At 64.5% G+C, this 57671-nt stretch carries 45 protein-coding genes (1 of these 45 running past the window's edge); 16 read left to right on the top strand and 29 right to left on the bottom strand.

Annotation, left to right across the window (positions count from 1 at the left end):
* Together VFW93_RS18010 and VFW93_RS18015 are read right to left on the bottom strand one after the other, a co-directional pair.
* The coding region (locus tag VFW93_RS18010) for a type VI secretion system Vgr family protein (RefSeq protein WP_329695332.1) at window positions 1-1910 on the bottom strand (1910 nt) is incomplete at its 3' end.
* 119 nt (window positions 1911-2029) lie between these two features.
* Window positions 2030-2815 (bottom strand): M15 family metallopeptidase, encoded by a 786-nt coding sequence (locus VFW93_RS18015; RefSeq protein ID WP_329695333.1) that lies wholly within the window; start codon window positions 2813-2815, stop codon window positions 2030-2032.
* 234 nt (window positions 2816-3049) lie between these two features.
* On the opposite strand from VFW93_RS18015, the gene VFW93_RS18020 reads away from it, so the two are divergent.
* Window positions 3050-4051 carry a DUF4157 domain-containing protein gene (locus VFW93_RS18020; RefSeq protein WP_329695334.1) on the top strand — a complete coding sequence of 334 codons (1002 nt, stop codon included), beginning with the start codon at window positions 3050-3052 and terminating at the stop codon, window positions 4049-4051.
* Here VFW93_RS18020 and VFW93_RS18025 read toward each other — a convergent pair whose 3' ends face one another.
* The 17 genes from VFW93_RS18025 to VFW93_RS18105 form a co-directional block, all read right to left on the bottom strand.
* Window positions 4052-4618 carry a hypothetical protein gene (locus tag VFW93_RS18025; RefSeq protein WP_329695335.1) on the bottom strand — a complete coding sequence of 189 codons (567 nt, stop codon included), beginning with the start codon at window positions 4616-4618 and terminating at the stop codon, window positions 4052-4054. It lies immediately after the preceding gene.
* Between the two features lie 45 nt (window positions 4619-4663).
* On the bottom strand, window positions 4664-5992 hold the full coding sequence (locus VFW93_RS18030) for a tetratricopeptide repeat protein (RefSeq protein WP_329695336.1): 1329 nt from the start codon (window positions 5990-5992) through the stop codon (window positions 4664-4666).
* A gap of 27 nt (window positions 5993-6019) precedes the next feature.
* Entirely contained in the window at window positions 6020-8737 is a 2718-nt protein-coding gene (tssH, locus tag VFW93_RS18035) for a type VI secretion system ATPase TssH (RefSeq protein ID WP_329695337.1), read from the bottom strand.
* Window positions 8738-8772: 35 nt separating this feature from the next.
* Window positions 8773-9906, bottom strand: a complete 1134-nt coding sequence (gene tssG, locus VFW93_RS18040) for a type VI secretion system baseplate subunit TssG (RefSeq protein WP_329695338.1) — start codon at window positions 9904-9906, stop codon at window positions 8773-8775.
* Window positions 9907-9917: 11 nt separating this feature from the next.
* Complete coding sequence (tssF, locus tag VFW93_RS18045; protein WP_329695339.1) at window positions 9918-11807, bottom strand: type VI secretion system baseplate subunit TssF; 1890 nt, start codon at window positions 11805-11807, stop codon at window positions 9918-9920.
* Window positions 11807-12334: a type VI secretion system baseplate subunit TssE gene (gene tssE / locus VFW93_RS18050; protein ID WP_290643669.1), complete on the bottom strand. Its 528-nt coding sequence runs from the start codon at window positions 12332-12334 to the stop codon at window positions 11807-11809. Before tssE ends, tssF begins: the two co-directional genes overlap by 1 nt.
* Window positions 12335-12365: 31 nt before the next feature.
* A complete protein-coding gene (locus VFW93_RS18055) occupies window positions 12366-13199 on the bottom strand; it encodes a type VI secretion system accessory protein TagJ (RefSeq protein ID WP_329695340.1) in 834 nt (277 codons plus the stop codon).
* Between the two features lie 20 nt (window positions 13200-13219).
* Window positions 13220-13708, bottom strand: a complete 489-nt coding sequence (locus VFW93_RS18060) for a type VI secretion system tube protein Hcp (protein ID WP_329695341.1) — start codon at window positions 13706-13708, stop codon at window positions 13220-13222.
* A 30-nt stretch (window positions 13709-13738) separates the two neighbouring features.
* A complete protein-coding gene (locus tag VFW93_RS18065) occupies window positions 13739-14224 on the bottom strand; it encodes an Hcp family type VI secretion system effector (RefSeq protein ID WP_290677234.1) in 486 nt (161 codons plus the stop codon).
* A 170-nt stretch (window positions 14225-14394) separates the two neighbouring features.
* A complete protein-coding gene (tssC, locus tag VFW93_RS18070; protein ID WP_290677232.1) occupies window positions 14395-15888 on the bottom strand; it encodes a type VI secretion system contractile sheath large subunit in 1494 nt (497 codons plus the stop codon).
* 27 nt (window positions 15889-15915) lie between these two features.
* Window positions 15916-16422 (bottom strand): type VI secretion system contractile sheath small subunit, encoded by a 507-nt coding sequence (gene tssB / locus VFW93_RS18075; protein WP_329695342.1) that lies wholly within the window; start codon window positions 16420-16422, stop codon window positions 15916-15918.
* A 56-nt stretch (window positions 16423-16478) separates the two neighbouring features.
* Complete coding sequence (gene tssA, locus VFW93_RS18080) at window positions 16479-17516, bottom strand: type VI secretion system protein TssA (RefSeq protein WP_329695343.1); 1038 nt, start codon at window positions 17514-17516, stop codon at window positions 16479-16481.
* Between the two features lie 165 nt (window positions 17517-17681).
* Window positions 17682-20978, bottom strand: a complete 3297-nt coding sequence (locus VFW93_RS18085) for a hypothetical protein (RefSeq protein WP_329695344.1) — start codon at window positions 20976-20978, stop codon at window positions 17682-17684.
* 16 nt (window positions 20979-20994) lie between these two features.
* Complete coding sequence (locus tag VFW93_RS18090; RefSeq protein ID WP_329695345.1) at window positions 20995-22713, bottom strand: ShlB/FhaC/HecB family hemolysin secretion/activation protein; 1719 nt, start codon at window positions 22711-22713, stop codon at window positions 20995-20997.
* 1 nt (window position 22714) lies between these two features.
* Window positions 22715-24844: a CHAT domain-containing tetratricopeptide repeat protein gene (locus tag VFW93_RS18095; RefSeq protein WP_329695346.1), complete on the bottom strand. Its 2130-nt coding sequence runs from the start codon at window positions 24842-24844 to the stop codon at window positions 22715-22717.
* 128 nt (window positions 24845-24972) lie between these two features.
* The gene (locus VFW93_RS18100; protein WP_329695347.1) at window positions 24973-26760 is read right to left on the bottom strand and encodes a hybrid sensor histidine kinase/response regulator; all 1788 of its coding nucleotides are present in this window, start codon (window positions 26758-26760) and stop codon (window positions 24973-24975) included.
* A gap of 16 nt (window positions 26761-26776) precedes the next feature.
* On the bottom strand, window positions 26777-27472 hold the full coding sequence (locus VFW93_RS18105) for a response regulator transcription factor (protein WP_329695348.1): 696 nt from the start codon (window positions 27470-27472) through the stop codon (window positions 26777-26779).
* Window positions 27473-27632: 160 nt separating this feature from the next.
* On the opposite strand from VFW93_RS18105, the gene VFW93_RS18110 reads away from it, so the two are divergent.
* Complete coding sequence (locus VFW93_RS18110) at window positions 27633-29258, top strand: peptide chain release factor 3 (RefSeq protein ID WP_329695349.1); 1626 nt, start codon at window positions 27633-27635, stop codon at window positions 29256-29258.
* A gap of 118 nt (window positions 29259-29376) precedes the next feature.
* On the top strand, window positions 29377-31521 hold the full coding sequence (locus tag VFW93_RS18115) for a hypothetical protein (protein ID WP_329695350.1): 2145 nt from the start codon (window positions 29377-29379) through the stop codon (window positions 31519-31521).
* A gap of 19 nt (window positions 31522-31540) precedes the next feature.
* Here the strand turns inward: VFW93_RS18115 and VFW93_RS18120 are convergent, their stop codons facing one another.
* Complete coding sequence (locus tag VFW93_RS18120) at window positions 31541-32779, bottom strand: HD-GYP domain-containing protein (protein ID WP_329695351.1); 1239 nt, start codon at window positions 32777-32779, stop codon at window positions 31541-31543.
* Between the two features lie 189 nt (window positions 32780-32968).
* On the opposite strand from VFW93_RS18120, the gene VFW93_RS18125 reads away from it, so the two are divergent.
* Window positions 32969-34522 (top strand): methyl-accepting chemotaxis protein, encoded by a 1554-nt coding sequence (locus VFW93_RS18125; RefSeq protein WP_329695352.1) that lies wholly within the window; start codon window positions 32969-32971, stop codon window positions 34520-34522.
* Window positions 34523-34529: 7 nt separating this feature from the next.
* On the opposite strand, the gene VFW93_RS18130 is transcribed toward VFW93_RS18125, so the two are convergent.
* Both VFW93_RS18130 and metK read right to left on the bottom strand, forming a co-directional pair.
* Window positions 34530-35159 (bottom strand): DUF2238 domain-containing protein, encoded by a 630-nt coding sequence (locus VFW93_RS18130; protein WP_329695353.1) that lies wholly within the window; start codon window positions 35157-35159, stop codon window positions 34530-34532.
* A gap of 139 nt (window positions 35160-35298) precedes the next feature.
* Window positions 35299-36486, bottom strand: coding sequence for a methionine adenosyltransferase (metK, locus tag VFW93_RS18135; RefSeq protein WP_329695354.1), 1188 nt, complete (start codon window positions 36484-36486; stop codon window positions 35299-35301).
* 236 nt (window positions 36487-36722) lie between these two features.
* On the opposite strand from metK, the gene VFW93_RS18140 reads away from it, so the two are divergent.
* The 8 genes from VFW93_RS18140 (at window position 36723) to VFW93_RS18175 (ending at window position 44796) form a co-directional block, all read left to right on the top strand.
* On the top strand, window positions 36723-37634 hold the full coding sequence (locus tag VFW93_RS18140) for a lysophospholipid acyltransferase family protein (protein WP_329695355.1): 912 nt from the start codon (window positions 36723-36725) through the stop codon (window positions 37632-37634).
* Window positions 37634-38548 carry a lipid A biosynthesis acyltransferase gene (locus tag VFW93_RS18145; protein ID WP_329695356.1) on the top strand — a complete coding sequence of 305 codons (915 nt, stop codon included), beginning with the start codon at window positions 37634-37636 and terminating at the stop codon, window positions 38546-38548. The genes VFW93_RS18140 and VFW93_RS18145 overlap by 1 nt, the downstream gene beginning before the upstream one ends.
* A 114-nt stretch (window positions 38549-38662) precedes the next feature.
* Window positions 38663-40243, top strand: coding sequence for a methyl-accepting chemotaxis protein (locus VFW93_RS18150; protein WP_329695357.1), 1581 nt, complete (start codon window positions 38663-38665; stop codon window positions 40241-40243).
* A gap of 61 nt (window positions 40244-40304) precedes the next feature.
* The gene (dapF, locus tag VFW93_RS18155; RefSeq protein WP_329695358.1) at window positions 40305-41168 is read left to right on the top strand and encodes a diaminopimelate epimerase; all 864 of its coding nucleotides are present in this window, start codon (window positions 40305-40307) and stop codon (window positions 41166-41168) included.
* A gap of 20 nt (window positions 41169-41188) precedes the next feature.
* Window positions 41189-41869, top strand: a complete 681-nt coding sequence (locus VFW93_RS18160; RefSeq protein ID WP_329695359.1) for a DUF484 family protein — start codon at window positions 41189-41191, stop codon at window positions 41867-41869.
* Between the two features lie 6 nt (window positions 41870-41875).
* Entirely contained in the window at window positions 41876-42901 is a 1026-nt protein-coding gene (locus VFW93_RS18165; protein ID WP_329695360.1) for a GNAT family N-acetyltransferase, read from the top strand.
* Window positions 42882-43736, top strand: a complete 855-nt coding sequence (locus tag VFW93_RS18170) for a hypothetical protein (RefSeq protein WP_329695361.1) — start codon at window positions 42882-42884, stop codon at window positions 43734-43736. Before VFW93_RS18165 ends, VFW93_RS18170 begins: the two co-directional genes overlap by 20 nt.
* 61 nt (window positions 43737-43797) lie before the next feature.
* Window positions 43798-44796, top strand: a complete 999-nt coding sequence (locus VFW93_RS18175) for a tyrosine recombinase XerC (RefSeq protein WP_329695362.1) — start codon at window positions 43798-43800, stop codon at window positions 44794-44796.
* Between the two features lie 4 nt (window positions 44797-44800).
* Here VFW93_RS18175 and VFW93_RS18180 read toward each other — a convergent pair whose 3' ends face one another.
* Window positions 44801-46465 (bottom strand): PAS domain-containing sensor histidine kinase, encoded by a 1665-nt coding sequence (locus tag VFW93_RS18180; RefSeq protein WP_329695363.1) that lies wholly within the window; start codon window positions 46463-46465, stop codon window positions 44801-44803.
* Window positions 46466-46693: 228 nt separating this feature from the next.
* On the opposite strand from VFW93_RS18180, the gene VFW93_RS18185 reads away from it, so the two are divergent.
* The 4 genes from VFW93_RS18185 to VFW93_RS18200 all read left to right on the top strand — a co-directional run bounded on the left by VFW93_RS18185 (window position 46694) and on the right by VFW93_RS18200 (window position 52124).
* Window positions 46694-47896: a class I SAM-dependent rRNA methyltransferase gene (locus VFW93_RS18185; RefSeq protein ID WP_329695364.1), complete on the top strand. Its 1203-nt coding sequence runs from the start codon at window positions 46694-46696 to the stop codon at window positions 47894-47896.
* Window positions 47897-48005: 109 nt separating this feature from the next.
* Window positions 48006-49094 carry an AraC family transcriptional regulator gene (locus VFW93_RS18190; protein ID WP_329695365.1) on the top strand — a complete coding sequence of 363 codons (1089 nt, stop codon included), beginning with the start codon at window positions 48006-48008 and terminating at the stop codon, window positions 49092-49094.
* A 120-nt stretch (window positions 49095-49214) separates the two neighbouring features.
* Window positions 49215-50042, top strand: coding sequence for an HDOD domain-containing protein (locus VFW93_RS18195; RefSeq protein WP_329695366.1), 828 nt, complete (start codon window positions 49215-49217; stop codon window positions 50040-50042).
* A gap of 186 nt (window positions 50043-50228) precedes the next feature.
* Complete coding sequence (locus tag VFW93_RS18200; RefSeq protein ID WP_329695367.1) at window positions 50229-52124, top strand: ATP-binding protein; 1896 nt, start codon at window positions 50229-50231, stop codon at window positions 52122-52124.
* Between the two features lie 10 nt (window positions 52125-52134).
* Here the strand turns inward: VFW93_RS18200 and VFW93_RS18205 are convergent, their stop codons facing one another.
* The 6 genes in view from VFW93_RS18205 to VFW93_RS18230 are tightly spaced (at most 45 nt apart) and all read right to left on the bottom strand, a layout consistent with a single transcriptional unit that may run on beyond the window.
* Window positions 52135-52818 (bottom strand): aspartate/glutamate racemase family protein, encoded by a 684-nt coding sequence (locus VFW93_RS18205; protein ID WP_329695368.1) that lies wholly within the window; start codon window positions 52816-52818, stop codon window positions 52135-52137.
* A gap of 16 nt (window positions 52819-52834) precedes the next feature.
* Window positions 52835-53629, bottom strand: a complete 795-nt coding sequence (locus tag VFW93_RS18210) for a GntR family transcriptional regulator (RefSeq protein WP_329695369.1) — start codon at window positions 53627-53629, stop codon at window positions 52835-52837.
* A gap of 9 nt (window positions 53630-53638) precedes the next feature.
* A complete protein-coding gene (locus VFW93_RS18215; protein WP_329695370.1) occupies window positions 53639-54517 on the bottom strand; it encodes an ABC transporter permease in 879 nt (292 codons plus the stop codon).
* Window position 54518: 1 nt separating this feature from the next.
* Window positions 54519-55397, bottom strand: a complete 879-nt coding sequence (locus VFW93_RS18220; RefSeq protein WP_329695371.1) for an ABC transporter permease — start codon at window positions 55395-55397, stop codon at window positions 54519-54521.
* Between the two features lie 38 nt (window positions 55398-55435).
* On the bottom strand, window positions 55436-56479 hold the full coding sequence (locus tag VFW93_RS18225) for a porin (protein WP_329695372.1): 1044 nt from the start codon (window positions 56477-56479) through the stop codon (window positions 55436-55438).
* A 45-nt stretch (window positions 56480-56524) separates the two neighbouring features.
* On the bottom strand, window positions 56525-57671 hold the 3' portion of the coding sequence (locus tag VFW93_RS18230) for a PotD/PotF family extracellular solute-binding protein (protein WP_329695373.1). Its footprint extends 182 nt past the window's final position; the window shows 1147 of its 1329 coding nt (coding positions 183-1329); its start codon lies beyond the right edge, outside the window; its stop codon occupies window positions 56525-56527.

The following is a 57671-nucleotide window of genomic DNA, read 5'->3' on the forward strand; positions in this document are numbered from 1 at the left end:
GCATGGCCCTGCCCGCCCTGCCCGCTTTGCTGGATGATGCGGCCCAGCGTGAGCTCGTTCCAGCCTGTCTGGCTGCTGTGGCTGGCCAGGCGCATGCGCAGCTGGCCGGTGGCGTCATCCACCAGCCATTGGTTGGCGCCCTGGCCGTCCAGGTGGGGGTGGTGCCAGCCCGATACGGTGCCCGGGTGGTTGGCACCTGAATCCACGCCAGCAGGCCAGGGCAGATCGTGCTGGCCGTTGTGCAACTGGCCGACCACGACGGGGCGATCGATGTCGCCATCCACAAAGTCCACCAGCACTTCGGTGCCGGCACGGGGTGTGAACACGGCACCCCAGTTGGGGCCGGCCACGCCTTGGGCCACGCGCACCCAGGTGCCGCTCTGGGCGTTGCCAGGGGCATGGCCGGTGTCGGCGCCTGCCAGGGTGCTGGGGGCGTTGAGGGCACCAGCCAGTGGTGAGGTGCCACGCTGCCAGCCAAACTGGATGCGGATGCGGTTGTCTCGGTCGGTGGTGAGCGGCTCACCTTCGGCGGCCACCACGATGGCGGTCTGCAGGCCGGGCGCGGTGGGCACCTCAACCGGCATGGGCACGATGCGGGCACTGGCCGGCACGGCATCGAAGCGGTTGCGGTAGCTGCCTTGCTCGACCTCGGTGCGGCGCATGATCTGCGCGGCTTCGTGGCCCAGATTGTTGGCGGCTTCGTGGGTGATGCTCAGGGTGCAGAAGGCATTGCTGCTGCCTGCGCCCACACCAGGCAATGCGCCAAGCCCGCCATACAGGCTGTGCTCGGTGATCTGGAAGTTCGCACCTGGCTTGAGGCCACGCACAGCGCTTTGGCCATAGGCGTATTGCTGCGCCAGCTGGTGGGCCGCCATCAGCGCTTCGCTGCGAGCCTGTGCAGCCTGGCTGCTGGCGGGCTGGGGTGTGCCCACGCGGCCGTCTGCAAAGCGGCGTTGGCCTTGACCAGCATAGTGCTCCAGGGTGGGCACCTTGCCCAGCTCGATCGTGGCACCGCCCGTGGCGCTCACGCCTGCCAGTTGGCGTTCATCCCAGGCGGCCAGGGTGACGGCGTTGGGGCCCACCTGCTGGCCCACGCTCCAGGCGGTGATGGTGTCCTGGGCCGTGCCATGGGCCAGGCCAAACACCTGCGCCACCATGGCCACCAGGCCGGAGGCGCCAGCGCCGCCCGCGCCGCGCATGTCAGGACGGCTGTAACGCAGCGCGCCCATATCAGGCCGCGAGGCGTTCTGATCGACGATGTGCAAGGTGTGTTTGGCCGCACGGGCACCGGCCAGCACGCCTTCGGTGCTGCCGTCGTGCTCGATCACCCAGCTCCAGCCCTCGCGGGCCATGAGGCGGGTGATGAACTGCCAATCGGTTTCTCGGTATTGGGTGGTGATCTCGTGCACGGGGCCCGGATCGGCCACATCGAGCTTGAAGCGCGCTTGCGGGTAGGCCTGCAACACGGCGCTGATGATGTCGGCGCTGGTGGCATCTTGAAAGATGCGGGTATCGCGGCGTTGCTTGAGCCAGTGCGTGAAGGCCGCCAGTTGCAGGCGATACGCACCGGCACCACCATCACTGCCCAGCTGGGCCGCTTGCGCCACATAGCCGTGCCAGTTGCGCCAGCTGCCATCGGCCTGCATCACGCGCAAGGTCACCTGCTCGCCGGTCAAGGCCTTGAGCTCCAGGCTGGCGTTGGTGCTGATGCAATCTACCTCGGCCCACAAGGGTTCGTCTGCGTGCACACCTTCGGTCAAGGTGAAGCGCTCGACCACCAGGGTGCCGGAGGACAGCGGCGTTTCAAGCTGGATGAGGCGCGTGGCCTGACCTATCGTCAGGCACGCCTTGAGGCGCGAAACGAGATCAGCGCCCAGCCCGGCGAGGCCTCCAGGCAGGGGAAGGTTCATGGGAGCAACTCACCTGTGTGGTTTTAGGTATATGTGTGCCCATTTTCGGTGCCCGGGGCACCGCCACCGCCCCCTCCTGCTAGGGGATATTGCAAGCGGTTGTTACTTTGACCGTGGGCTCAAAGCAGCTTGGCCAGCTCGAAGTGCATGCCATCGCGGCGGCTGAAGTGCCCGCCCCAGTAGAAGCCGAACTGGTGGGCAATGGGCACCAGTTCGTACACGCAACCAGGGCTGCCGGATGTGGCCGGCTGCGCGCCCAGGCGGTTGTAGGCGGCGTTGATGTCGAAGGCCGTTGCAAAGGCGTGGTTGGAGAGCACCTGCTCTTCCGCCTTGCCGCGCACGAAGCGGGGGTTGTACGCACCCTCGTATGACAGCACCAGGGGCATCAGCTTGCGCTTTTGCCATTCGGCCCACAGTGCCTTGAGCTGTTCAGCGCCCTTCTTGTGGAAGGTCATGGAGGAGCTGGATGGCGCCCCTGCGATGGGTGGCTTGACCAACTGGGGGATCTTCACCGTCACCAGGTTCTTCGTCGCCCAGTCATTGGTGATCTTGATGGCTTCGGGATTGCTGGCAGTAGGCGCCGGCGCAAACGCCAGCGGGCCGAACAGCGCCTGGCGGGCCACCGTCGAGGTCAGAGGTGCGAAGGCCGGCAGCGCGGGGTAGCCCTGGTCGGACTCGGCAAACTCCACGATCTCGAAGCCCAGCATGGCGGCCTTGCCATAGGTCTGGTTGCCGACCTTGCCGTCCACATCCAGCTTGTACTTCTTCTGAAACGCGATGGTGGCATCGACCGTGGGCTGGTCATACATGCCCGTGGCGTTGATCAGATACCCCTGCCCGCGCAGAAAGGTCTGCCACTGCGACACGATGGGGCCGGACACACCGGGCTTGAGCACTTTGATCATGCGGGGCTCCTGATTGAGATGTCACTCGATCGTCCAGTCGGGCCAGGCTGCCGTCCATCCCAAGATCAAGGGAAACGCAGCGTGCATGCGTCAGTTCAGCCACGCGACCAAAGTCACCAGCCCCGGGCCGGATCGACCAAAGTCATGCGCGAAAAGACGGCGCTCACAGGATCATTGGCGCCACGCCGCCAGTCGAAGAACGGCACCCACACATCATCAACCACGGGACACGTCATGAACCTTGAACCTCATCACCCCTCGGTCACCTTGCCCTCATTGCCTGACCGCGGCCACGCCCCACACGGGCAGGATGCTGGCACCCCGCTGCCAGGCTGGCTGTTGAACAAGATGCAGGGCTTCTTCAACACGGATCTGTCGCACGTCCGCATCCACATGGATTCGGCGCAAGCCCTGGCGCTGGGCGTGTATGCCTTTGCCTCGGGCCACCACATTCACTTTGCGCCTGGCTGGTTTGATCCTTTCTCGCACAAGGGGCAGCAGATGCTCGGGCACGAACTGACGCACGTGCTGCAACAGCAATGCGGCAGAGCCACGGCCGCCCACACCATGGGCATGGTGCTGGATGACCGCGCACTGGAGGTCGAGGCCGACCTGATGGGTGAACACGCCGCCCGCTTCCAAGGCGATGGCAGCGCAAGGATGTGGGTGGACCGCTCCGGGCGCTTCTTCGCCGCGCTGCACGCCGACATCGGGTTCGATGACTACGCACACTTCCGTCGCTGGTTCAACGATCAACAAGGCGAAGGTGAAGTGATCCAGGCCGTGCTGAACATGCCGGCCTGGTGGAGTGCCGCCGTGGCGGCCAATGTGGAGACTTTTGTCGCCGGGCGTGTTGCCCCGATCCCCGGCATGTTGAGCCTGTATCACGGCACCACGGCGGGCTTCCTGAATCAGGTAACGGGCTTCAATGGCAACGAGCAGGCCTGGGTGAACAACTTCTTCCAGTGGGACGTGGGCGCCACCACCCACTGTGGCCCGGGGATCTACGGCGCAGACAGCCTGGGAGGCGCGCAGGGGTATGGCACCAGCATCATGCGCGTCATCCCCAGCACCCTGGCCCGCACACGCTATGTCGACATCACCGGCGCCGGCCACTACCAGGGCACAGGCGTGACCGCGCAGGACGTGCGGCGCTTTGCCTATCGCTGCATCCTGCGCTTCACGGCCAACTACTACGCGGTGAAGGACCACCGCGTCGAATGGGAACCTGTGTGATCAGGCGTTGAAGCCGAAGAAGCGCACCTGCATGGTCTTGGACTTGACCGTGTCGATGACCCTGCCGTTGGCATCTTCCACGTCCACGACACGGTGCTTGTACTTGCTGCCGCCCAGCTCGGTGTTGTAGACCGCGCCCAGGGGCCCCTTGTAGCCCATGACGCAGATGGCCTTGAAGCCACGGCCATAGAGCTCCTTGGCCAGCAGCCTGGCGAAAGGTTTGGCACCCAAGGCGCTGTAGCAGACGTCGGTCACGATGGTGCCCAGATAGCTCTTCTTCAGGCCCTTGGCAATCAAGGCATCAGCGACCTCGACGTAGCTCAGCGGTGCCGCACCACGGGCATCGGGATGGATCTGTGGATCGCCCGTGGCACCATGGCCTGCAATATGAAGGCGAGTGCCCAGGCCCACGCCGATGTCGCTGAGGTCGTCCGCCGAATCCAGGCACACCACGGTCCACTTGCGTTTGTGGTGGGTGCCGCCCGTGTTGTTGGCCAGCGATTCGTTGATGAAGTTGCCAGCCTGAGCGGTGTTCCAGGGGATGAAGACGACGCGATCTTGTGCCATGGTCGTGGTGTGTTGGAGGGTTGAAAAAGATGGATGCCCGAAGGGTCAGGACAGCTGTCGCGCGCCGACCAGCCAGCCGTTCACCGGCTTGCCACCTTCTTCGCGCAGGACGACGGCATCCATGTCCAGCACGCTCAGGCCTGCGGCGCTCAGCACCTCGATCAGATGCTGGCGGTGGTGGGCATACCGGCCGTGAGGCTGGATCTGATGCGGCAGGCCGGCCTCATCGGGCAAGGCCTCGACCGTGAAGATCAGCGTGCCGCCGGGCTTGAGCGAGCCTGCTGCCTCCTGGATGACCTTGGCCAGGTCACCGAAGTAGCACAGCGTGTCTGCCGACAGCACCACATCCCACTGGCGGGGTGAGAGCGTGAGGAACTCGGTCAGCTCGGCCTTGTACAGATCACGGTAGACGCCCTTGGTCTGCGCGCGATCGAGCATGCCCTTGGAGAGATCCACCCCGGCCAGCACCTTCGCCCAGGGTGCCATCAGCGGGCCGCACAGGCCGGTGCCACAACCGGCATCCAGCATCACGAACTGTTGCTGCGGCGGTGGCAGATGGCGGGCCATCATCTCGGCGCAGAGTTGGGGAGCCTGGTAGTTCAGGCGCTCGTTGAGCACCGACTCGAAGCTCTCGGCAAAGTGGTCGAAGGCTTGTTCGACGTAATCATCCGGTGCGCGATCCGGCACACCATCGCCCGTGCAGGCGGCATACATGTGGCGGGCCGTGGGGTGGTCAGGCTCTTGTTCCAGCCATTGGCGATAGACCTCGCCGGCATCCGCGATGCGGCCCATGGCGTAGTAGGTGGTGCCCAGCAGGCGGCGCGCAGACGAATCCCCGGGCAGCAGTTCCAGCGCCTTGATGTAGTAGGTGATGGCGCCAGCACGATCGCCCTTTTCGGCATAGAGCAAGCCCATGTTGTTGTGCGCGCTCACGTGACGAGGATCGAGCTGCATGGCGCGCTCGTACGAAGCATGGGCCTCGTCGAACTGGCGCTGCGCCTTGTACAGGGCACCGAGGTTGTTGTGCAGATCGGCGTTGTCGGGCGCCAGTTCGGTGGCCTGTTGATAGGCCCCCAGCGCCTTGCCCACCTCGCCTCGGCTCATGTAGATGTTGCCGAGGTTGTTGAAGAAGCCCGGGAAGTTCGGCTGAACCTCGATGGCGCGTTCGATCAGGCCCACACCCTCGTCGGACTGGCCCATCTGGTGCAGGGCCATGCCCTGAAGATGCAGCACATCCGGGTGATCCGGGATTGCCTCCAGCAGGCGCTGGTACAGCTGCACCGCGCCTTCGAGCTGGTTGTTGCGGTGCATCTGGATCGCCATCTGGAGGGCGTCGTCAAAACTGACTTCCTGGGGGGCGCTGGCTTGGCTCATGAACAGGTACTCCTCTGGCAGGAGGGATCAATCGAAATGGTAGGAGAAGTCGTTGTTGAGCACGTCCACACGCGCCTGCGTGATGGCCTTGCCTTCCAGCATGCGGTTGAGGAACTCGCGGCTGATGTCGGGCAGCATGGTGTTGGTCAGGATGGCGTCGATCATGCGGCCACCGGATTCGCTTTCGGTACAGCGTGACACCACCAGCTTGATGACCTCGTCGCTGAAGCTGAAGGGGATCTTGTAGCGCTCTTCCACGCGCTTCTTGATGCGGTTGAGCTGCAGCTTGACGATCATCGCCAGGACCTCGTCGCTCAATGGGTAGTAGGGGATCGTGACCAGACGGCCCAGCAGCGCAGGCGGGAAGATCTTGAGCAGCGGCTCGCGCAAGGCCTTGGCCATGCCTTCGGGGTTGGGCATCAGCTCGGGGTCGCTGCACAGGCTGGCGATGGTGTCGGTGCCGGCGTTGGTGGTCAGCAGGATCAAGGTGTTCTTGAAGTCGATGACGCGGCCTTCGCCGTCTTCCATCCAGCCCTTGTCGAAGACCTGGAAGAAGATCTCGTGCACATCGTGGTGGGCCTTCTCGACTTCATCGAGCAGCACCACGCTGTAGGGGCGACGGCGCACGGCCTCGGTCAGCACACCACCTTCGCCGTAACCCACATAGCCCGGAGGCGCGCCCTTGAGCGTGGACACGGTGTGCGCCTCCTGGTACTCGCTCATGTTGATGGTGATGAGGTTCTGCTCACCGCCATACAGGGCTTCGGCCAGGGCCAGCGCGGTTTCGGTCTTGCCGACGCCGGAGGTACCCGCCAGCATGAACACGCCGATCGGCTTGTTGGGGTTGTCCAGGCCAGCGCGCGAGGTCTGGATACGCTTGGAGATCATCTCCATGGCGTGATCCTGGCCCACCACGCGTTGTGCCAATGCCTTGGGCAGATTGAGGATGGTCTCGATCTCGTTGGCAGCCATGCGACCCACGGGGATGCCCGTCCAGTCACCCACCACGCTGGCCACGGCCTGGTAATCCACCGTCGGCAGGATCAGCGGGGTTTCGCCTTGCAGCGCGGTCAGCTCGCTTTGCACCTGCTTGAGTTCGGCCAGGGCATCGGCGCGCTCGGCTTCGGTCAGCGTGGGATGCTGTTCGGCGGCAGCCGCGGTTTCACCCTTTTGCTCCAGCTGGCTGCTCGTGCCTTCCACCGGCTCGATGACACCGCGCAGCTTGGCGCGCAGGCCCAGCAGGCGATCGACCAGGCCCTTCTCGGCCTCCCAGCGTTTGTCCAGTGCGTCCAGGCGGGTGTGTTCGGCGGCCAGCAGCTCCTTGACATGGGCCTCGCGGGCCACGGTGTCCACGCCGATGGCGGTCTCGCGGCCGATGATGGCCAGCTCGGTCTCCAGGGCTTCGATGCGCTTGCGGCTGTCGTCCACTTCAGCCGGGGTGGCGTGCAGGCTCACCGCGACGCGAGCGCAGGCGGTGTCCAGCAGGCTGACGGATTTGTCGGGCAGCTGGCGCGCCGGAATGTAGCGGTGCGAGAGCTTGACGGCGGCTTCCAGCGCCTCATCGAGGATCTGGACCTTGTGGTGCTTCTCCATGGTCGACGCCACGCCGCGCATCATCAGCAGGGCCTTGGGCTCGTCGGGCTCGTCCACGGTCACGCTCTGGAAGCGGCGAGTCAGCGCGGGGTCCTTCTCGATGTGCTTCTTGTACTCGGCAAAGGTGGTTGCACCGATGGTGCGCAGCTGACCACGGGCCAGCGCGGGCTTGAGCAGGTTGGCGGCATCGCCCGTACCGGCGGCGCCACCTGCGCCCACCAGGGTGTGGGTTTCATCGATGAACAGGATGATGGGTTTGGGCGAGGCTTGCACCTCGTCAATCACCGAACGCAGGCGCTGTTCGAACTCGCCCTTCATGCTGGCACCGGCTTGCAGCAGGCCCACGTCCAGCGAGCGCAGCTCCACGTCCTTGAGCGAGGGCGGCACATCGCCACGCGCAATGCGCTGGGCAAAGCCTTCGACCACGGCGGTCTTGCCCACACCGGCTTCGCCGATGAGGATGGGGTTGTTCTGACGGCGGCGCATCAGGATGTCGACCACCTGGCGGATCTCATCGTCACGGCCCACGATGGGGTCCATCTTGCCGCTGCGAGCCTGCTCGGTGAGGTCAGTCGTGAAGCGCTTGAGGGCCTCCTGCTTGCCCATGGCGGCCGGCGAGATCGCATCGCTGGCTTCACCCGGTGCCGCACCGCTTTCAGATGCGCTTTGCGCGGCTTCGGGCGAGGCCGACAGCAGCTCGGCGAAGCGCTCGGTCAGGTCGTCGATGCGGATGCGTTCGAACTGGCGCGAGATGGCCACCAGGGCGTTGCGCAAGGTCGGCGTCTTGAGCATGCCGATCACCAGATAGCCGGTGCGCACCTGGCGGTCTCCGAACATCAACGAGCCATAGACCCAGCCGCGCTCCACGGCGTTTTCCACGAAAGTGGACAGGTCGGAGATCGAGGACGCACCGCGGGGCAGGCGGTCCAGCGAAGCCGTCAGATCAGCTGCCAGCGTCGAGGTGTCGAGCTCGTAGGCCTTGATGATGCGGTGCAGGTCGGAATCCGGGTTGTTCAGGATCTGCGCAAACCAGTGCTGCAACTCCACATAGGGATTGCCGCGCATCTTGCAAAAGACCGTGGCGCCTTCGATGGCCTTGTAGGCCAGCGGATTGAGCTTGCCGAATAGGGCGGTGCGGCTGATTTCAGACATGGGAGGCTCCTTGTGGATTCGGTTCGGTGTTCAGTTCAAGGCGTGGGCGTTTCAAGCCGCAGGCGCATGTCGGCGCGATCAGGGTGCGGGCCCTTGCGGCCCAGCCAGGCGTTGAGGCCCAGCTGCGCGCCTGTGGCGGTGCTGGTACGAGGGCGTGGCTTGAGCTGCAAGGCAGGCACTTCGCTGCCCTGCAGCACCAGGCGGGTCTCGCAAGACAGGCTGAAGCCCAGATACTGCCGCAGCCAGTCGCGCAGTGCAGTGCGCGCCGGCTGGCCTGGCAGGAAGCGGCGGTACTGCTCGTAGCTCAGTGGCCCGATGCGCAGACGGAAGTTGGATTGCCGATCCCACACGCGCTTGCCGAGCACGGCGCGTTGGCCCAGCGCCGTGTTGCGGCCTGGTGCGGTGCTGGGCAGCAGGCGGCTGCGGTCTTCGTCCTGCAGGTCGAGCCAATGGCCCACCGAAGACTCGATGCTGACCGGCACACCGAAGTAGCTCTTCAGAATCTTGATCAGGCCTTCGGCATTGCGCGGCCCGCGCGCGAGTGCGGCGGCGTGCAAGCGCTTGGCATCGTCCGGGATGGCATCACGTTGTGCAAAGGGCTTGCCGGCCTGGCCGAACAAGGCGCTCACCCAGCGCGAGAAATCATCGTCCCACGGGCGATCGCGGTGCACCACAGGTCGCGACTGCGCCCAGGCCTTGAAGAACAGCAGCGCCGCGCGATGGTGGAACACATCGGCGAAACGCATCATGGTGGGGTCACCATGGCTGCGGGCACGCTCACGCACGTACTCGGTCAGGTGCAGCGGCATCGGGCCCATGGGGCCGAACAGACCGAAGCTGCGCTGGCCGATGCGGGGCACCTGGCCATCGGCAGCCTGGAACGAATGCAGGTTGGCGGGCGCGAAGTCGAGCTCCGGATCCTGGCCTACACGTGCAGCCTCATCGCGAGGGCGCAAGGCGTCACCCAGTCGGGGCGATTGCGGGTTGTGCGCCTGGATGCGGCGCAGCACCTGGAACAGGTCATGGGCATAGGGCGCCTGAGCCAGTTGCCCCCACAGTTGTTGAAGCGCCTCCTGGTCTTTCGGTGCGGCCTCGGTGGGCGCACGCGAAGGCAGCATCACCGATGGTGGCGCCAGATCGTCAAAGAAAGGTTCGTCTGCGGGGCTCATCGCGGGCACCCTCAGACGATGGCCGTCTGCCCCACACGGGGCGACCATTGCATGACCATGCCGCGCGAAGGTGTGCGCAGCCGTGTTTCGGTGAAGCTGTTGATAGCCGCCTGGCGCGCAAAGAAGTGCTCCAGCACGCTGCCCATCAGCACGGTGCTGGTGCCTTGCAGGCCCATGTCATCGAGCTCCAGATCGATCTGCACGCCCGAACCAAAGGCCAGACGCCCAGGGCCCGGCAGGCGCCTGGCCACCTGGCGCGCCGTGACCGAGCGGATGCTGTCCACCTGCTTGCGCCAGCTGGCATCACCTTCAGGGCCATGCAGGCTCAGCAGGCTGCGCAGGGCGGCAGCGGCTTTTTGCGGGTCTTCACCCGCGATGGACAGGTAGTTGAGCGTCAACTGGCTGATCAGGGACCAGCCCAGATCGCCACGCACCAGGCGCTGCACCACCGACGTGGGCCCGCGCAGGCATTGCACGCCCTTGACGGGCCCGGTGGCATCCAGCGCCCAGGCCTGTGAGCCGGTGCTTGCATCCCGCTGGCCTGCGCCCGGCAGAAGCATGGGCAGATCGCGGTTGCTCACCAGGGCCGAGACGGCCAGTTGCCGCAGCTCTTCCGGGTAGGGTGCATTGGCCGGGTCCACCAGCGACACGAAGACTTCGCTGCCGATGTAGGACGAGCGCGTACCCTGCTCACGCTGGCGCTGAGACAGCATGCGTGGCTCGCGACGCACCGTGTAATAGGCGGGATGCGCGCTGCTTTCGGTGTGGAACGCGGCGTACAGGGGATGGAAGTCCTGCTCGGCCACACGCCCCGTGCCATAGCCTGTGATGGACTCGATGCTGTAGACCTCGAAGTCCATCGGCCGCGTGCGATCGGGCACCACATGATGCTCGGGCTGCGAGGCCGTCAGGGCGATGCGGTCCAGGCGCTTGGGGAACAGGTTGATGGCGGGCGTGCAGTACAACGACAGGCTGCCAGCGTCCACCAACGATTCCAGCGAGGCGTCGCCCTTGGAGAACAGGATGACGACCTCGAACTCGTTGCCCTTGATGCGCTGCACACGATGACGCAGTTGCGACAGCTCAACAAACATCAGGCGCTGCGGCATGGCCGCAAACTCCTGGAGGATGCGGTGCCCGGAGAAGCCACGCAGGGTCTCGGGCAGCAGGGCCTGGTCGTCGTCAAAGCCTTGCTGCTGCAGGCTGTCGGCATGCGCCCATTGCGCGCGGGCCTGGGCCGCATCCACCGGCAACCACGTGCCCAGTGTGGCCGTGGTCAACAGTTCATGCAGGCGCAAGGCGGTTTCGTCAGGTGCGCTGATATAGAAGGACAACGCGTCCACCGGCAACTGGCTGGCCTGCAAGCCGCCCTGCACACGCAGGCGCAAACGCAAGCCACCGCGCACCTGACGGGCCACCGGCAATTGCGCCAGCGGCAGATCCGGCGCATGGCTGAAGTACTGCACATTGACCAGCTCGATGGGCCACAGGGTGACCTCATGAGCGGTGCGGAAAGTGCAGCGCGTGCCCTGGCCACGCGTCACCTCGCTGGTCACCGTGGACTGGCGCGGCACCGTGAAGCCCTTGGCCAAGGCCGGGTCCGCCAGATCAGGCTGCAGGCGCGCCACCATCATGGCGGGCACCGGCGAGAGGAAGTTCGGGTAGACGGTTTCCAGCAGGTGCTGGATGAAGCGCGGGTACTCGGCATCCAGCTTGAGCTGGGTGCGCGCGGCCATGAAGGCAAAACCTTCAAGCAGACGCTCGACATAAGGATCGGCCACTTCCAGGCCGTCCATGGTCAGGCGAGAGGCGATCTTGGGGAACTCGCGCGCGAACTCGGCCCCGACTTCACGCAGATGAGCCAGCTCCTGGTTGTAGAGCTTGAGCAGTCCGGGATCCATCAGCGGCGTCCTCCATCGATGGTGGATGGGCTGCCATCACGCACCTTGACCTGGCCGGCTTCCAGATCCAGCTGGGTGCGCAAGAGCAGCTCCAGCGGAATGGGCTGCGCCCACAGAAAGCCACGGATCTCGAATTCGATGATGTTGTGGGCGTCCAGCATGGCACCACCATCCACAGCCTTGACGACCAATGAATGCTCCAGGATGCGCGGCTCGAAGCGCAGGATGGCATCGCGCAAGGATTGCTCCACGCTGGGCACATCCACTTTCGACGCCAACTGGCCCGACATGGGCGGCAACCCATAGTTCAGCACCGACTCGGCCGCGTAAGGTGCCTCATCGGCCTGCTTGCCCAAGGGCTGCACGGCATTGAGCAACCAGCTCAGGTCACGCAGCACGGCCTGGCGCAGCTGGTTCTTGTTGAGCACGCGGCGGTCATCCGCATCGTGCGTGTTCTCGGGGTTGTCGTCGGTCAGCCTGTCCAGCAAGGCGGGCTGGAGGCGGTCACGCAAATCGTTCGTGGCCATGCTGCTGACGACTTCCTGCCAGGGCGATGGATCAGGCCGCAGCCTGGTCGGACGCCGCCACCGACGCCACATTCAGCGTCATGGTGCGTACATCCAGCAAACCGACTTCGGTCTGGTCCGTTGTCAGCAGACGCTGGCCCACGCCACGGTACTGACCGGGCGACATCTCGAGCCAGTCGGTACGGCGAGACAGCCTCACCAGGTTGTCGGCGCCTTCGGGCATCGGGGCGTAACGCGTGGGCACGAGTGCCACGGTGCCGCCGCCATTGGGGAACTCCAGCGCGGCGGGCAACCAGACCATGTCGCGCAGGTCGCTGGGCGGCTCGAAGGTGATCGAGGCCACCGACGAGAAGGGCAACCAGCCGTACTTGCCGTTGATGATGACTTCCAGCACCGGCCCCAGGCGCGAGTCGGCATCGGCCACCCACTCGAAGGGCTCGCCGTTGAGCGCGCCACTCACCGTGGGTGCGGCTTCCAGGGCCTGCTCGCGCAGGTGCGTGGCCAGGGCGTGGTCACCACGGGCATCGGCCTGTACGGCCTCCACCAGGTGCGCCACCCAGGCTTGAGGTTGGCCAAAGACCATCGGTGTGGTCTGGCCGTTGAACACGGCATCACGCAAGGCTTCGCACTTGATGGCCTCGCGGTAAGTGTTGACCATGGCCAGCGTGCCGGCATCCAGCTCGCCGCACACGCTCAGCTGGTTCATCGCCCGTGTCCACTGGCCATCGACGGCCAGCAACTGGAACAGGAAGATGCGCAACTTGGGGTGCGAAGGCTGTGCACGCACGCCATCCTGCAGGTACTGCAGGGCCTGCTTGAGGTCGCCTTGTTTGAGTGCCTGCTCGGCCGCTTCCACCGTGTTCATGTGTCAGGTTCCTCCAGCGATCAGGCTGGGGTGATTTCGGTTTCAAAGGTGGTGGCACCGCCACCGCCGCCCGTTCCAGTCTGGGGCTGATACTGCACGTTGACCTTGAAGAAGGCAATACGCAGTTCCTCCACGACTTCGGGCTTGTCGTCGCCCACGGAGCCGATCTTGTGCGACATGACGCGCGCCTTCTCGACCGTGATCTTGAGGTAATCCACCGCCGCTTCACCACCTGCCTTGCGCACCGACAAGGTCACCTTTTTCAAGGGCTCGTTGGCACGCAATGCGGACATCAGCGCGGTGGACGCACGGTCCACTCGCTTGCGGATGACCAGCTCCTGCATGGTGGTGCGGGCAGACGCGTTGCCGAAAGACGCGGCGGAGACATCCATGCCCCAGTTCCAGCCGATGACATCGACTTCGTCGATGTGACCGGGCACGTTCGAATCGCCCTTGATCGGGCCCTGACGGGTGCCCTCGATCTTGAGGAACATGTCGGAAAGGGACATGGTGTGCTCCTGCCTCGTTCAGTCTCTGGATCAGCCTTGTGGCTTGTTGGCGGGGATGTCCCATGCAGCCGTGGAAGTGGCGCCAGCGCCGCCTTCCTTGGACTGGATGGTGTACTCGACCTTGAACTTGGCGAAGTTCAGGACGACGTTTTCCGTCAGACGGTCTTCGCCACCCGAACCACCGGTCTGCACCGACGACACGAGCACGTCGGTCAGGGTGATCTTGATGTACTCAAGGGGCTTGTCACCGGCCTTGCGCACGGTCAGCTTGGCTTCCTTGATGTGGGTGCCCTTGCAGGCGGCCACGATCAGAGCGGTCGAGCTGGAATCCACCCACTTGGTCAGCGAGATGTCCTGCACATTGACCTTGCCAGCGCCAGCGCCGGAGCCATGGTGTGCAGAGCCCGACTGGGACAGGCCCCAGCTCCAGGCCAGCACGTCGATTTCGTCGGCGTGCTTGTCGTCTTTCGACTCACCCTTGATATCACCAATCTTGATGAACATGTCCACTGCCATGATGCTTCTCCATTAAGTTGAGCGACCCGATTTGAAATGAATGAACCGGGGGGAAATCGGTGCAGAGATGGGTCAGTACCCCGCACCACCGGCGTGTTGAAGCCGGGCCAAGCAGAACTCGGCCCTATGGAACGCTTGTTTCTGGCGTCCAGGTCAGGTGATCGGCCTGATCAGGCGGCCTTTTGTGAAGGCAGTTTCGAAACCAGACGCAGCGACACGGTCAGCCCTTCCAGCTGGTAATGCGGACGCAGGAAGAACTTCGATGTGTAGTAACCGGGGTTGCCTTCGACGTCCTCGACCACCACTTCAGCGGCAGCCAGCGGGCGACGAGCCTTGGTTTCCTCGGAGGAGTGAGCGGGGTCTCCGTCCACGTAGTTCATGATCCAGTCCTGCAGCCAGCGCTGAACTTCACCGCGCTCCTTGAAGGAGCCGATCTTGTCGCGCACGATGCACTTGAGGTAGTGCGCGAAGCGGCAGGTGGCAAACAGGTAGGGCAGGCGGGCCGCCAGGTTGGCGTTGGCCGACGCATCCGGATCATCGTACTCGGCAGGCTTTTGCAGCGACTGGGCACCGATGAACGCGGCGAAGTCCGAGTTCTTCTTGTGCACCAGAGGCATGAAGCCGTTCTTGGCCAGCTCGGCCTCGCGGCGGTCGCTGATGGCGATTTCGGTGGGGCACTTCATGTCGACGCCACCGTCATCGGTCGGGAAGGTGTGCGTGGGCAGACCTTCCACCGCACCGCCGGACTCGATGCCACGGATGCGCGAGCACCAGCCATACATCTTGAACGAGCGGTTGATGTTCACGGCCATGGCGTAGGCCGAGTTCACCCAGGTGTACTTGGTGTGGTCGGCGCCGGCCGTGTCTTCTTCGAAGTCGAAGGCTTCCACGGGGTTGGTCTTGGCACCGTAGGGCTGGCGACCCAGGAAACGGGGCATGGCCAGACCGATGTAGCGAGCGTCGTCCGACTCGCGCAGCGAGCGCCAGGCGGCGTACTCGGGCGTGGTGAAGATCTTGGTCAGGTCACGCGGGTTGGCCAGCTCCTGCCACGACTCCATGCCCATCAGGCCGGGGCCAGGTGCGGCGATGAAGGGCGTGTGGGCTGCGGCGCAGACCTTGGCCATTTCACCCAGCCACTCGACGTCAGGCGGCGTGTGGTCGAAGAAGTAATCGCCCACCAGGCAACCGAAGGGCTCGCCACCGAACTGGCCGTATTCCTCTTCGTACACCTTCTTGAACAGCGGGCTTTGATCCCAGGCGGTGCCCTTGAACTTCTTGAGGGTCTTGCCCACGTCGTTCTTCGAGATGTTGAAGACGCGGATCTTCAGCATTTCGTCGGTTTCGGTGTTGTTGACCAGGTAGCTCAGACCGCGCCAGGCCGATTCCAGCTGCTGGAACTCGGGGTGGTGCAGGATCTTGTTGACCTGCTCGGACATCTTGGCGTCCAGCGCGGCGATCATGGCTTCGATCGAGCCGATGACGTCGCTGCTGATCAGCTTGGTCTGGGACAGGGCTTGCTGGGCCAGGGTCAGAACGGCTTGTTCAACGGCCGACTTGGCGTTGTCGTTCTGGGGCTTGAATTCCTTGTTGAGCAGGGAGGCGAAATCACCACCCTGGTACTCGACGCCCTGCAGGGCAGCGCTTTGAACTTGTGCTTCGGACATGTCGTCAACTCCTAGCTAAGGCTTTTCTTATTGAGCGCCGTCTTCGGGCTTCTTGGCGGCTGCCAGCGACTTCAGCAGGGCTTCGTCGTTCAGGACCTTGGCCAGCAGCTCTTCAGCGCCGGTCTTGCCGTCCATGTAGGTGACCAGATTGGCCAGTTGCTGACGGGCTTCGAGCAGCTGCTTCAAGCCATCGACCTTGGCGGCCACGGCAGCAGGCGAGAAGTCGTCCATGCTTTCAAAGGTCAGGTCGATGGCCAGATTGCCTTCACCGGTCAGGGTGTTGGGCACCTGGAAGGCCACGCGGGGCTTCATCGACTTCATGCGGGCGTCGAAGTTGTCGACGTCGAAGTCCAGGAACTTGCGGTCGGCCACGGGTGCCAGCGGCTCGGAAGGCTTGCCCGACAGGTCGGAGAGCACGCCCATCACGAAGGGCAGTTGCACCTTCTTCTCGGCGCCGTAGAGCTCGACGTCGTACTCGATCTGCACGCGCGGAGCGCGGTTACGGGCAATGAATTTTTGACTACTGGTGGCCATGCTTCGCTCCTGGTTCCTTGGGTTTCACTGGCATTGAAAACGGATCACACGCTCTGTCAATACTGGTCGTTGGGAACGCCGGCCAGCTTGGAGATCGTGTCGACACCATCGGGCACGAGATCCCGGATGATGTCCATGAAGTTCTTGCTCATCAAGCGCTGGGCGCGGCGGATGAGCAGGGGTGCGGGGTTGGAGGGCTCATTGAGCTCGATCCATTCGCAGACTTTTTCGAGGGCCTGCACGGCGTCGTCGCGGGTGCGCAGCACGCCTGCCGTGGTGGCCACAGCCATGTGGGCGGCGCCGCCGGTCGCCATGGCGGCATCGCCGCCCACATCTGCTGTCGCCGCATTGTCTGCACCGGTGCGCGCACCGGATGCCACCTTGGCCGCGTCGCTGATGGTTTGCAGCAGCACGCGCAAGGGGCGGAATTCGGGGCCGGAAATCGTGGCCTTTTCGGTCACGACGGCGTCGATGGCGGTCACGGTATCGACCATGCCGGACAGCGCCGACAGCAAGCCGGCCTGTTGACCTTCGGCTTCCAGCAAGGCCTGGTTGATGCCGGCTGGCGGGGTGACACTTTCACCTTCATTGGGCTGGGCCTTGCCCGCGGCCAGTTCGAAATCACGCCCGGTGATGCCGCTGCGGCCTGCGCCCAGGCCCGACTTGCGGATATCCGCCAGGAAGCTGGCGCCATCGACCAGGGGGGCCAGCGCATTGAGGCGCATGGTGGGGTCGTTGTCGTCGTCGGCATCCAGCATCGGGTGCACGTGATCCCAGTACTGCGTCAGCAGGCCGTGGATCAGGCGCAGACCGTCGGCGGCGGCGGCCAGGCCTTGCAGGCGGGTAGACGAGCGGAGCAGGTGAACCGCCACGCGCACGTCCTTGGTGCGGGTCATCAATTCGCCGGACAGGGTCTGGACCTTGCGCCAGTCGGGATCCTCAGCCGGGATGATGGTGTCACCGAACTGTTGCTCGGGCTTGCCGCGCGCGGCGTCCTCCAGAGCCAGAAAGGCGCTGTCGTATTCCAGGTCCGGACCACAGGGCTCGCTTTCGCCAACCGGGGTCAGGAGGGTATCGACATCAATCAGGGCCATGGTGTGTTCCGACTCGTTTTCAATGCTTCATCAGACGATGGTACGCACTGTAGGTTCGCCGGACAGGCCTCACACCTGCCAAAAGTCATGTGATCCTGACGCAGCGCAGAAACTAGGGGGGCGTGTTGCGGGTGGCACCACATTCCCCTGGCTCCTGCGCCTGGATCAGAAGGCTGAGCAGTTGCTGTCAGCCTGTACGCCCGAGCAGTTTGTCAGCTGGGCGCCACGGCGGACCTTGGTCCATTCCTGCGACAGTGGCTCGATGTCGCTGGACGCCCCACCCGTGGCCGCACCGCTCGTATTGGCCGGGGTGCAAATCTGCGGCTTGCCGAACTGGCCCTTGACGTACACATCGGTGCGCAACTCGCTCAAGGCATCCGGGCCTTCAAACGGACGGGGAATATCAGGCACGGAGGCGCTGATGTCCATCTGCTGGAAGTAAGTGTTGACGCTGCTGTAACCCGCGATACCTGCCGGGTTCAAGGCGGAAGGCTGTGCCTGCAACAACACGGTGGAGCCCGCACCTCCGGCCACATTTTGTTTGCCGATGCGGTTGCCCGGGTTGTTCAACTGCACGACGGTCTGCGCGCCAGGGATGATGTTGAGCACGCTGACGTCGAGCGGGCCGGTCTGGGAAATGGGGCCTGCGGTCACCAGATTGAGCGTCTGCTTGGCCATGGCCTGGGCGCCCAGGACAATGCCCTGAGAGCCTTCGCCCTGGTTCTGCAGCGTGACGGGGCCGGCAGCGCTCAGCGCATTGGCATCCACCGAGATCTGACCCGTGTGGCCACTGGAGCCGATCACCACGCGGGTGACATCCGGGTTGTCAGCCGTGGCACCAGGCGCCACGAACCACGCCGGGTTCACCACAAAGTTGGCGCCAGGCGCACCGTTTCCGGTGCCCACACGAATGGCGGTGTTCAAGGCCTCGCTGACACTGAACTGGTCCGTATTGATGGCCACGCCTGCAGGACGGATGTTGATGCGCCCGATGGTGTTCCAGTTCGGGAAACCCAGATCCAGGGCGTTCCTGGCCTGGCTGTCATCCGCCTTGGCACCGATCACGACGTCAGCAGAAGCGGCGGCAGGGCCGTCCTGTGACCGCATCTGGATACCAGGCGCTTCGGTTTCCACCTTGATGCCCGGGTTGGTCGAGCCACGCGACTCGCCCACCAGGGTGAAGGTGGAGGTGGTACCCGCAGAGGGTGGCGCCGTGGTCAGCAGCAGGTCGACAATGCGCACGCCGGTGGCACCTTCGCCCTCGGCCAGACCCAGGATCTTGGCGCTGCCTTGACCCATGTTGATCACCACGCCCGACCCGATGTCAACACCGGTCGGCGCACCGAAACCACCGGAGGTCGACCAGCCATTGATCGAGATCATCTGGTTGGCCGTCGAGATCGTGGTGTCGCTCAGGCTGACACCGCTGGTGCCGGCGCTGTAGCCGATGATGCTGGTGAAGCCGGCCGTGATGTCGGAGGTGTCGATGTAGACGCCGTTGTTCCCCAGGAACTCGCCGTCTGCGCCACCACCGGCACCCTTGATCAGCACATTGCCGCGAGAACCATCACTGCCCACGGTGTTGATCACGGTACCGGTCATCTCGACACCGGCGAAATCGGTCACCGGCTTGGATGACAGGGTGTCCACCGATCCTTGCGCGCCCGTGATGGTCACGTCACCACCATTGGTGTTGATGGTGACCGGGGCATCGCCCTCGGCCGCCTGGGCACGAACCCGGCCCGTGCCTAGGGTGATGAGATTGCCATCCAGGGAGCGGAAGCCGTCCAGGCGAACACTGCCCACGCCGTCACCGTCGGCATCGGCCACCATGAGCACGTTCATCTTGCCGGTGGTGGAGGCGATGGTGGTCCCCTGGCCTACCACGATGTCCTGGCTGGACTGGAGGAACAAGGCGTTGTCGCCCAGGCCAGCGGTGCGCACCAGTTGCGTACCGGCTTCGATCACCAGGTTACGGCCACGTACAGCAGGATCGTTCTGATACGAGGTCGACATGCTCACCTTGGCACCGCTGTTGAGCACCGCGTTGATCTCGTCCTGGTGCACGTAGGTGCTGCCCGGATCATTGTTGGGGCCGATCAACTGGCGACCGATGGTGATTCCGGGGGAGTACAAGGACCACAGGCCACCTGCACCGGCAGGCCCACCTGCCGCCACGTCAACCGTCACGGCACCCCGACCCTCATAGCGTGTACGTACGACGTTGGCGGCCATTTCCACCACACCGCCGTTGCCACCGTTGGCGCCACCACGCGCGCTCAGGGCACCGTAGACATCCAGCGTGCCCTGATTGAAGCCGTCACGAACCTCCTGATCAGGCAGACCGGCATAGGTGGACAGGCGAATCGTGCCGCCATCGCCCTTGTCAATGGCATTGACAGACAGTTGCGCCCCGTTTTCAACCGTGATCGAGCTGGAGGATTCGGAAGAGCCCGCCACCGTCGCGGTGTTGATCTCGATGCTGCCGCCACCCGTGGCACCCTGGGCCATCAGCTTGGCGCCCGTATCATTGCCTTCACCAGCCCGCACGTTGACAGTTTGAGCAGACAGGGTGATGGCACCGCCATTGCCGGTGGCGCTGCCCACTTCGACCAGCCCATTGTGCTCGACGGACGACTGGGTTCCATGAGCCACCATGGTCACCGTGCCGCCGGATGTCTGGATCGTGCCGTCGTTGAAGACAGAACGGCGAAAGCCGCCTTCACCGTCTGTGGCCGCCACCAGCGTGATGAATCCGCTGTCACCCAGTTGCACGTCGGTCGAGCCGGCCGCCAGCAAATGGATCTGACCACCCGCACCGGCCGTGATCAGGCCGGAGTTGCTCACCCGGTCACCGATCAGGAAGATGCTGCCGCCGTCAGCAGAGGCCTGCAGCGTGGCGCCGGAGTTGATCGACACGGTCGGATCACCATAGCCACCACCGATATTGGTGTTGAAGATGAGGTGAGCGCCATCCTTCATCAGGCCGGCGTAGCCGTCTTGCGTCAGGCTGGGATCCAGATCCTTGCCCGACAGGACGATGCTGCCGAACGGCGACACGATCTGACCACTGACGGAGATACCCCAGGGGTTGACCAGCACGAAGGTGGGCTCGGAGAACACCGAGCCGTCCACAAAGCTGCGCGCACCGGAACCAAAGCTGTCGGGGTTCTCGGTCACGCGAATCAGCGTGAGGTCACCCTTGGTGCCTTTGTTGATCAGCGTGTTGCCCTTGGCCAGACTGAAATCGAAGGTCTCGTAAACGGCGATCTTCGAGGTCTGACCCATGGTGGTGGTGGTGCCCTCGGTGGTGATGGCGTTGCAGGTACCGGCCACACAGTTCAAGTTGGGCACACCAGCGGCTGCCACAGCGTGGCTCACAAAGCCAGCCGACAGCAAAGCCACGGCCAAAGGCTTCAAGCGAGCCAGGCGGCGAGATTGGGAAACGGAATTCGTCTGCATCACGATGCCTCTTGAATCAGAATGAGTGCAGGGCTTGCACGAACACGCGAGCCTTGTCGTTGCCAGGTGCGGTCTCGGGCAGACGGGTGCCACGCCAGGCCACGGTGGCCTTGAGGGTCACCACATCGGGGAAGTTCGCCGCCACACCCAAGCCAGCTGCGCGCAACTGAACGTCATTGGCGCTGAACGATGCAGGCGACACCTCGCGGTTGCGGTGGCCCTTGGCCCAGTCGTACAAGGCAAACACGGTCCAGTTGCGATCGATCCAGTAGCGCAGCTCACCGTTGAACAAGGTGGCCTCATCCGACGCGCCTTCGGCTGTCGGGTAAGCGCGCACGCCACGCGGGCCACCCAGGGTCATCTTCTCGGCAGGGTCCATATTGCGCGTGGACATCTGCTGGCTCAGGCTGCCGTAGAGCGACACCTTGCGGGAAATGGCCTGCAAGCGAGACCATTGCAGCTCGACCTTGCCAAAGCTGCCAGCCTTGCCCTGGTCACCCTGGAGCGCTTCAATGAGCTGATCGAGCTCCGAATCCAGACGCAGACGACCCCAATGGAACTGCGCAGACAAGCCGTTGAAGCCACCGCCCATCCAGGCGTCACGCGATTCGTAGTTCAGGCCACCCAGCACGGCGTTGATGTGCTTCTTCGAGGTGAAGAGCTCATTGCCTTGCAGGTAATCGGTCAGGCCTTTCGATTCATAACCGATACGCGCCATCAAGGTGCGGCTGCGCGAACGCATCAGGGGATAGCTCAGGTTGGCTTCCGCCACATCAGCGGAGCCGTGCGCGTCCTGATCGGCATATTGCCCACCCAGTGTGTAATCCACCTTGGCATAGGCCACGGACACACGCGCCGGCGTGTAGCCCACTGGCAGTTCGTAAGCCACCCGACCGACCTTGACGCCACCGGCATTGCTCAGCATGGTCTGCAAGTCCAGGTTGTCGCCCATGCCCAAGGGGTTGTTCAGGCGCAGCAGGCCCGTGCCACGCCAACGACCGGCGTAACCCACACCGTGGTTGTCCACGGACAGGGAAGCATCCCAGCTGCGACGTGGGGTCACCTGGATGGACAGGTTGTAGATGCCTTCGTCCCCCGAAGGCGACAGCGCGGCCTTGGCCTGCACGCCGGGCATGTCGTTGAGCGCGAACATCACGCGCTCCAGCGAGGCGGTGTTGAGCAGGCCACCCGCATGCAGATCAAAGAAGCCCATCAGGCCGTTGACACGGTCTGCCGTGACCGGCGCGTCGGCACCCAGCGGGATCTGGACACGCGCCAGCTTGGGCTCGACCACATCCACCTTGAGCACGCCCTGGCTCACGTCCTGCGACGGGAAGCCGATGGAGGCCAGGCCATAGCCCTTGTCTTCATAGCGCTTGCGCAGTGCACCGATCAAGGCCGACAGCTCGGTCTCACCCAGGGTCTGGCCGACATAAGGCTCGGCCAGAGCCTGAATCTGCTGAGGTGTCAACACCGTGGCGCCGCGCACGTCGAAGCGTTTGAGCACGAAGTTGACGGCAGGGGCCTTGGCTGCCGGCGCCGCTGCATTCAAGGGCGAGGCGTCAGGCAGGGCTGGCATGGTGGAAGGCGTGGGCACTTCATGCAGGATGTCGCCGGCGCGTGGCGCAGGAGCGGCTGAAGCCACCTGGGCCACAGCCTGGCTCAAAGGGGCCAGTGCAAACAGCAGAGTCAGCGGAATGGCCGCCAGGGGAAGGGAATGGGCTGCGCGTGACATCTCAGCTTCCTAGTTGCATGCGGCCATTGCCGATCACGTTGAAGGGGGCCCAGAAGAAGGGGTGAGCAAAGCGGCGCTTCTTCTGCACGTCCATCTGCGCGTTGCGCATGGCGTCCATCAGGTCGGTGCCTTCGGACATGGACTGGTACATGCGGGTCATCAGGGCTTCGGTGGATTCGTCCGCCACGGGCCACAAGGAGGCCACCATGCTGCTGGCACCGGCCGACAGGAAGGAGCGGGTGAAGCCGACGATCTCGTCACCCTTGAGCACCTTGCCCAGGCCGCTTTCGCAGGCCGAGAGGGTGACCAGGCTCACGCTGTGCATGTCCAGGCCATAGACCTCGCGGGCTTCGAGCAGACCACGGTCCTGGCCATCATTGGCCAGCAGGATGCGCGAGAACAGCGGATCCACGTCGTCCACTTCGGCGTGAGCCGCCACATGCAGCACGGCCGACTGGTTGGCGCGCAGCTTGAATGTGCCCTTGGTGGCATCACGCTGCACGAAGATCTGCTTTTGCTTGAACAGGTCGGAGACTTCCTTGACCTCGCGTTCGGCACCGGGCAGCGGCACGTTCTCTGGCGTGGCGGGGTTGCCGAAGGCCAGCAGGGCGCTCACGGCGCGATCAGGCCGCGCCCAGAGGCGGCCACCCACCGAAGCGGAAGGCCACACGGTGATGGCCGAGCGGGCAATCAGGTAGCCCTGGCCATCGTGCAAGGCCTGGAAGGGCAGGTAATGCAGCGGGCCGTGTGGCACGATGAACAGGCGCCTGGTATCGCCCAGCTTCGCCGGGGCGATCAGCTTGGCGTACAGGCCCTGGCCCAGCGTGTCGACATCGCGCTTGCGCTCGATGATGCTGCGGCGGAAGTCATCCACATCCTTGGCCAGCCCGGCTTGAGGCAAGGGCAAGGCCTGGCCTTCAAAGCTGTCCTTGCGGATCACCCAGACCACGAGCTGGTCGCCCACGGCGTGGTACTCCAGCACGCTCTCGCCAGGGCGCAGCATGCCTTGCAACTGCGCCAGGCTGACACGGCCACCCAGGGCATCGTCCGTGCGACCACGCACCGAATCCAGCAACTGGCGTGAACGCGAGTCTTCGGACAGGTTCCAGGCGGTCTGGAAGTCCTTTTGCTCGACCGCCAGGGCCAGAGCCTGGTCATACACGGCCTGCATGTCGCCAAACAGGCCGGTGCGGATCTCTTCGCTGTGGAACTTGGCGCGCAAGCCATTGGCCAGGGTGGTGGCTTTCAGGAAGGCGGCCAGCGCCTGGGGCTTGTCACCACGCTTGAGGTGCACCCGGCCCACGCCCACCAGGGCCCACAGGCGCTGGTATTCTGAATCGGCCGTGCGGTCGCCGGTGGCAATCTGGTCGTACACGGCCAGGGCGGCTTCCGGCTGGTCGTCGGCCAGCAGGGCGGCGGCGCGGCTGCGCAGGTAGAAGCTGCCGAGAGCGTCACGGGCCTCGGCGGGAATGGCGTTGAGTTGTTCCAGCGCCTGCTTGGGCTGGCCCGATGCGTTCAGCGCGTTGGCCAGGGAGACGAGGATCTGCGGGCGGTAACGCTCGCTGGCCGTCTTCAGGGCTTCGTTGTATTCGCTGATGGCACCGGCCTGGTTGCCACGGCGGGCAGCCACGTCACCCAGGATCTTGTGGGCGGGCGCGAGCACCTGTTCCGGGCTGGCACCTGGGAACTGCAGCGCGCTGCGGGCGTACTGGTCGGCCTCATCGATCTTGCCGGCGTACAGGTAGGCCAGCGCCAGGTCGCGGTGCGCCAGGGCTTGCAGATCGGGCTTCTTGTCGCGCTCGCCCAGGAACAGTGCCTTGCTGGCGGCCCGGATGCTCTGGCGGAACTCGCCTTGCTCGGCCAGGCTGGTGGCCTGTCCGCAATACGCATAGCCATCGAGCTTGATGACATCGCGGTCCAGCAGGGTCTGGCCCTCGGCGCTGAGGGTGCGCGGCTGGGTGGCCTCGCGCAAGCGGGTGAGCGCCTGCGCGGTGGCGGCGCCATCCTGATCCCCTGGTTTGTCGGACTGAGCCGAGGCTGAACCACCGGCGAGCATGAGCACGGCCAGGGTCAGGGTGGACAGGAGGCCAGCAGGCCTTCCAGCGTGATGAAACTGTGATCGCCGCGGCATCCCGGCTCCCTCGAATTACGCAGACACAAACGTGCAGACTATGAAATAGTGCACACCTCGGCAAGTGACCTAGGTGACGATCCCCCAAGCCCTAGGGGTGGGTTACCCCCCGGACCAGTGGCATCAGCTCAGGACAATTGCCGCAACATGGAAAACAGCTCCTTGGGCAACACGGGCTTGAACAGCACCCTGTGGCCGCTGTCATGCACCCGTTTCACCTGCTCTGGCGACGTGTCGCCCGTGACCAGCACGGCAGGGATCTGGTAGCCCAGGACATGGCGCACGGCATTGATGGCCTGCAGGCCATCCTCCCCGTTGCGCAACCTCAAATCCGACAAAACCGCATGGATGGGCTCGGGGTGGTTGGCGGCCAGCATGCAGGCTTCGTTGATGTTGCCGGCCACCAGGACCTCGTAATCCCACTCGCGCAGCAGCAAGGCCATGCTTTCGCGGATGTTTTCTTCGTCGTCGATGAACAGCAGCGTGCGGGCGTTGCCGATGGGTGAGGGCACCGTCTCGGCTTCCAGGTTCATGCCGTGCAGCGCGTTCAGATCGGTCTGCGGCACCGCCAGACGGATCATGGTGCCCTTGCCCACGGTGGAGGCCACGGTCAGCGGGTGGTTGAGCAGCAAGGCCAGGCGTTTGACGATGGCCAGGCCCATGCCCAGGCCCCGGTTGCGGTCCCGCTCGGGGTTGTGCAGCTGGTAGAACTCGTCGAACACGCGGGGCAGCTCGGCCTCGGGGATGCCGATGCCGGTGTCCCAGACCTCGATGTGGACGTCGGTGCCATGGGTGCGCGCCACCACCACGATGCCGCCCTCGCGGGTGTACTTGATGGCGTTCTGGATCAGGTTGCTGAGGATGCGCTCCAGCAGTTGCGGGTCGCTCGTCACGTGCTTGCCACCGGGCTTGAAGCGCAGGTGCAACCCGGCGCCTTCGGCCTGACCGGCAAAGTGCATGTGCAGGCGGCGGAACACGTCGCGGATCGGGAAGGATTGCAGCTGTGGCTCCACCACCCCGGCGTCCAGCTTGGAGATGTCCAGCATGGCGTTGAAGGAACGGTCCAGCGACTCGATGCAGCGGTTCAGGTTGCCGACCAGCGGTGCCTCCGAGGTGCCCGCCAGGCGCTTTTCCAGGGCGCTGGCAAACAGGCCCAACGCGTGCATGGGCTGGCGCAGGTCATGGCTGGCGGAGGCCACGAAACGGCTCTTTTCCTTGTCGGCCTGGGCCGCCAGCGTCATCTGATGGCGCAACTGGGAGACCAGCTCGGCATTGTCGAACTGGGCCTTGAGTGCCTTGAGCAGCAGCTCGTTCTGCCCGAAGGCGAACACCAGGTTCACGCCCAGGTAAGCCACCGAGAAAATGGCCAGCGCGTTGTGCAGCGGCCCCTGGTGCCACAAGAGCAAGGCCGGCAGGGGCGCCAGCAGGGGGATCATCCAGGTCCAGATGGCTGGCCGATACGCCACGATGGCGCCGATGGCCGCCGAGCCCATGCCCAACATCACCAGCATCATCAGGCAGACCATGGCCAGATCCTGCGTGGGCAGCACGAACCAGGGCACCGAGCCCCACACCAGCGCCGACACCAGCAGGCCGCCCATGAAGCGACGGCGCCACACGGGCATGCGCTGCCAGGCGCGGTCGTCCTTCTGATAGGCCCAGCCGTTGAGCAGGCGCAGCGCCTGCGTGCCATGCACCATCACGGCCCAGATCAGTACGCGGCGATCGCCGGTGTAGACCAGATAAGCCACCCAGAATGTCATCGCCGTGACGATGGCGCCCGCCGAGGTGAACCAGCTGGTGCTGTAGAGCGCGTGCACCTGGGCCAGCAGCAGGTCATTGCGCTGCTGGCTGGTTGATTCGGAAATGAACTCGGGCGCGCTCAGCCCCGCGTCCTGGGCAATGCGGTAGCTCACAGCGGGCCTGTGCGCTTCAGCGGAACAGGCTGATGAGGTGCGATCGCGACTTCACGTCCAGCGCCAGCAGGATGGTCGAGACGTAGTTCTTGACCGTTCCCAGCGACAGCTTGGTGGAGTTGCTGATTTCCTGGTTGGAGCAACCTGACAACACCAGCTCCAGGATTTCCAGGTGACGGGGGCCCAGTTCGGCCACGCGGTCATAGCTGGAAGCAGAAGGCGCACGGGGAAAACGTGCCGCCGATGCGCCCGCTGGTGCCGCCACGGCAGCGGCATACGAGTATTCGGTCAGCAGGCCGACGATGCTGGAGCGTGTGAGCGAAGGCGAATAGGCTTTGGGCAGATAACCCACGGCACCCAGCCCCTTGGCCTGACCGATGACGAATTCATCCTGCGTGCCGCTCATGACGGCCACGCGGGCCTGCGGGTAGGCCTCGATGAACTGACGCAAGCCCTGCAGGCCCTTGCAATCGGCCATGTTCAGATCCAGCAGGACCAGGGAGACGTCTGGCTCGGCGCCATACAGCCGCATGGCGTCATGCAGGTTGTCGGCCTCAAGCCAGTGGATTTTCATGTCCTCGACTTCGTTGAGGACGGTCCGCAGACCAACCCGCACCAGGTCGTGGTCGTCCACTAGCAGGACTTTGAAGGTGCCAAGGGGTGGCGGTGGAACAGATCCCATGATGTGGTCGTGACTACGCTGATCTTGCATGGCAGCCTTTGAGTTTCGAGGAACGCCCCCCGGTGAACAATCCCTAACTTGTCACGGTCATTTTGCATCGCAAAAGCGGCGAATCTGATACCAGCCGGCCGTCGGGCTGCCTGAAGCGACCTAATCAGCTAGCATGTCGGGTTCGCCCGGAGCTTTTGTCGTGTCTACTTCTCCCTACGCCCCCGAAACCAGCCGCCGTCGCACGTTTGCGATCATTTCCCACCCTGACGCGGGTAAGACCACGCTGACGGAAAAGCTGCTGCTGTTCTCGGGCGCCATCCACATCGCCGGTTCGGTCAAGGCCCGCAAGGCCTCGCGCCACGCCACCTCCGACTGGATGGAAATCGAAAAGCAGCGCGGCATCTCGGTGGCTTCATCGGTGATGCAGATGCTGTACCGCGAACACGTGGTCAACCTGCTGGACACCCCGGGCCACAAGGACTTCTCGGAAGACACCTACCGCGTGCTGACGGCAGTGGACTCGGCCCTGATGGTGATCGACGCGGCCAACGGTGTGGAAGCGCAAACCAAGCGCCTGATCGAGGTCTGCCGCCAGCGTGACACGCCCATCATCACCTTTGTGAACAAGATGGACCGCGAAGGCCGCGACCCGCTGGAGCTGCTCGATGAAGTCGAACAGGAACTCGGCATGCCCTGCGTGCCCATGACCTGGCCCGTGGGCCAGGGCAAGCAGTTCGGCGGCATCGTCAACCTGCGCACCAAGTCCATGCGCCTGTTCGATGCGGGCGCCGACAAGCGCAGCGATGAAGACGAAGTCGTGTCGCTCGAAGAGCGCGACAAGCTGCACGCCCGCTTCGGCCACGACTGGGAGCTGGCCGAGCAGAACATGGAGCTGATGGCCGAAGCCGCGCCCGCTTTCGATCTGGAACAGTTCCTGGCCGCCAAGCAGACACCGGTGTTCTTCGGCTCGGCCGTGAACAATTTCGGCGTGCAGGAGGTGCTGGACGCCCTGGTGGACCTGGCCCCCTCGCCCCGCCCTCGCCTGTCGACCGAAAAGGACGGCTCGCACAAGGAAATCCTGCCCGAGATGGAAAACTTCTCCGGCGTGGTCTTCAAGGTGCAGGCCAATATGGACCCGTCCCACCGTGACCGCATCGCCTTCGTGCGCGTGTGCTCCGGCAAGTACGAGCCCGGCATGAAGCTCAAGGTGCAACGCTCGGCCAAGGAACTGCGCCCCACCTCGGTGGTGACCTTCCTGTCGCAGCGCCGTGAAGCCGTCGATGAAGCCTATGCGGGCGACATCATCGGCTTCACCACGCACGGCGGCGTGCAACTGGGCGACACCATCACCGATGGCATCAACCTGCAGTACACCGGCCTGCCCTTCTTCGCGCCCGAACTGTTCCAGACGGTCGAACTGGCCAACCCCATGAAGAGCAAGCAGCTGCAAGCCGGCCTGCTGCAACTGGGTGAAGAAGGCGCCATCCAGGTGTTCCGACCTGAATCCGGTGGCTCGATGCTGCTGGGCGCCGTCGGTCAGCTGCAGTTTGAAGTGGTGCAGCACCGCCTGAAGGCCGAATACGGCGTCGACATCCGCCTGATGCCCTGCCGCTTTGTGGGCGCACGCTGGATCACGGCCGACACGCCAGAAGCCATGAAGAAGTTCTGCGACGAGAACGCCTCCAAGCTGGCGCTGGACGCTGCCGACACCCTGGCCTACATGATGACCTCGGCGTATGACCTGCGCCTGACGGCCGAGCGCCACCCGCTGGTGCACTTCCATCCGCTGCGCGAACATGCGGGCTTGAGCTTGTCGACGCAGTAATACCTGGTAACAGGATCCCCCCGAAAGAGGCGCGATTTCACCTCTGTGCGCATCTAAACTCCCGCCGCGAGTCGGCCTGAGGCCGACCGAATCAACAAATCGGTCAGGGAGAAAGAAGATGACGATACGTTCTTGGACGGGGCGTGGCTGCGCCGTGCTCATGGCATTGGTGCTGCAAGCTTGCGGTGGTGGCGGCGGTGGTGATCCGGCAACGGGCCAACCATCCACGGTCGAGCAACCCACGATCGTCGATGGCATGCTCAAGGCGCAGGCCTTTGACAGCAACACGGGCAAGACGCTGCCGAACGTGTCGGTCACGGTCAATGGTCAGAGCTACACCACGGATGCCAGCGGTCAGCTCACGGTGACCCTCACGCAAGTGCCCGGCAAGGGCCTCACGCTGCAGTACACGAAGTCCGGCTACGCCACCAGCGTGGCCCGCGTGGATGTCCCCAACCTGGGCACGGCTGCCGTCAAACTCCTGCTGACACCCGTGGCGGCACAAGGCAGCCTGCCCGTATCGAGTGGCGGCACCGTCTCCGTGCCCGGCACGACCGCCCAGGTCACCTTGCCTGCCAACGGCGTGGTGGACGCCCAGACGGGCAACGCGATCACCGGCAACGTGAACGTGGCCATCACCCCCATCGACCCGGCCCGCCAGCCTTCGTCCATGCCTGGCAGCTTCATGTCGCGCACGGCCACCGGTACACAAGCCATCGAGAGCTTTGGTGCGGTCAACGTTCAATTGACCGACGCCAGCGGGCGCAAGCTGCAACTGGCCAAGGGTGCCACGGCCACCATCCGTGTGCCGGTCAAGACCCGCGCCACCGCCGTCCCCAAGACCATCTGGCTGTACTACCTGGACGAAACCACGGGACTGTGGGTGCACGAGGGTGAAGCCACGCTGTCAGCCGATGGCACTTACTACGAGGGCAAGGTCAGCCACTTCAGCAGCTGGAACTGCGACGCCCCCATTGAAGAAACCATCTACGTCGAAGGCTGCGTCAAGAGCCCCAACAACAGCGCGCCACCTGTCGGCACCACAGTGTGGTCCGATGGCATGGACTACAGCGGCGTGGCTGAAGTCACCATCAAAGCCGATGGCACCTTCCGCGTGCCGATGAAGAAGGGCGGCATGGCCTCGATCACGGCTCGTTATGACGACATCGAGTCAGCCCCGGCCCTGGCCACACCCAATACCACGGACATCAAGCTGACCCAGTGCCTGGTGCTCAAGAGCTTCTCGGTCAACCCCGAGATCACCCAGAACCTGTTCGCCACGCAAACGGCCTACGAAGGCGAAGCACTGATGCTGATCGTCAACGCACGCGGCATCGGTACGCTCAGCTACCAGTGGCTGCGCAACGGCGTCCCTCTCGCAGGACAGAACACGCCACGGCTGTTCTTCTCCAAGGTGGGCACCGCAGACAACGGCGCGGTCTACAGCGTGAAAATCACGGACACCGCCGGCCACAGCATCACCAGCGAGTCGACCACGCTGACCGTGCTGGCCAATGACAGCAACGAGCAGAAGCGCCGCCTGGCCGAACTCTTTGTGGCCCCGATCAACACCATCTCTCTGGCGATGGCACCCTCGTACGCAGCCGACATGGAACTGGCGGTGATGCTGCCACCAGGCCAGATCTGCAGCACGGGCAGCGCCAGCGAAGTCAGCCTGGACGGCAACAAAGCCATCGCGGGTGGCGAGCCCGTGAGCGTCAACGCGCCTCACCAGATTGGCATCACCTTCGACCAATGCCTGACCGATGGCGAAACCTTCTCCGGCAAGGCCCTGGCCGACTTCAACTACACCGTGTCCGGCGATGGCAATACAGTGACGCTCAACAGCCGTACCCAGCTTCTGCCCCTGACGGATGTGCAAGAAAGCATTCAAGGCAAGGGCGTGTTTGCCGTCAGCACGGTCGGACAGATGTCGGGCTCGAGCACGAACACCTTCACGCCTGTACAAGGCGCGGTGCTGATGCGTGCGAACACCACGCGCACCATGACCTTTGTGTCAGGCAGCATCGTGAGCACGTTCGATGCGCAAACCGAGAACGGGTCAACCAACTTCCAGCAGCTTCGGTATGTGCTCAACGGCCACACCTATGTGCTCAATGGCACCACCACCTTCAATGCGAAGGTGCCGGAGCAAGTCAGCGGTAAGGTGACGGTCACACGAGATGGTGTACTGGTGGGCAACTGGAATCCGACCGGACCGGAAGTGCTGCCCGCCGGCATGGGCGTGATCGATCTGTTCTGATCGAGCGCCCCGCCCGCACTCAAGCCTGTGGCATCCAGAACTGATCGATGTTCTTGAAGCCCCAGGTCGCGGGCGATTCGCGCGAGATGATCTGGTCGGTGGTACTGCCATCGCCCAGATCGATCAGCTGAGGCGTGATCGGCTCATTGGACTTGGTGGAGAAGAAGACCCGCACCATCGGGCTCAACAGGGACTTGCTGCCCTGCTCCACCACCACACCCAGCCTGCCTGACTTGAGCTTGACGAGCGAACCCGTCGGGTAGATGCCGATGCTCTTGACGAAAGCCTGAAAGATGCGCTCGTCAAAGTGGCCATCCTTGGCCCACTGCGCCATCTTCTGGATGGACTCGGCCGGATCCCAGCCTGCCTTGTAGGGCCGGTTGGAGGTGATGGCGTCGTACACATCGCACACGGCGCCCATCTTGGAAAACAGGCTGATCTCGTCGCCCTTGAGGCCATGTGGATAGCCTTTGCCGTTGACCTTCTCGTGATGGTGCAGGCAGACATCCAGCGGGATGGGTCCCACACCATTGCCCTCCACCAGCATGCGGTGCCCGGCTTCCGGGTGCCCCTTCATGATGGCGAACTCGGCGGGCGTCAGGGCACCTGGCTTGTTGAGCACCTCCAGCGGCATCAAGGCCTTGCCCAGGTCGTGCACCAGCCCAGCCAGGCCTGCTTCACGCGTATCGGCTTCGTTGAGATGCAGGTGCTTGGCCAGTGACACCATCAGGGCGCACACGGCCACGGAATGCATGTAGGTGTAGTCGTCGCTGGTCTTGAGACGCGCCAGGCTGACGATGGCACCCGGGTTGCGCGACACCGACTGGGTGATGTCGTCCACCAGGGGCAGGCAATGTTCGGTGTCAACGGCCTTGCCCAGGCGGGCATCGTTGAACATGGACTTCATCGCGCCACGCGATTGCTCGACGATGCGCGAGGCCCTTACCAGCTCCTGCTGGAAGCTCACGCTCAAGGCCAGAGGCGCTTCATCCTCGGGCAGGTCCATGACCTCCACGACAGGCGCGGCCGCGCTCACTTCGATGTCGTCCATCAGCTCCATGGGCGCGCTGGGCGCATCCACGTCCAGCCCCTTGGCGGTATCGATGATCACTTCCCTGACCACGGCCAGCTGCTTGAGCTGGCGCGCGTCCTGGACCTTGAAGGAGGAACGCCAGAAAGGGTGATCCAGCCACGAGCCGCAGACCTCGTGGACAAACATGCCTATTCGCAGTTGCTGGATCGGAATCTTCCTGAGCATAGGGCGTGGATCAGGGCGCCCTGACGGACGCGGCACCTGTAAAACATGATCCTAGGGCCACCCAGCCCGCATCGGTCCCACAAATTGAAGGGTATTGAGACATTTTGTCGGGCTTGAGCCTCCTTCAGTTCCACCCCCGGGGGACGATAACGACCTGGGGATTGTCTCCATGAACGAAAGGACAGCCACATGTTCCGAGATTTGGGCATTGCAGGCAAATTGTGGGCAACGGTCATCGCCCTGGTCATCGGCCTGCTCGGCATCGTCGGGTTTGCAGGCTGGCGTGCCGTGGGGCAGCAAAGGGCCGCCGATGAAGCGCTCAAGCTCAACGACATCAAGTTGCACGCCGCGCACGAGTGGGCAACCTTGAGCAGCGTGGCCATGGCCAGAGTGGTGGCCTCGGCGGTGAGTTCGGACCCGCTGGTGGCGCAAACCTTCGCCAAGCCGATTTCGGATGCCATCACGAAGATCACCGAGATCCAGAAGGCCCTGAAAGAGCTGCCTCTGAGCGACGACGACAAGCGCCAGCTCGACAAAATTGGCGAATTGCGCCAGGCCGTCCTGGCAACGGACAAGTCGATCAAGGCACTCAAGGCACAAGGCCAGCTGGAGCAGGCCCGCACCATGGCGATGGAGGTGTTCGTCCCAGGCGCGGCAGCCTACACGGATGCCCTGCGCAAGTTCGCCACCATGCAGGAAGAAAGTGCCACGGAAAAGCGTGCCGTGATCGCGGCCGACCGCCGAGCAACCACCGGCCTGGCCGCCATGCTGGTCTTGCTCGTGCTGACAGGTGTCTCGATCGGGGCGCACTTCCTGATCCGCTCGATCAAGACGCCTTTGCAGGAAGCCGTCAACGTGGCCTCGCACATCGCCCAGGGCGATCTGTCCGTGCGCATCAACACGGGTTACGGCGCGGAGTTCGGTGAGCTGATGCAGGCCCTGCAGAAGATGACCCACTCGCTGGCGACGCTCGTGCATGACGTGCGCGAAAGCACCGAAGGCATCACCACCGCATCGGCAGAAATCGCCACCGGCAACCAGGATCTGTCCAACCGCACGGAGCAGACCGCCTCCAGCCTGCAGGAAACAGCCTCCTCCATGGAACAGCTGACCGGCACGGTTCAGCAATCGGCTCAGGCGGCGCAACAGGCCAATCAACTCGCCTGCTCGGCCAGCGATGCCGCGCAGCGTGGCGGACAGGTGGTCAGCCAGGTGGTGTCGACCATGCAGGACATCGCCGCGTCCTCGCGCAAGATCAACGACATCATCGGCGTGATCGACGGCATCGCCTTCCAGACCAACATCCTGGCGCTCAATGCCGCGGTCGAAGCCGCCCGTGCGGGCGAGCAAGGCCGGGGCTTTGCCGTGGTGGCCAGCGAAGTGCGCAATCTGGCGCAGCGCTCGGCCAATGCCGCCCGCGAAATCAAGAGCCTGATTGCCGCCTCGGGTGACCGCGTCGATTCCGGCGCACAGCTGGTGAGCGAAGCCGGCCAGGCCATGAACGAGATCGTCGGGGCCATCCAGCGCGTGACCGACATGATGAGCGACATCAGCGCCTCGGCATCGGAGCAAAGCGATGGCATCAGCCAGGTCAATCAGGCCGTGGTGCAACTCGACCAGATGACACAGCAGAACGCCGCACTGGTTGAAGAGTCAGCCGCTGCGGCAGCCAGCATGCGAGACCAGGCGCAACGCCTGTCTGCGGCGGTGAACGTGTTCCGCACGGGCGGCGCTCGCGCCTGATCGACAGTTAGCGCGCCTGGAGCGAGCTCAGGCCGGCAAGCTGCCGGTCATGCCAGCGCGCGAGCAGCACCTGGGCCAGCATCGAGCCGATCCAGGCCATCAGCATGTCGGACTGGGTGTCAAACGGGTCACCCTGTGTGGCCAGGAACTCGTCGGCGCCCTGCCCCAGGCTCACGGCCGCCCCCCACTCGATGAACTCGTACATGGCACTGATGGCCAGGCACACACTGCTCACCAGGAAGAACAGCCAGCCGCCTCGTGGCAGCGGCGTCTTGCGCAGCAGTATTTCGCGCGCGACCATGGCCGGGATGAAGCCCTGTGCCAGGTGCCCGATGCGATCGTAGTGATTGCGGGTGAAGTGAAATGCCTCCTGCATCCAGAAGCCCAGCGGCACGCGCGCGTAGGTGTAGTGCCCGCCGACCATCAGGATGATGGCGTGGACCAGGATGAGGACGTAGACCAGCGTGGTCAGGCGAAAGGTCGGGCGCGTCCAGGCCAGCAGAGGCACGGCGATGAAGACGGGAAACACCTCCATCAACCAGACGGCGGGATCAAACGCGCCGATGTAAGACCAGATCAAGCCGATGCCGATGATGGCCAGCCAGGCCAGCGCGCCCTTGGAGGTGGTGTTGCTCATGTTCTTTCAGGCCAAGAAAAAAGGCGTAGCCGTTGAGGATACGCCTTTGGTTCAGCCGACCGTAGCTGGAGAGCGGCCTTGTGGCTCGCGGCCTGTCGGCCGCTCCCCGCAAGGCCCAGGGAGCCCTGCTTCGCAGGCCTCAGCCCTTCAGGCCTGCTGCGTCCCGCAGCACCTGGGCCTTGTCCGTACGTTCCCAGGTAAACTCCGGCTCTTCGCGACCGAAGTGACCGTAAGCGGCCGTCTTCTGATAGATCGGGCGCAGCAGGTCCAGCATCTGGATGATGCCCTTGGGACGCAAGTCGAAGTGCTCGGCCACCAGCGCAGACAGCTTGTCGTCAGGGATGACGCCCGTGCCTTCGGTGTAGACCGTGATGTTCATGGGCTTGGCCACACCAATGGCGTAGGCCACCTGCACCTGGCACTGCTTGGCCAGACCGGCTGCCACCACGTTCTTGGCAACGTAGCGGGCCGCGTAGGCGGCGGAGCGGTCCACCTTCGTGGGATCCTTGCCCGAGAAGGCGCCACCGCCGTGAGGGCAGGCACCACCGTAGGTGTCCACGATGATCTTGCGGCCGGTCAGGCCACAGTCACCTTGCGGGCCACCGATCACGAAACGGCCGGTCGGGTTGATCAGGAAACGGGTTTCCTTCAGCCATTCCTTGGGCAGGACAGGCTTGATGATCTCTTCGATGATGGCTTCGGTGAACGAGGCCTTCATGGTCGTGGCGTTTTCCGACTGGTCGGGGCTGTGCTGGGTGGACAGCACCACGGTGTCGATGCTGTGGGGCTTGCCGTCCACATAGCGCATCGTGACCTGGCTCTTGGCATCGGGGCGCAGGAAAGGCAGGCGGCCGTCCTTGCGCAGCTGAGCCTGACGCTCCACCAGACGGTGAGCGTAGTAGATCGGCGCGGGCATCAGCTCGGGCGTCTCGTCACAGGCGTAGCCGAACATCAGGCCCTGGTCGCCAGCGCCGATGTTGAGGTAGTCGTCGGAGGCGCGGTCCACGCCCTGGGCGATGTCGTTGGACTGCTTGTCGTACGCCACCAGCACGGCGCAACCCTTGTAGTCGATGCCGTACTCGGTGTTGTCGTAGCCGATGCGCTTGATGGTGTCACGCGCGACCTGGATGTAGTCCACGTTGGCTTGCGTGGTGATTTCGCCCGCGAGAACGACCAGACCGGTGTTGGTCAGGGTTTCAGCGGCCACGCGAGAGACCGGATCCTGCGCCAGGATGGCGTCGAGGATGGCATCGGAGATCTGGTCAGCCACCTTGTCGGGGTGACCTTCCGATACGGATTCAGAAGTAAAAAGAAAATCGTTTGCCACGATGTGTGCTCCAAAAAAGACCCTAGACCTCGGCGTCGCCGGGGCTGGTGAGCGATCCTTTTGGGTTCTCTTCGCAGCGGCGAACGCTTTAGCGGCATTTGTGAATCGCCCCGCAAGTTGTCCTGTTAACTCGGCGATGGGTGCAGTGTAGCGAATACTCCGGCCTGATCGGCTAGTGGTATCTGCGAAGATGTAGGGTTTTATGGCCCCATTTGTTCCCTGAACGCAACCCTTTCATGGTCCGTCTGTTTTCACTGCTGTCCCGCTGGCCCCTGGCCGTGCTGCACCCGATCGGCAGTCTGCTGGGCTGGCTGGCCTACCTGCTGTCGCCTTCGTACCGCAGGCGTTTGAAGGCCCACACTCAGGCCGTAGGGATGGGCGTGTGGCAGCGCTGGTCAGCCGTGGCGCACGCTGGCAAGATGGTGGGCGAATTGCCTCGCCTGTGGGGCCGCCCCCGCGAGCAGGCCCTGGGCAAGACGGTGCAATGGGCGAACGCGCAAGCCGTGTCCCAAGCCCTGGCAGAGGGCCGTGGCCTGCTGCTGCTGACACCACATCTGGGTTGCTTCGAGATCACGGCGCAGGCTTACGCCGAGCATTTCGGCAGCCTCAAGCCCATCACCGCGCTGTACCGCCCGGCCAAGCAGGCCTGGCTGGCCGAGATGATGCGCGAGTCGCGCAACCGCCCCGGCATGCAGACCAGCCCCGCCACGCTCAGCGGCGTGCGCCAGATGCTGCGCGCACTCAAGAAGGGCGAAACCGTGGGCCTGCTGCCCGATCAGGTGCCGCCCGAGGGCATGGGCGTGTGGACGGACTTCTTTGGCCGCAGTGCCTACACCATGACCATGGCCGCCAAGCTGGTCGCGCAAACGGGCTGCGCGGTGGTGCTGCTGCGTGGCGAGCGGCTGGGCCCGGTCGCCCGGCTGCAAAAAGGCTGTGACTACATCGTGCACGCCACCCGTGTGGCGCCTGATGTCGAACAAATCCTGGCCGCGGGTGATGCGGCACAATCCGCGGCCGCCGTGAACCGGCTGATGGAAGACCTGATCATGCAAGCACCCGAGCAGTACCTGTGGGGCTACAACCGCTACAAGCAACCCCGGTCCGAGATCCTGACCTCGGCCGCCGGCGGCAGCGAGGCCCAGACCTGATGACGATGCCCAACGCGCTGAAAGAAGGCGGCATCCGGCTGGCGCTGGCCATCCTGTGGCTGCTGCACTTCCTGCCCTTGCCGGTGCTGGCGGCGATCGCGCGCGGCATGGGCGCCCTGCTCTTCAAGCTGGCGACATCCCGCCGCCGCGTGGGCCTGCGCAACCTGGAACTGTGCTTTCCGCAGATGCCGGCCGCCGAACGCGAAGCCTTGCTGCGTGCGCATTTCGGGTGGCTGACGCAAAGCCTGCTGGACCGCGCCGTGCTCTGGTGGGCCTCGCACGAGCGCATCAAACGCCTGATCCACGTGGAAGGCGACATCGACCTGGCCGAGCGCGAGATGCAGACCAGCGGCCGCCCCACCATGTGGCTGTGCCCGCACTTCGTCGGGCTGGACGTGGCCGGCGCCGCCATCCTGTTGTGCCAGAAGCGCCCGGGCGCCTCGATCTACCAGACACAAAGCCACCCGCTGATGGACAAGCTCATGAAGCGCGGCCGCCTGCGCTTCGGCAACGCCGAGATCTTCCCTCGCAGCGATTCGGTCAAGCCCCTGCTGCGCGCCATCAAGGACGGGCGCGGCTTCTTCAACCTGCCCGACATGGATTTCGGGGCTAAAGATGCCGCGTTCGTGCCCTTCTTCGGCGTGCCGGCCGCCACCTTGCTGGCGCCTTCACGCATGGCCCGGATGATGAACATGGTGGTGCAACCGGTGATCGCCGAACTGCTGCCCGGCGGTCGCGGCTGGCGCGTGCGCTTCATGGCCCCGCTGGACAACTTCCCCACCAAGGACGCGGAGTCCGACACGGCCCGCATGAACCGGTTCATCGAGGGCGAGATCCTCAAGCAACCCGCGCAATACCTGTGGGTGCACAAGCGATTCAAGACCCGGCCCGAAGGCGAAGCGGGTTTTTACTGAGCCATTCGGATCACGCTGGCGCCTCAAGTTGGTGCGCGGCAGGCCGATAACTCACCCAGGTTGTCTGCAGCGAGGGCCCCTGCCTCGCTTCATCTGGTTGAGGAGTGCCAGTAAATGGCTTGGATCATTTGGTTGCGTGGTTTTTCGATCCGGTCGCGCTTGCTGGCCTGCATGGCCCTCGTCGTAGGCATTGGTTGCAGTGTGGGAGGCGCCATGAGCTGGCAGCTGCTCTCCCTCAAGGGCGAGCTGGACTCATTTGCCAGCCAGGAATTCACCGCCACGCAGCGCATGACGACGCTGGCGCTGAACCTCAATGAACTGCGCGGCCGCGAAAAAACCACCATCATCGCCACGGGCGACTCGGTGACCGCAGCCGAACAGTTCAAGGCCTGGAAGGCCGCCCTGGCCACCACCATCCAGACCACCAAAGTCCTGGCCGAAGCCGCGCCCACGGCCGAGATCAGGCAACAGGCCACCGCCCTGGAAGGCAAGCTCAACAGCTATGGCAAGGGCCTGGAGCCCACGCTGGACCTGATCACCTCGGCCGCCATCACATCGGCAGCCGAGGCCTACCAGTCCAGCGAGCCGGCACGCGCTGAAGCCGATGCCGTGGAAGCCATCACCGGCAAGCTCAACGCTGCCATCACGCAAGTAGCCGAGGCACGCCGCGCCAAGGCCGGCACAGCCGCCACCCATGCCATCATGTGGCTGTGGGGCCTGCTCATGTCGCCAGGCATCGTGTTTCTGCCGCTCATGGGGCTGACCATCCTGTCGATCACGGCGCCTTTGCGCCGCGCCGAGGCCATCACCCAGTCCATCTCGCACGGTGACCTCACCCAGCACATCGACGTCAACGGCAAGGATGAAATCGGACGCCTGATGAGCTCGATGGCCCACATGCAGAACGGCCTGCGCGAGATGGTGGCCTCGGTGCGCGAATCGTCCGAAAGCATGCTGACGGCCTCCACCGAGATCGCCGCGGGCAACCAGGACCTCTCCCAACGCACCGAACAGACCGCCGCCAACCTGCAGGACACGGCCTCGTCCATGGACCAGCTCAGCAAGACGGTGGAGCACTCGGCCGAATCGGCCCACGTGGCCAATGCGCTGGCCGACACCGCCAGCCAGCGCGCCGAGCAAGGCGGCCAGGTGGTCGAAAGCGTGGTCACGCAGATGCAGGACATCAGCGCCGCCGCCCGCCAGATCTCCGACATCATCGGCGTGATCGACGGCATCGCCTTCCAGACCAACATCCTCGCGCTCAACGCCGCCGTGGAAGCCGCCCGTGCGGGTGAGCAAGGGCGTGGTTTCGCCGTGGTGGCCGGCGAAGTGCGTTCGCTGGCCAAGCGCAGCGCGGACGCCGCCAAGGAAATCAAAGGCCTGATCGGCCAGTCCACCGAACGCGTGGAAGTGGGCTCGCAGAAGGTGCGCGAGGCCGGCGAGGTCATGAACGAGATCGTGGATTCGATCCGCCGTGTGACCCAGGCCATGGGAGAGATCGCGGACGCCACCCGCCAGCAATCCCAGGGCATCGGCCAGGTCAGCCAGTCGGTGACGCAACTGGATCACATGACCCAGCAAAACGCCGCGCTGGTGGAACAGTCGGCCGCGGCGGCAGACAGCCTGCGCCAGCAAGCCATGGACCTGTCCAAATCGGTCCAGCGCTTCCATCTGGATGCCAACGGCGTCGCCTGATCGCACAGGAGTGACAACTTGGCCTGACAAGGCGGGCTCAAGCGGCGGATAATCCGCCTTCATGAAGCTGCGCTTTACCAAGATGCATGGTGCGGGCAACGACTTTGTCGTGCTCGACGCCACCCATGGGCCGCTGCCATTGAGCGCGGCCCAATACCGCTTTCTGGCCGACCGACGCTTTGGCATCGGCGCCGACCAGATCCTGATCGTCGAAAAAGGCAACCCCGCCAACGGGACGGACTTCACCTACCGGATCATGAACGCCGACGGCGGCGAGGTGGAACAGTGCGGCAATGGCGCGCGCTGCTTCGCCCGCTTCGTGTACGACACGGGCCTGACCGACAAGGAAACCATCCGCGTGCAGACCATGAAGGCCGTCATCGAGCCGCATCTGCAACCTGATGGCCGCGTGACGGTGGACATGGGCGAGCCCTTCCTGATCCCCGAAGAGGTGCCCTTCAACCCCAACGGCCTGACGCCGCGCATGGTCAATGGCTGCGAGCTGTGGCCCATCCAGCTGGCCAACCACCCGGTGGAAGTGGCCGTGGTGTCCATGGGCAACCCCCACGCCATGATGCGGGTCGACAGCGTCGAACACGCCCCGGTTGAAGAGCTCGGCCCCCAGATCGAAGGCCATGAGCGCTTCCCGCGCCGCGTGAACGCCGGCTTCATGGAAGTGGTCAGTCGCAACCATGTGCGCCTGCGGGTGTTCGAGCGCGGCTCGGGCGAGACCCTGGCCTGTGGCTCGGGCGCCTGCGCCAATGTGGTGGCCGGCATCCGCCTGGGCTGGCTGGACCAGACCGTGGATGTGGACATGCCCGGCGGCCGCCTGACCATCAGCTGGGAAGGCCCCGGCTCGCACGTGATGATGACCGGCCCGGCCGTCAAGGTTTTCGACGGCGAAATCGACGTGCCCGCACTCTGAACGAACACCCACACGAGAACATGACCTTGCAAGGCATCACCGAAGACGAGATCGTCAACTACCTGGTGCACACACCCGGTTTCTTCGAACGCAACGCCCAGGTGCTGGCCTCCATCCAGCTCACCAGCCCGCACGGTCAGCGCGCCGTCTCGCTGCAGGAGCGCCAGATGGAGATGCTGCGCGACAAGATCCGCGGGCTGGAGCGCCGGATCATGGACATGATCCGCAACGGCCAGGAAAACGAGGCCATCGCCGAGCGCCTGCACCGCTGGGTGCGCGCCGTGCTGCTGGCGCATGACGACACCACGCTGGCCGACGTCATGCTCGACCGCCTGCGCCACGAGTTCCTGATCCCGCAGGCAGCCGTGCGCATCTGGGCCACGCCCAACCTGACGCTGCGCGAAGGCCTGGCCGAGCTGTCGGTCACCCAGGCCATCAGCGATGACGCCCGCAGCTTTGCCAGCAGCCTGAACATGCCCTACTGCGGCCTGAACTCGGGCTTCGAAGCCAGCAAGTGGCTGGAAGACAGCGCCAGCATCACCTCGCTGGCCCTGATCCCCCTGCACCACCACGGCGAGTGTTTCGGCCTGCTGGTGCTGGGCTCGCCCGACCCGACCCGCTACAGCGCCGACATGGGCGTGGACTTCCTGCTGCAGGTGGGTGACATTGCCAGCGCCGCGCTCACCCGCCTGGTGGACTGAGCCCCGATGGCCCATCAAGGTCGGCGGCTGCCCACGCAGCATGCGACCTGGCTGGACAGCGCCTGGCGCTGCCTGACCCCGCCGGAGCGCCAGGCCCCAGGTCAAGCCGGCTTGCCCGCCCTGGCTTACAGTGCGCCACGCCCCTGGCGCCTGACCCTGCCCGGCGCGTTCGAGACCCGCGAGCCCATGGACCTGAGCTGGGACAGCGCGCCCGAACTGGCCGACATGGCCCAGGCGCTGGCCCGGCAATCCCGCGCCGTGTGCCTGCCTCGCGTGCCGGCCGATTCGCCCAGCGTGACGGCCCTCAGGCAGGCCTTTGCCGGACGCGGCATGACGCTGATCCGCCCGGCCATCGGTTCACCGTATATCGACCTGGACGCCAGCTGGGCCGACCCACGCCAGAAGTTCAACGCCGGCCGGCGCTCCGACTTCCGCCGGGCCGAACGCCACGCCGAGAAACTCGGCGGCCTGCGCTTCGAGATCCACAGCCAGACCACCGCAGCCCAACTCGACCACCTGCTGGACGAAGCCTACGCGGTGGAAGCCCGCAGCTGGAAAGGCCAGGCCGGCACCGCCTTGGCGCTGGACCCGCAGCTCGGCCCTTTTCACCGGGCCCATGCCCATGCCGCCATGCAGGCGGGCCTGCTGCGCCTGGCCTTCATGCGCGTGGGCGGCCAGGCCGTGGGCATGCAGATCGCGCTGGAGTGGGACCACAGCATCTGGCTGCTCAAGATCGGCTACGACGCGGCCTTTTCACCCTGCAGCCCCGGCAATCTGCTGATGATGCACACCATCGCCGACGCCGCACAGCGCGGCCTGAAGGCCTACGAGTTCCTGGGCAGCCCGGCCCCCTGGACTGCGTTCTGGACGACGAGCTTGCGCGACTACGTCAACATCCGCTTCTTCCCCTGGCGCCTGCGCGGCCAGCTTGCCCTGGCTCAAGATATGTCACAGGCGATGCACGCACGGCTCGCCAGGCGCCGGCAACCCGGGCATGATGCAGCGCATGGTGATGCTCAGGAAGTTACGTGACCTCATCCAGTCTGCGGCCACCCCTTTGCTGAGGGCGGCCAGCCGCGCCTACGTGCCGGGCCCTCATCTGGACGACGCCCTGACACTGGCACGGCAACTCGAAGCACAAGGCCTGCGCGCCACGATCGGCTACTTCAACAGCGATGACGACGCGCCCGACCTCATTGCCGGCCATGACCTGGCCGCCATCGACGCCGCCACCACGCTGAAGCACCCCGCCTACGTGTCCATCAAGGCACCGCCCATGCTGTACGACCTCAACCGGATCGGCATGCTCGCGCGGCTGGCACGGCAACACGGGCAATGGCTGCACTTCGATTCACATGGCCCCGAAACCGCCGCCCCCACCCTGCGCCTCATGGAGGCCTTGCGCGACGAGCACCCCAGGTTGGGCCTGACCATACCCGGCAGATGGGTGCGCAGCGTGCGTGATGCCGAATGGGCCATCGCTCACGGTGTGCGGGTGCGCGTGGTCAAAGGCCAATGGGCTTGCCCAGACAAGCCGAACATGGACCAGAGCGCGGGCTTCATGGCCGTGATCGATCAACTGGCCGGGCGCGCCGTGGAGGTTGCCGTGGCCAGCCACGATGCCCAGCTGGTGCGCCAGGCCCTGCAACGCCTGCAGCAAGCCGGCACGCCTTGCGAACTGGAGCTGCTGTGCGGCCTGCCCCGCCACGAGGTGATGGCGGTGGCGCGAGAGCTGGGTGTCCCTGTGCGCTTCTATGTGCCGTTTGGCACGGCCTGGCTGCCTTACGCGCTGGGCCAGTTGTTGCGACAGCCCCGCATGTGGGGATGGATGCTCAAGGACCTGCTGGTCAGCTATCGCCTGCGCTGACCAGCCGCGCCCGGGCGTTTCGATCAACAATGATGGGCCGCCACACCCCGCCCATCCGACCTTGAACGCGCCCGCACCGGATTCTCCCGACCGCCGTCTCGTTGATCGACACGTCGATCACCTGCGCGTGCAACGGCGCCTGGCCGAGCGCACCCTGGCCATGTACGGCGACGCCTTCAAGCGCCTGCTGGCCCTGTGCGATCAGCACCAGCTCGGCTTGACCGACGTGCGCCCTCACCATGTGCGTGGCTGGACGGCCAGGTTGCATGGCCAAGGCCTGGGGCCGCGCAGCATCGCCATCACGCTGGCTGGCTGGCGCGGCCTGTTCAAGTGGCTGGGCCGCGAAGGCGTGGTGCAGGTCAACCCGGTGGATGGCATCAAGCCACCCAAGGCCGCCAAGCCCCTGCCCAAGGCCCTGTCGGTGGACCACGCCGTGGCACTGGCCGATCACCAGCCCGAGGCCGATGACAACGCGGCCTCACCCGCCGCCCAGACGCGCCGGGACCACGAGGCGCCCTGGCTGCACGCACGTGACCACGCCATGATCGAGCTGCTCTACAGCAGCGGCCTGCGCAGCGCCGAACTGCTGGGGCTGGACGTGACGGCCAGCAACGAGGCCAAGGGCTGGATCGACATGCAGGCCGGCGAAGCCCATGTATTGGGCAAAGGCAGCAAACGTCGCATCGTGCCCGTGGGGCAGGCCGCCATGAAGGCACTGGCTGCCTGGCTGGACATGCGCGCCGCGCTCACGCCACCACAGTGCGAGGCCCTGTTCATCAGCCGCCTGGGCCGGCGCCTCACGCCCATGCAGTTGCGCAACCGGCTCAAACAGCTGGCCCAGCAGGCCGGCCTGCCCACACATGTGCACCCCCACATGCTGCGCCACAGCTTTGCCAGCCACCTGCTGCAATCGAGCAGCGATCTGCGGGCCGTGCAGGAGCTGCTGGGCCACGCCCACATCAGCACCACGCAGGTCTATACCAAGCTGGATTTCCAGCATCTGGCCAAGGTGTATGACGCGGCGCACCCACGCGCCAGACGCCAGCGCGACAAGCCCTGATCGATCAGGCGGCGGCGCGCCGCGCATGGCGGGCCATCAGGCCCATCAGCTCTTCGTACACATAGGGCTTGGTGATGTAGTCGCGCATGCCCACGTTCAGGCCGCGCACCCTGGCCTCGTCGAAGGCGTGCGCCGTCAGGCCCAACACTGGCAGACCTGGATCGATCTCTCGCACCGTGGCCGTGGCCTCGTAACCGTCCATCACCGGCATCTCGATGTCGCACAGCAGCAGGTCGAAAGCGCCGGGGCCGGCCTGCTTCACGGCATCCACCGCCTCCTGCCCGTTGTCGACCATGGTCAGGCGCACGCCCGCATTGAGCAGCAACTGCTCCATCAACAACTGGTTGACCTGGTGGTCCTCGGCCACCAGCACCCGCAGGCCGCGCAAGCCATAGGCATCCCAGGGCCCGGGTTCGGCTTCGTCGACATGGTCGGGTTCGTCGCCGACCGCTGGCAAGGGCAGGCAGACCTCGAAGCGCGCGCCTTGCCCGGGTGCGCTGTGCACGCCGATGCGGCCGCCCATCAGGTCCACCAGGCGCTTGCAGATGGACAGACCCAGGCCCGTGCCACCGGCCCGGCGCGTGGAGCTGCCGTCGCCCTGCACAAAGGGATCGAACAGGCGGGCCATCAAGGCCGCATCCATGCCCACGCCAGTGTCCTGCACGACCAGATGCAGGCCCTCGCGGTCTGCACTGACCGCCAGTTGCACCTCACCACGCTCGGTGAATTTGACGGCATTGGTCAACAGGTTGATGAGGATCTGCCCGACGCGCAGGGCATCGGCACGCCAATGCTCGGGCACGTCGGCCATGCGCGCGACATCGAGCTTCAGGCCTTTGAGCCTGGCCTGTTCACGCACCAGATCCAGCGCCTGCTCGATGCAATGGCTCAGGCTCATCTCGCCGATCTGCAGGTCGAGCTTGCCCGCTTCGATCTTCGAGAAATCCAGGATGTCGTTGATCAGGCCCAGCAGATGCTGCCCGGCTTGCAGGATGTGCTTGAAGTGGCCCGCGGCCTCGTGCGCATCAAAGCGCAATGCGCCGATCTGCGCAAAGCCCAGCACGGCGTTAAGCGGTGTGCGGATCTCGTGGCTCATGCTCGCCAGGAACTCGCTCTTGGCCTTGCTGGCCTGCTCGGCCGCAGCCTTGGCCTCCTTGAGCTCGGTGATGTCCATGGCCATCACCACAAAGCCACGCACGCGGCCATCGACCACGTCCGGCGTGTAGCTGACCTGGGCGATCAGGCCCTGGCGTTCGTGGTGCTCGCCTGAGATCTCGCGGCCACTCAAGGCGGCCTCCACAAAGGGCAAGGTGCGCTGATAGCCTTCGAGCGACAACAGATCGCTCATGTGGCGGCCGATCAGCTGGTGGGCCTTGTGCCCCCAATGGGCCTGCAAGCGTCGGTTGCAATAGCGCAGGATGAGCTGGGCGTCCCAATAGGCCACGGCCCCGGGCATGCTGTCGAGGATGGTCTCGAATCGCTGCTCGGCCGGGCGTGCCTGCAGCAGGCCTTCCAGTCGTGCGTTCTCGGCCTGCTGCGCCTTCAACTGGCCGCGCAAGGCCAGCACTTCGGCGATCAAGGCCACCTGGTCGACCGATGACGGGCTCGTGTGCGTCTCGCCGGGTTCGGCGACATCCACTTTCAACGCAGGCAAAGCCCCCAGCGACATACCCATCCTCATGTTGGGCCGACACAGGAACGGTCAGCATCACACACATTTCGTCACAACTACAAGATACACCGCCGCTGTCGCGCCTGCCTGCCGCCTCAGTGAAATCCTGCCCCACCGGTCGCGGGGGGCCAAGCGCGGCCTCGCGTGGTCTGGTCATGCGAGGCCGACAAGGCGGACAATGTCGCCCTCGACCAAAAACACATTGCGGCCAGAAAGAGAAGAAGCATGAAAGTCATCACCCTGCGCGAAGGCAAAGAGCGCTCCCTGTTGCGTCGTCATCCCTGGGTCTTCCAGGGCAGCATCGCCAAGGGCGGTGGAGACGCCGGCGAAACCGTTCGCGTGCAGGCGCACGATGGCCAGTTCCTGGCCTGGGCGGCTTTCAGCCCCAGTTCCCAGATCCGCGTGCGCGCCTGGAGCTTTGACGAGGCCGAACGCATTGACGCCGCTTTCTTCCAGCGCCGCATCCAGGAAGCCGTGGCCTTGCGTCAGCGACTGGCCATCGATTCCGACGGCATCCGCCTGATCCACGGCGAAGCCGATGGCCTGCCCGGCCTGATCGTGGACCAGTACGGCGACCTGCTGAGCGCCCAGTTCCTGAGCGCCGGCATGGAGCGCTGGAAGGACGTGATTGCCGACGCCCTGGTGGCCATCACCGGCTGCCCTTATCTGTACGAACGTTCGGACTCCGGTGTGCGCAATCTGGAAGGCCTGGAGCCGGTCAAGGGCTGGTTGCGCCATCCGGAAACGACCGATGGGGCGCGCCGCTCGACCGAAGTCACCATCCACGAAAACGGCTGGAAGCTGACCCTGGACGTGGCCGAGGGCCACAAGACCGGCTACTACCTGGACCAGCGCGACAACCGCGGCCTGTTCGCCAGGCTGGTCAGGCAGTTCAAGTGCAAGACAGTTCTGAACTGCTACAGCTACACCGGCGGCTTCAGCGTGGCGGCACTCGAAGGCGGCGCCACCGACGTGACCAGCGTGGACTCCTCGGGCCCCGCCCTGGCCCGCGCCAGCGCCCACGTGACGCTCAATGGCTACGAAGCGAGCGCTCACACCGCCCTGGACGCCGACGTGAACGGCAGCCTGCGCCAGTTCATCAAGGAGGGCCGCACCTTCGACGCCATCGTGCTGGACCCGCCCAAGTTCGCACCCAGCGCCGCCCATGCGGACCGCGCTTCGCGCGCCTACAAGGACATCAACCGCCTGGCCTTCAAGCTGCTCAACCCGGGTGGCCTGCTGTTGACTTTTTCGTGCTCGGGCGGCATCGGCGGTGAGCTGTTCCACAAGATCGTGGCGGGTGCCGGCATGGACGCTGGTGTGGATGGCTACCTGCTCAAACGCCTGGAAGCCACCCCTGATCACCCCACCACGATCACCTTCCCTGAAGGCGAATACCTCAAGGGATTGGTGATTGTCCGAAAATGATATCCCTAGTTTGAAAAAATGTCATGGTAGATGACAGATTTGAGGACACACATGTAACCCAGACCGACATAATGCTTTGTCAAATCGCGCGGGGAGCGTGGAACACATCATGAGCGTCAAAGCATCTGCCAAATCCATCTGGGACTTCCGGCGAGGCATTGCCACAGCCCGGGTCCTGTCCCAACTCGGTTCTGATCATGGCGTGAGCATGGACAACATGCTGCGTCATACCGGCATCACCCGCGCCCTGCTGGACGACCCCAAAGGCGAGATCGAAGCCCATCAGGAAGTCCAGCTCATCCGCAACCTGATCAACGCCCTGCCCCACATCCCCACCCTGGGTCTGCAGGCCGGCTCCCGCTATCACGTCACCACCTACGGGCTGTGGGGCTACGCGGTGATGAGCTCCCCGACCCTGGGCTCGGGCATCAGCATGGCCTCGCGCATGCTGAATCTGACCTTCTCGTTGACCATCAACGACATCGAGCAAGTCGGCGACCTGATCCAGTCCTCCTTCCACAGCGACCACCTGCCCCCGGACGTGCGCCAGTTCATCCTGGACCGCGACCGCGCCGCCGTGATCACCCTGCAGCGCGAAATCCTGGGCCATCCCCTGCCCTTCCGCGCCATCCACATGCGCCGCCCCGAGCCCTCGCCCGAGATGGTGGAGGCCTATACCAATCTGTTTGGCATCCGCCCGCTGTTCAGCCAGGCCCGCGACTGCGCCCTGTTCGACACCTCGCTGATGCACGAGCGCCTGCCCCAGGCCGACCCGCACACGGCCGCCCTGTGCGAACAGATGTGCCGCAAGCTCGTGGACGCCCGCAAGACACGCACCGGCGTGGCTGCGGCCGTGCGCGACCGCCTGATGCGCACCCCCGGCCACATCCCCGACATGGAAGAGATCGCGGCCGAGATGAAGATCACCTCGCGCACGCTGCGCCGCCACCTCACGGCCGAAGGCGCCACCTTCCGCGCCTTGCTGGAAGAGGTGCGCTCCACCCTCGCGGAAGAGCTCATGGCCTCGGCCAGCCTGACACACGGTGAAATCGCCGAGCGCCTGGGCTATGCGGATGTGACGACCTTCATCGAAGCCTTCCGCCGCTGGAAGGGCATGCCGCCCAGCGAGTTCCGCCGCACCAACGGTCTGACCTCGCAGGCTTCACGCATCCCCCGTCGCCGATTCGTGACGCGCTGAATGCCGCGGTGAAATTTCACGGGAAAAGGCCGGAAAGCCTCGCCTAAACAAGGCACTTCCGCTTTTCCCACGAGGCGCAAAAGCCTAGACTGATCTCGCACCATAGGATGAGAGTCAGTCATGAGCATCGCCCCCCAGCTTCGCAACCTCAACATCGACCTGCCGGCCTGCCCCAGCACGCTGGTCAAACTGTCCTTGCTGATGGCAGAAGAGGACAGCTCGATCGACCAGCTCGCTGCGTTGATCGAAACCGACATGGCCTTGTCCTCGGCCGTGGTCCGCACCGTGAACTCGGCCCTGTTCGGCCTGCTCAAACGCGTCGAGACCGTGCACGAGGGCATCCGCTATCTGGGCATGGCCCAGGTGGCCGGCCTTACCTATGAAATCGGCCTGCGTGGCGCCTTCCCGCCCAGCCCGCTGCTGCAAAAGATCTGGGACCGCGCCGGCATCCGTGGCCTGGCCATGGGCCGCATCGCCCGCCAGCTCGACGTCGACCCCTGGCAGGCTCACACCGCAGGCCTGTTTGCCGAAACGGGCCGTGCCGTGCTGTATGCCTACGACCGCCAGCGCTACCAGGAGCTCAACGAACAAAGCGACGAGTCCCTGCTGTGCGCAGCCGAAATCGAAGCCTTCGGCGTGAGCCATTCGGCCCTGGGTGCCGCGCTGTGCCAGTCATGGGGTCTGCACCGCGATGTGTCCGACAGCGTGCGTGCACGCCCCAACTCGCCCGAGCAATGGCCACAGGAGCGCCCTGCCGTGCAGAAGCTGCTGACCATCGGCGCCGCCGTGGATGCACTGCTGCTCAACCCCACCAGTGGCAGCAACCCCGATGAAGTCTGGCACGAACTGGAGCCTGTCGCTCACCAGGTCGGCCTGCACTTCCAGGCCTTCCAGCTGGCCACCATGCGCGTTTGCGAACGGCTGAACATTCCTCAAAACGAGGCTTGAGCCCCAGGCAACACGTTTCGTTACACCAACCATTTGGCTGGCGGATTGACAGACCTCGCGCCTTAACTTCAACATCAGACCCCATATTCATGTGTGCTTGGCCAGGCCTCGGTAGAAACCGAGGCCTTTGTTTTAGGCCGCGAACCACCACTCAAGTCCCGTGCAACAGGCGACGATATAAGCCGAATGCGTTTCAACTGCCACGCCCTGATGCTGCCCGATCCTGATCGGGCGCGCGTCTCGCCAGACGATCCGGAATTGGCCCGACTGATCCGGGCCGAGCGGATCCGCATGCTGTTTGCCGCCACCTTGCCGGTGGCGATATTCAGCGCGCTGTTCGCCTTGGCGCTGAGCCTGGTCGTGGCGGCACAGGTCGGCCGAGAGAAAGCCATGATCTGGGCGGGTCTGAGTGTGCTGATTGCCGTGCTGCGGGTGATTCACCTGAGCACCTATGTCGGGTCGCGCAACCGCGCCAGCGTTTACTGGCTCAAGAGCCTCAACCTGGCTTGCGGGGTGCATGGCCTCATCTGGGGCCTGGCCGGCGTGTTCATGCCGGTGCAGGACCTGATCACCACGGTGGTGGTGGTCGCCACGCTGGTGGGCGCCTGCTGTGTGTGCTCCTTCACGCTGCAGGCCGACATCAAGCCCAATGCCCTGATGAACGTCCCCATCCTGCTGCCGGCTGCACTGATGCTGTTCACACGTCAGGACGCCTACGGCACGTTTGGCGGCTTCGGGCTGCTGGCGCTGCTCGGGCTGATGATGTTCGAAAGCCGGCGCAGCGAGCGTCGCATCACCGAGCTGCTCTGGCTGCGCTTCACCACGGACCGCATCGCCCGTGAAAGGGCCGAGGCGCTCAAGCTCGCGCAACGCCACAGCGCCGTCAAGGACCAGTTCCTGGCCACCATGAGCCACGAGATGCGCACACCGCTGCACGGCATCCTCGGCCTGGCCAGGCTGGTTCACAACCGCCTGCCGGCCAAGCCAGGCGTGCTGGCCGACTCCCGACAGCAGATCGAGCTGATCGAACGCACGGGCGAGCACCTGCTGGGCATCATCAACGACGTGCTGGACTTCTCCCGCATCGAAGCCGGCAAGCTGCAGATCAGCACCTCGTCCTTCGAGCTGCTGGGCGTCATCCACGACGTGCTGTCGGTGCTGAAGATCACCGCCACGGAAAAGGGCCTGAAGCTGCGCACGACACTGGACTTGCCCGCGCCATGCTGGGTCAAGGGTGACGCAGCCAGGCTGCGCCAGGTGTTGCACAACCTGGTGGGCAACGCCATCAAGTTCACCGACAGCGGCGAGGTGCGGGTGACCGTGTCGCGCCAGGAAAGCGGCCTCGTCCGGTTCGAGATTGAAGACACGGGCGTGGGCATCTCCCCGCAGCACCTGCCGCTGATTTTCGAAGCCTTCCACCAGGTGGACGGCAGCTTCGGTCGCAAGCACAAGGGCACCGGCCTGGGCCTGACCATCTCACGCGAGATCGCGCGCGCCATGGGTGGCGACATCGTGTGCGCGAGCGCGCTCGACAAAGGCTCGACCTTCACCATGACCGTGCCGCTGCCCGCCACGCAGGTGGAGAAGGTCGACCTGGACCTCAGCGACCAGCAGGCCGCTGAAATCGGCCCGCAGGCACCACCGGCCATCGCCGCGGCCGCCAACAAGGGCGGCCATGTGCTGCTGGCCGAAGACAACCCGGTCAACGCCATCGTGGCCGAGGCCACCCTGGCCAACCTGGGCGTGCAGGTCACGAGGGTTGAAAACGGGCTGGAGGCATTGGCCGAGCTGGAACGCGCCGACCACCCTTATGACGTGGTCCTGATGGACTGCCAGATGCCCGAGCTCGATGGCATCGAGGCCACGCGCCGGCTGCGCACCTGGGAACACAACCACGGTCGCCCACCCGTGCCCGTGGTGGCCCTGACGGCCAACGCCATGAACAGCGACCGCGAACGCTGCCTGGCCGCGGGCATGAACGAACACCTGGCCAAGCCCTTCAGGCAGGACGAGTTGCGCACGGTGCTGCTGCGCCATCTGCGAGCCCAGCGGCCGCAAGACACCGCATCTGCACCCTTGTGAGTACGGGTGCTCAGAGCACCCGCTGCAACCACCTGGCGCCGGCTTCCACACTGTCGATGAGTGGCACGTCGGGGCTGTCAGCCTGCATCTGTGCGGCCCAACCGGCCAGGGCCGCACCGCCCACGATCACGCTGGCCAGGGGCTTGTCAGGCGACTGCGCACGATCATCTTCCAGCAGGGCCTGACAGGCCCGCGTCAACAAAGGCCGCCCCACCGCTGGCTGAGCCGACAACATGCCGCCGCTGGCGTCCACCGTGCGAACCGCGCGCAGGTGGTCGTGGCCGCCCAGTCGCATGCCTCTAGCCAGGCGCTCCAGCATGGGACCCCAGGCCGCACCACCGGTCACGATGCCAAAGGGCCCGAGCTCGTCAGCTTCGCGCATGGCGGCCTCGGCCAGGCCCATCACGGGTACACGGTCCATTTCGCGCAGGGCCCACACGCCAGGGTCGCCAAAGCAGGCCACCAGCACCGCATCCGGGCGGCCGTACAAGGCCAGATGGGCCTGCCAGATGTCCACCACGGCATGCGCGGCCACGACATAGCTGCGCTCGGAGGCGATGTAGTCATCACCGAAAGAAGCGGTGGCCCCATGCAGCCGCAAACCGGGAACCAATTGCATGGCGTCTATCTGCGCTACCAGTTGAGAAGTCAGGGCCAGACGGGTATTGGGGTTGATCAGCAAGACATCCGGCATGGCGCGCGCCCTCCCCTCAAACGTCCCAGCTCGCCCAGGGATCCGAACCTGAGGCAGCTGGCTGGTTGAAGCACAAGCCCGCTTCGATGTGCGAGAGGTGGGTCGTCATGATGTCCACCGCCTCGTCAACCGGCTTCTTGCCTTTCACGGCGGCCTTCAGGGCCGTCAGCAACTGGCGGTGCTCGTCACACCGGCAGGCCTGAACCCAACGCACGGGTGAAGCGCCCAGTGCTGGCGGCCGATGCCGCTCGACGGGCGCGTAACTCATGAGGATCAGGCTGGTTCTCGACACGAGCTTGCGCAGGAAAGCTTCGAAAGTGCGATGGCCGGCGGCCTGAGCCAGCAAGAGATGGAACTGCCCGGAATGCCGCAGGGCCATGGCGTGATCACCCGCCTGGCGTGCGGCCTCCTCAGCCTCGATGCAAGCGGCCAGCGCCTTGAGATCGGCAGGCCTGGCCCGTTCGATGAAGCGCCTGACCAGCACCGCCTCGATGACGCTGCGCGCCTCGAACACCTCGCGGGACTCTTCCACGCTGGGCTCGGCGATGCTGGCCCCCTTGTTGGGCAGGATGGTGACCACCTGCTCCTGCGCCAGCCTGATCAGCACCTGGCGGATGCGCGTGCGCGACACACCGAAGACCTGCCCCAGCTTGTCCTCGACGAGCTTGGTGCCGGGCAGCAAGCGCTGGTCCACGATGGCCTCGATGATCTTGCGGTGGATGTCCTCATCGGACAGGGTCGCCGATGTGGTGCGCTCCACCGCATCCGAGGTGCTGGAAAGCTGGTCTGGCGTGTTGGACTTGTTTGGCATAGGGAACGATCAGGAGGCGGCCTGGCGCGCCTGGGCACGGCGGCGCATCAGGCCAGCCGCGCTCAAGGCGCAGAGGATCACGAACAGGGACACCAGGGTGGTCATGCTGCCCAGAGCATAGATCGCCGGCGTGGTGACGGTGGTGGTCAGGCCCTGGAGTTCAAGCGGCAGGGTGTTGACGTCGCCAATGGCCTGAGACGACCGGGCGATCTCATCCCAGCTCAAGGTGAAACCGAACATGCCCACACCCACCAGCGAGGGGCCAATCAAGGGCAGCACGACATGGCGCAAGGTCTGCCAGGGCGTGGCGCCCAGATCGCGTGCGGCTTCTTCATAAGCCGGGTTGAAGCGGTTGAACACCGCAAACATGATCAGCATGCCAAAGGGCAGCGTCCAGGTCAGGTGGGCGCCCAGCCCTGAGGTGTACAGGCCCATGAGGGTGGTATAGCTCTCCAGCGTTGCAGTGAAGCCCCCTGCCTCCAGCAAGCCTTTGATGAAGGTGTCGAACAAACGGAACTGCAGGCCGATGCCCAGCGAGATGATGATGGACGGCATGATGAGGCTGGCCACCGAGCTGTAGAACAGCACGCTGCTGCCCTTGAAGCCTTTGCGAAAGGCCAGGCCCGCCATCAGCGAGAACAGCACGGTCAACATCATCACGACCAGCCCCAGGCCCAGCGAGCGCTGAATGGCGGCGCCGATGTCCACCACGCCAAGCCCCTTGAACAGCTCGTGGTACCAGTGCAGCGACGCCCCCCGCATGGGAAAGGTCAGCCCCCCCTGCGGCCCTTGAAAACTCAGCACGAAGATGGTGATGACCGGGCCGTACAGAAACAGCACATACAGCGCAAAGACCAGGGCCAATGGCCAGAAGCCACGCTTGTTCATCTCACAGCTCCTTGCGCAGGTCAACCAGCCGGTTGAGCGCCACGATGATCAACAACACCACGCCCAACAGCACCACGGCATTGGCTGCGGCCAGCGGGAACTGCAGGTAGGAGGTCTGCACCTGGATGGTCTTGCCCACGGAGGCAATCTGCTGGCCGCCCATCACACCCACGGTGACGAAGTCCCCCATCACCAGCGTGATCACGAAGATCGAGCCGATCAGGATGCCGGTACGACACAGGGGCACGATCACGTTCCACAGGGTCTGCCAGGCATTGGCACCACAGTCGTTGGCGGCCTCCAGCAGGGATCGGTCAATCTTCATCATCGAGTTGAAGATGGGCACCATCATGAAGGTGGTGTTGAGGTGCACGAAGGCCAGCACCACCGAGAAATCCGAGTACAGCAGCCACTCCAGCGGCTGCCTGATCAGGCCCAGATCCAGCAAGGTCTGGTTGATCCAGCCATGTCGGCCCAGCAGCGGGATCCACGAGATCATGCGGATCACATTGGAGGTCCAGAACGGGATGGTCATGATCGTGAACAGCACGGTCTGTGCGCCCAGGCTGGGCACATGAAAGGCCACGAAGTAAGACAAGGTGAAGCCCAGCACCAGCGTGATGGCCCACACGATGCCGCAGAACTTCAAGGTCGACAGATAGGTCTTGAAGGTGGTGCACAGCTCGCCGCTTTCACCACCACCAAAACAACCACTGAACAAGGACACGTAGTTGTCGAGCGTGAAGCCCGGCTCCAGCGTGTACTCGTTTTGCGGCCAGAAGCTCACCGCCACGATCAGCAACAGCGGCATCGCGAAGAACAGCGTGAAGACCGCGCCCATGGGCATGGCCTGTATCCAGGAGGGCAAGGCTTTCTTCATGACTGCTCCGTCGCGATGCTGGCTGATGTCGGTGTGGCTCAGAACGAGTGCGTGATACCGGCGGTCACGATGGTCTGCTTCTGCCCAGCTTCACCAGCAAAGCCCTGGCCTTCGGTGATGAAGGCAAAGTTGGCAGCACCCGAGTTCTTCAGGTAGATGAGGTTGAAGTTCAAGGCGGTGCGCTTGGACAAGGCATAGCTGGCGCGGCCACGCACGAAGTAGGTGTCATCGGGGCTGTCGGTGACATCCTTCTTGACGTAGTCCAGCGACGTGGTGAGGGCGGCGTTCACGGGCACATCCACACCCAGGTCGATCAGCTTGGCCTTGAAGGGCGTGCCGTACCTGACATCGGCTGTGGCCAGGGCAACACGCCCCTTGGCCGCACCGAAGTCATAGCTGGCCCCCACGGCGTACATGGTGTTGCCATCCGTGCCCCCGCTGGGGTTCTTCTCGGAGAAGGCGACCACACCCACGCCCAGGGGGCCGGCGCTGTAGTTGCCCGCCAGCTGGAACTTCTGGCCTGCGGACTTCATGCCGGCCCTCTCGCCCGCGCTGTAGTAGGCCGCACCTTCAAAGCCACCGACATTGGGCGAGGTGTACTTGATGGCGTTGTCGTAGTAGTCGCTCAGGGCGTAGAAGCCGCTCATCAGGAAAGGCGCGTAGTAGCCACACACGATGTAGCTGCACATGTAGTCATCCGACACGTTCCACTGATGGCCCAGCTTGACCGTACCCATGCTGCCGCTGACGCCCACCCAGGCATTGCGGTTCCAGAAGGCATTGCGTGCCGACCCGGTATCGGGGTTGACGGAGGACTCCAGGTCAAACAGCACCTTGAGGCCACCGCCCAGGTCTTCACCACCCTTGATGCCGATGCGCGAGTTGACGATGGCGTTGTCATCGATCTTGACGACCGAGCCACTGGTGCTGCCGTTGTAGACATGCGATGCCGAGATGACATCCAGACCCAGCGCGCCATACAGCGTGGTCTGCAATTGGGCGTGTGCGCTGCCGGCCATGCCGAGCAAGGCAGCCAGGGAAACGGCAGACAGCCGCAACGAAGAAGGGAAAGAGGTGTTCATGACAATACTCCGATCAAAACTGAAGCTCGTTGGGGGGATCCACCATCAAGCGGCGACGAATTCATTCCACTTGCTCACCATGTAGGTGTTCTCGTCCATGATCGCGTTCCAGCAAGCGATGCCACCCATGCGGGTTTCGTAGCTGCCGCCATCGCGCACTTCGCCCTTCCTGGCCAGTACGTCGCCCTTGGGCGACTTGATGTCCTGTGACGCAGGCTTGCCCTCCATCCAGTAAGCCCATTCATAGGCTTCCATCCTGGCTTTGGCGGTATCCAGCACGGCGCTGTAATAACCCTGGCGGTTGAGGTAGGCACCGGCCCAGCCATCGAGGAACCAGTTGATGAACTCGTAGGTGGCATCGAGCTTCTTGCCCGATGAGGTGGCGGGCACGCCGAAGCCGGCCGCCCAGGCGCGGTAGCCTTCCTTCAAGGGCTGGAAGGTGCAGGCGATGCCCTTGGTGCGCACCGCGGTCACGGCTGGCGACCACATCGACTGGATCACCACTTCGCCCGAGGCCATCAGGTTGACCGACTCGTTGAAGTCTTTCCACAGGCTGCGGAACTGTCCCGCCTTCTTGGCCTCAATCAGGGTCTTGATCGTCAGGTCGATCTCCTTTTTGGTCATGTTGCCCTTGTCAGGGTACTTGTACAGGCCCATGGCCTCCACCACCATGGCCGCGTCCATGATGCCGATCGAGGGGATGTTGAGGATGGCGGCCTTGCCCTTGAATTCGGGATTGAGCAGCTCGGCCCACGAAGAGATCGGGCGCTTGATCAGATCAGGCCGGATGCCCAATGTGTCGGCGTTGTAGACCGTGGGGATCAGGGTCATGAACTGCGTGGCGCCCTTGGCGAAGGTCTTGCTTTTTTCACCTTCGAGGTACATCACCTTCTTGGGCGCGGTGCCCTGGTCGCCCACCTTCTTGCCGGCCACTTCGCCCTTGGTGAACAGCGAGGTGATCTTGTCGGCGTTCTTGATCCGCTTGACGTCAATGCCCTTGAGGTTGCCCGTGGGGATGATCTTCTTGAGCGAGAAGTACTCGGTGTCGATCAGGTCGAAGCTGTTGGGCGCGGTCACCGCACGCTTGGTCACGTCATCGGTCGTGACGGGGATGTACTGGATCTTGATGCCGGTGTCGGCCTCGAACTTGTCGGCAATCGTCTTGTCCTGGTTCACGGCGGTGCCCAGGTAG

It is taken from the genome of Aquabacterium sp. (assembly GCF_036279675.1).
Taxonomy (GTDB): Bacteria; Pseudomonadota; Gammaproteobacteria; order Burkholderiales; family Burkholderiaceae_C; genus Aquabacterium.

Bases quoted from the DNA above. Each gene is read 5' to 3' on its own strand.
- VFW93_RS18195 (WP_329695366.1), top strand. From the start codon at position 49,215: ATGAGCATCGCCCCCCAGCTTCGCAACCTCAACATCGACCTGCCGGCC.
- VFW93_RS18140 (WP_329695355.1), top strand. From the start codon at position 36,723: ATGGTCCGTCTGTTTTCACTGCTGTCCCGCTGGCCCCTGGCCGTGCTG.
- VFW93_RS18095 (WP_329695346.1), bottom strand. From the start codon at position 24,844: ATGCCGCGGCGATCACAGTTTCATCACGCTGGAAGGCCTGCTGGCCTC.
- tssG (WP_329695338.1), bottom strand. From the start codon at position 9,906: ATGAGCCCCGCAGACGAACCTTTCTTTGACGATCTGGCGCCACCATCG.
- VFW93_RS18180 (WP_329695363.1), bottom strand. From the start codon at position 46,465: ATGTCGCTGGGGGCTTTGCCTGCGTTGAAAGTGGATGTCGCCGAACCC.
- VFW93_RS18145 (WP_329695356.1), top strand. From the start codon at position 37,634: ATGACGATGCCCAACGCGCTGAAAGAAGGCGGCATCCGGCTGGCGCTG.
- VFW93_RS18215 (WP_329695370.1), bottom strand. From the start codon at position 54,517: ATGAACAAGCGTGGCTTCTGGCCATTGGCCCTGGTCTTTGCGCTGTAT.
- VFW93_RS18015 (WP_329695333.1), bottom strand. From the start codon at position 2,815: ATGATCAAAGTGCTCAAGCCCGGTGTGTCCGGCCCCATCGTGTCGCAG.
- VFW93_RS18090 (WP_329695345.1), bottom strand. From the start codon at position 22,713: ATGTCACGCGCAGCCCATTCCCTTCCCCTGGCGGCCATTCCGCTGACT.
- tssA (WP_329695343.1), bottom strand. From the start codon at position 17,516: ATGGCCCTGATTGATGTCGATACCCTCCTGACCCCGGTTGGCGAAAGC.
- VFW93_RS18120 (WP_329695351.1), bottom strand. From the start codon at position 32,779: ATGCTCAGGAAGATTCCGATCCAGCAACTGCGAATAGGCATGTTTGTC.
- VFW93_RS18020 (WP_329695334.1), top strand. From the start codon at position 3,050: ATGAACCTTGAACCTCATCACCCCTCGGTCACCTTGCCCTCATTGCCT.
- tssC (WP_290677232.1), bottom strand. From the start codon at position 15,888: ATGTCCGAAGCACAAGTTCAAAGCGCTGCCCTGCAGGGCGTCGAGTAC.
- tssF (WP_329695339.1), bottom strand. From the start codon at position 11,807: ATGGATCCCGGACTGCTCAAGCTCTACAACCAGGAGCTGGCTCATCTG.
- VFW93_RS18170 (WP_329695361.1), top strand. From the start codon at position 42,882: ATGCTCAGGAAGTTACGTGACCTCATCCAGTCTGCGGCCACCCCTTTG.
- VFW93_RS18105 (WP_329695348.1), bottom strand. From the start codon at position 27,472: ATGCAAGATCAGCGTAGTCACGACCACATCATGGGATCTGTTCCACCG.
- VFW93_RS18190 (WP_329695365.1), top strand. From the start codon at position 48,006: ATGAGCGTCAAAGCATCTGCCAAATCCATCTGGGACTTCCGGCGAGGC.
- VFW93_RS18115 (WP_329695350.1), top strand. From the start codon at position 29,377: ATGACGATACGTTCTTGGACGGGGCGTGGCTGCGCCGTGCTCATGGCA.
- VFW93_RS18200 (WP_329695367.1), top strand. From the start codon at position 50,229: ATGCGTTTCAACTGCCACGCCCTGATGCTGCCCGATCCTGATCGGGCG.
- VFW93_RS18220 (WP_329695371.1), bottom strand. From the start codon at position 55,397: ATGAAGAAAGCCTTGCCCTCCTGGATACAGGCCATGCCCATGGGCGCG.
- VFW93_RS18065 (WP_290677234.1), bottom strand. From the start codon at position 14,224: ATGGCAGTGGACATGTTCATCAAGATTGGTGATATCAAGGGTGAGTCG.
- VFW93_RS18205 (WP_329695368.1), bottom strand. From the start codon at position 52,818: ATGCCGGATGTCTTGCTGATCAACCCCAATACCCGTCTGGCCCTGACT.
- VFW93_RS18165 (WP_329695360.1), top strand. From the start codon at position 41,876: ATGGCCCATCAAGGTCGGCGGCTGCCCACGCAGCATGCGACCTGGCTG.
- VFW93_RS18225 (WP_329695372.1), bottom strand. From the start codon at position 56,479: ATGAACACCTCTTTCCCTTCTTCGTTGCGGCTGTCTGCCGTTTCCCTG.
- VFW93_RS18160 (WP_329695359.1), top strand. From the start codon at position 41,189: ATGACCTTGCAAGGCATCACCGAAGACGAGATCGTCAACTACCTGGTG.
- tssH (WP_329695337.1), bottom strand. From the start codon at position 8,737: ATGTCTGAAATCAGCCGCACCGCCCTATTCGGCAAGCTCAATCCGCTG.
- VFW93_RS18055 (WP_329695340.1), bottom strand. From the start codon at position 13,199: ATGAACACGGTGGAAGCGGCCGAGCAGGCACTCAAACAAGGCGACCTC.
- tssB (WP_329695342.1), bottom strand. From the start codon at position 16,422: ATGGCCACCAGTAGTCAAAAATTCATTGCCCGTAACCGCGCTCCGCGC.
- VFW93_RS18025 (WP_329695335.1), bottom strand. From the start codon at position 4,618: ATGGCACAAGATCGCGTCGTCTTCATCCCCTGGAACACCGCTCAGGCT.
- VFW93_RS18085 (WP_329695344.1), bottom strand. From the start codon at position 20,978: ATGCAGACGAATTCCGTTTCCCAATCTCGCCGCCTGGCTCGCTTGAAG.
- VFW93_RS18185 (WP_329695364.1), top strand. From the start codon at position 46,694: ATGAAAGTCATCACCCTGCGCGAAGGCAAAGAGCGCTCCCTGTTGCGT.
- VFW93_RS18125 (WP_329695352.1), top strand. From the start codon at position 32,969: ATGTTCCGAGATTTGGGCATTGCAGGCAAATTGTGGGCAACGGTCATC.
- tssE (WP_290643669.1), bottom strand. From the start codon at position 12,334: ATGGCCACGAACGATTTGCGTGACCGCCTCCAGCCCGCCTTGCTGGAC.
- VFW93_RS18210 (WP_329695369.1), bottom strand. From the start codon at position 53,629: ATGCCAAACAAGTCCAACACGCCAGACCAGCTTTCCAGCACCTCGGAT.
- VFW93_RS18030 (WP_329695336.1), bottom strand. From the start codon at position 5,992: ATGAGCCAAGCCAGCGCCCCCCAGGAAGTCAGTTTTGACGACGCCCTC.
- VFW93_RS18130 (WP_329695353.1), bottom strand. From the start codon at position 35,159: ATGAGCAACACCACCTCCAAGGGCGCGCTGGCCTGGCTGGCCATCATC.
- dapF (WP_329695358.1), top strand. From the start codon at position 40,305: ATGAAGCTGCGCTTTACCAAGATGCATGGTGCGGGCAACGACTTTGTC.
- VFW93_RS18150 (WP_329695357.1), top strand. From the start codon at position 38,663: ATGGCTTGGATCATTTGGTTGCGTGGTTTTTCGATCCGGTCGCGCTTG.
- VFW93_RS18060 (WP_329695341.1), bottom strand. From the start codon at position 13,708: ATGTCCCTTTCCGACATGTTCCTCAAGATCGAGGGCACCCGTCAGGGC.